Source organism: Georgenia sp. Z1344, from assembly GCF_049856295.1.
Lineage (GTDB): Bacteria > Actinomycetota > Actinomycetes > Actinomycetales > Actinomycetaceae > JB111.
The window spans coordinates 161,113-210,691 of the sequence record NZ_JBNDMZ010000001.1; the positions used below are offsets into that span (position 1 = coordinate 161,113).

Annotated in this window: 42 protein-coding genes and 1 pseudogene; 29 read left to right on the forward strand and 14 right to left on the reverse strand. The window is 74.1% G+C overall.

Features of this window, described 5'->3' with window-relative positions; genetic code table 11:
• The first annotated feature begins 88 nt into the window (after positions 1-88).
• From rbfA to ACPYO6_RS00805, 4 genes and pseudogenes are all read left to right on the forward strand, one after another.
• A complete protein-coding gene (gene rbfA / locus ACPYO6_RS00790) occupies positions 89-850 on the forward strand; it encodes a 30S ribosome-binding factor RbfA (protein WP_425712979.1) in 762 nt (253 codons plus the stop codon).
• A 7-nt stretch (positions 851-857) separates the two neighbouring features.
• Positions 858-1,577, forward strand: a pseudogene (gene truB, locus ACPYO6_RS00795) (tRNA pseudouridine(55) synthase TruB); the annotation flags it as partial.
• Entirely contained in the window at positions 1,563-2,054 is a 492-nt protein-coding gene (locus tag ACPYO6_RS00800) for a hypothetical protein (RefSeq protein WP_425713188.1), read from the forward strand. The pseudogene truB and the gene ACPYO6_RS00800, both read left to right, overlap by 15 nt.
• A gap of 326 nt (positions 2,055-2,380) precedes the next feature.
• Positions 2,381-4,012: an HNH endonuclease gene (locus ACPYO6_RS00805; protein WP_425712980.1), complete on the forward strand. Its 1,632-nt coding sequence runs from the start codon at positions 2,381-2,383 to the stop codon at positions 4,010-4,012.
• 62 nt (positions 4,013-4,074) lie between these two features.
• On the opposite strand, the gene ACPYO6_RS00810 is transcribed toward ACPYO6_RS00805, so the two are convergent.
• Positions 4,075-5,109, reverse strand: coding sequence for an inositol monophosphatase family protein (locus ACPYO6_RS00810; RefSeq protein ID WP_425712981.1), 1,035 nt, complete (start codon positions 5,107-5,109; stop codon positions 4,075-4,077).
• A gap of 360 nt (positions 5,110-5,469) precedes the next feature.
• On the opposite strand from ACPYO6_RS00810, the gene ACPYO6_RS00815 reads away from it, so the two are divergent.
• The 5 genes from ACPYO6_RS00815 to ACPYO6_RS00835 are packed head-to-tail and all read left to right on the forward strand — an operon-like array spanning position 5,470 to position 9,749.
• On the forward strand, positions 5,470-6,588 hold the full coding sequence (locus ACPYO6_RS00815) for a 3,4-dioxygenase subunit beta (RefSeq protein ID WP_425712982.1): 1,119 nt from the start codon (positions 5,470-5,472) through the stop codon (positions 6,586-6,588).
• Positions 6,589-6,645: 57 nt separating this feature from the next.
• Positions 6,646-7,044: a Sec-independent protein translocase subunit TatA/TatB gene (locus ACPYO6_RS00820; RefSeq protein ID WP_425712983.1), complete on the forward strand. Its 399-nt coding sequence runs from the start codon at positions 6,646-6,648 to the stop codon at positions 7,042-7,044.
• Positions 7,041-8,036: a twin-arginine translocase subunit TatC gene (gene tatC, locus ACPYO6_RS00825; protein WP_425712984.1), complete on the forward strand. Its 996-nt coding sequence runs from the start codon at positions 7,041-7,043 to the stop codon at positions 8,034-8,036. The genes ACPYO6_RS00820 and tatC overlap by 4 nt, the downstream gene beginning before the upstream one ends.
• Positions 8,033-8,683, forward strand: coding sequence for a Sec-independent protein translocase subunit TatA/TatB (locus tag ACPYO6_RS00830; RefSeq protein ID WP_425712985.1), 651 nt, complete (start codon positions 8,033-8,035; stop codon positions 8,681-8,683). Before tatC ends, ACPYO6_RS00830 begins: the two co-directional genes overlap by 4 nt.
• Positions 8,684-8,738: 55 nt before the next feature.
• Complete coding sequence (locus ACPYO6_RS00835; RefSeq protein ID WP_425712986.1) at positions 8,739-9,749, forward strand: bifunctional riboflavin kinase/FAD synthetase; 1,011 nt, start codon at positions 8,739-8,741, stop codon at positions 9,747-9,749.
• A 155-nt stretch (positions 9,750-9,904) separates the two neighbouring features.
• On the opposite strand, the gene ACPYO6_RS00840 is transcribed toward ACPYO6_RS00835, so the two are convergent.
• Both ACPYO6_RS00840 and ACPYO6_RS00845 read right to left on the reverse strand, forming a co-directional pair.
• The gene (locus ACPYO6_RS00840; RefSeq protein WP_425713189.1) at positions 9,905-10,702 is read right to left on the reverse strand and encodes an ABC transporter ATP-binding protein; all 798 of its coding nucleotides are present in this window, start codon (positions 10,700-10,702) and stop codon (positions 9,905-9,907) included.
• 136 nt (positions 10,703-10,838) lie between these two features.
• On the reverse strand, positions 10,839-11,972 hold the full coding sequence (locus ACPYO6_RS00845; protein WP_425712987.1) for an FtsX-like permease family protein: 1,134 nt from the start codon (positions 11,970-11,972) through the stop codon (positions 10,839-10,841).
• 180 nt (positions 11,973-12,152) lie between these two features.
• Between ACPYO6_RS00845 and ACPYO6_RS00850 the strand changes: the two genes are divergently transcribed.
• From ACPYO6_RS00850 to dapB, 7 genes are all read left to right on the forward strand, one after another.
• Positions 12,153-13,490, forward strand: coding sequence for a sensor histidine kinase (locus ACPYO6_RS00850; protein ID WP_425712988.1), 1,338 nt, complete (start codon positions 12,153-12,155; stop codon positions 13,488-13,490).
• Positions 13,487-14,125 carry a response regulator gene (locus ACPYO6_RS00855; RefSeq protein WP_425712989.1) on the forward strand — a complete coding sequence of 213 codons (639 nt, stop codon included), beginning with the start codon at positions 13,487-13,489 and terminating at the stop codon, positions 14,123-14,125. Before ACPYO6_RS00850 ends, ACPYO6_RS00855 begins: the two co-directional genes overlap by 4 nt.
• Positions 14,126-14,333: 208 nt before the next feature.
• Complete coding sequence (gene rpsO / locus ACPYO6_RS00860; protein ID WP_425712990.1) at positions 14,334-14,603, forward strand: 30S ribosomal protein S15; 270 nt, start codon at positions 14,334-14,336, stop codon at positions 14,601-14,603.
• 210 nt (positions 14,604-14,813) lie between these two features.
• Entirely contained in the window at positions 14,814-17,165 is a 2,352-nt protein-coding gene (locus ACPYO6_RS00865; RefSeq protein WP_425712991.1) for a polyribonucleotide nucleotidyltransferase, read from the forward strand.
• Between the two features lie 306 nt (positions 17,166-17,471).
• Positions 17,472-19,202, forward strand: coding sequence for an insulinase family protein (locus ACPYO6_RS00870; protein ID WP_425712992.1), 1,731 nt, complete (start codon positions 17,472-17,474; stop codon positions 19,200-19,202).
• Between the two features lie 197 nt (positions 19,203-19,399).
• Positions 19,400-19,891 carry an OsmC family protein gene (locus ACPYO6_RS00875; RefSeq protein ID WP_425712993.1) on the forward strand — a complete coding sequence of 164 codons (492 nt, stop codon included), beginning with the start codon at positions 19,400-19,402 and terminating at the stop codon, positions 19,889-19,891.
• Between the two features lie 43 nt (positions 19,892-19,934).
• Positions 19,935-20,717: a 4-hydroxy-tetrahydrodipicolinate reductase gene (gene dapB, locus ACPYO6_RS00880; protein WP_425712994.1), complete on the forward strand. Its 783-nt coding sequence runs from the start codon at positions 19,935-19,937 to the stop codon at positions 20,715-20,717.
• A 19-nt stretch (positions 20,718-20,736) separates the two neighbouring features.
• On the opposite strand, the gene ACPYO6_RS00885 is transcribed toward dapB, so the two are convergent.
• Both ACPYO6_RS00885 and ACPYO6_RS00890 read right to left on the reverse strand, forming a co-directional pair.
• Positions 20,737-21,636, reverse strand: coding sequence for a GNAT family N-acetyltransferase (locus ACPYO6_RS00885; protein WP_425712995.1), 900 nt, complete (start codon positions 21,634-21,636; stop codon positions 20,737-20,739).
• Between the two features lie 134 nt (positions 21,637-21,770).
• Positions 21,771-22,562, reverse strand: a complete 792-nt coding sequence (locus ACPYO6_RS00890; protein WP_425712996.1) for an aminoglycoside phosphotransferase family protein — start codon at positions 22,560-22,562, stop codon at positions 21,771-21,773.
• Positions 22,563-22,631: 69 nt separating this feature from the next.
• Between ACPYO6_RS00890 and dapA the strand changes: the two genes are divergently transcribed.
• Positions 22,632-23,540, forward strand: coding sequence for a 4-hydroxy-tetrahydrodipicolinate synthase (gene dapA / locus ACPYO6_RS00895; RefSeq protein ID WP_425712997.1), 909 nt, complete (start codon positions 22,632-22,634; stop codon positions 23,538-23,540).
• Positions 23,541-23,666: 126 nt separating this feature from the next.
• Here dapA and ACPYO6_RS00900 read toward each other — a convergent pair whose 3' ends face one another.
• On the reverse strand, positions 23,667-24,482 hold the full coding sequence (locus ACPYO6_RS00900) for a mycofactocin-coupled SDR family oxidoreductase (RefSeq protein ID WP_425712998.1): 816 nt from the start codon (positions 24,480-24,482) through the stop codon (positions 23,667-23,669).
• A 102-nt stretch (positions 24,483-24,584) separates the two neighbouring features.
• Complete coding sequence (locus ACPYO6_RS00905; protein WP_425712999.1) at positions 24,585-25,142, reverse strand: TetR family transcriptional regulator; 558 nt, start codon at positions 25,140-25,142, stop codon at positions 24,585-24,587.
• 268 nt (positions 25,143-25,410) lie between these two features.
• On the opposite strand from ACPYO6_RS00905, the gene ACPYO6_RS00910 reads away from it, so the two are divergent.
• From ACPYO6_RS00910 to ACPYO6_RS00920, 3 genes are read left to right on the forward strand one after another with little or no spacing between them, the layout of a single operon-like run.
• Positions 25,411-26,091 carry an ABC transporter ATP-binding protein gene (locus tag ACPYO6_RS00910; RefSeq protein ID WP_425713000.1) on the forward strand — a complete coding sequence of 227 codons (681 nt, stop codon included), beginning with the start codon at positions 25,411-25,413 and terminating at the stop codon, positions 26,089-26,091.
• Positions 26,088-26,837: an ABC transporter permease gene (locus ACPYO6_RS00915; RefSeq protein WP_425713001.1), complete on the forward strand. Its 750-nt coding sequence runs from the start codon at positions 26,088-26,090 to the stop codon at positions 26,835-26,837. Before ACPYO6_RS00910 ends, ACPYO6_RS00915 begins: the two co-directional genes overlap by 4 nt.
• Before the next feature lie 31 nt (positions 26,838-26,868).
• A complete protein-coding gene (locus tag ACPYO6_RS00920; protein WP_425713002.1) occupies positions 26,869-28,554 on the forward strand; it encodes a ribonuclease J in 1,686 nt (561 codons plus the stop codon).
• Positions 28,555-28,700: 146 nt separating this feature from the next.
• Here ACPYO6_RS00920 and ACPYO6_RS00925 read toward each other — a convergent pair whose 3' ends face one another.
• Both ACPYO6_RS00925 and ACPYO6_RS00930 read right to left on the reverse strand, forming a co-directional pair.
• Positions 28,701-29,906: a MalY/PatB family protein gene (locus ACPYO6_RS00925; RefSeq protein WP_425713003.1), complete on the reverse strand. Its 1,206-nt coding sequence runs from the start codon at positions 29,904-29,906 to the stop codon at positions 28,701-28,703.
• Positions 29,907-29,916: 10 nt separating this feature from the next.
• A complete protein-coding gene (locus ACPYO6_RS00930) occupies positions 29,917-30,495 on the reverse strand; it encodes a TetR/AcrR family transcriptional regulator (protein ID WP_425713004.1) in 579 nt (192 codons plus the stop codon).
• A 328-nt stretch (positions 30,496-30,823) separates the two neighbouring features.
• On the opposite strand from ACPYO6_RS00930, the gene ACPYO6_RS00935 reads away from it, so the two are divergent.
• Complete coding sequence (locus ACPYO6_RS00935; protein ID WP_425713005.1) at positions 30,824-33,550, forward strand: DNA translocase FtsK 4TM domain-containing protein; 2,727 nt, start codon at positions 30,824-30,826, stop codon at positions 33,548-33,550.
• 95 nt (positions 33,551-33,645) lie between these two features.
• Positions 33,646-34,896, forward strand: a complete 1,251-nt coding sequence (locus ACPYO6_RS00940; protein WP_425713006.1) for an ATP-binding protein — start codon at positions 33,646-33,648, stop codon at positions 34,894-34,896.
• A 5-nt stretch (positions 34,897-34,901) separates the two neighbouring features.
• Here ACPYO6_RS00940 and ACPYO6_RS00945 read toward each other — a convergent pair whose 3' ends face one another.
• Both ACPYO6_RS00945 and ACPYO6_RS00950 read right to left on the reverse strand, forming a co-directional pair.
• Positions 34,902-35,417, reverse strand: a complete 516-nt coding sequence (locus ACPYO6_RS00945; RefSeq protein ID WP_425713007.1) for a metallophosphoesterase family protein — start codon at positions 35,415-35,417, stop codon at positions 34,902-34,904.
• 2 nt (positions 35,418-35,419) lie between these two features.
• Positions 35,420-36,751, reverse strand: coding sequence for a CapA family protein (locus tag ACPYO6_RS00950; RefSeq protein WP_425713008.1), 1,332 nt, complete (start codon positions 36,749-36,751; stop codon positions 35,420-35,422).
• A 67-nt stretch (positions 36,752-36,818) separates the two neighbouring features.
• On the opposite strand from ACPYO6_RS00950, the gene pgsA reads away from it, so the two are divergent.
• From pgsA to ACPYO6_RS00965, 3 genes are all read left to right on the forward strand, one after another.
• Positions 36,819-37,451, forward strand: a complete 633-nt coding sequence (gene pgsA / locus ACPYO6_RS00955) for a CDP-diacylglycerol--glycerol-3-phosphate 3-phosphatidyltransferase (protein WP_425713009.1) — start codon at positions 36,819-36,821, stop codon at positions 37,449-37,451.
• 106 nt (positions 37,452-37,557) lie between these two features.
• On the forward strand, positions 37,558-38,049 hold the full coding sequence (locus ACPYO6_RS00960) for a CinA family protein (RefSeq protein WP_425713010.1): 492 nt from the start codon (positions 37,558-37,560) through the stop codon (positions 38,047-38,049).
• A 155-nt stretch (positions 38,050-38,204) separates the two neighbouring features.
• Entirely contained in the window at positions 38,205-38,657 is a 453-nt protein-coding gene (locus ACPYO6_RS00965) for a helix-turn-helix domain-containing protein (RefSeq protein WP_425713011.1), read from the forward strand.
• An 80-nt stretch (positions 38,658-38,737) separates the two neighbouring features.
• Here ACPYO6_RS00965 and ACPYO6_RS00970 read toward each other — a convergent pair whose 3' ends face one another.
• Positions 38,738-43,801, reverse strand: coding sequence for a DEAD/DEAH box helicase (locus tag ACPYO6_RS00970; protein WP_425713012.1), 5,064 nt, complete (start codon positions 43,799-43,801; stop codon positions 38,738-38,740).
• Between the two features lie 127 nt (positions 43,802-43,928).
• Here ACPYO6_RS00970 and ACPYO6_RS00975 point away from each other — a divergent pair, with 127 nt between their 5' ends.
• The 4 genes from ACPYO6_RS00975 to ACPYO6_RS00990 all read left to right on the forward strand — a co-directional run bounded on the left by ACPYO6_RS00975 (position 43,929) and on the right by ACPYO6_RS00990 (position 47,815).
• On the forward strand, positions 43,929-44,150 hold the full coding sequence (locus tag ACPYO6_RS00975) for a DUF3046 domain-containing protein (RefSeq protein ID WP_425713013.1): 222 nt from the start codon (positions 43,929-43,931) through the stop codon (positions 44,148-44,150).
• A gap of 285 nt (positions 44,151-44,435) precedes the next feature.
• The gene (recA, locus tag ACPYO6_RS00980; RefSeq protein WP_425713014.1) at positions 44,436-45,563 is read left to right on the forward strand and encodes a recombinase RecA; all 1,128 of its coding nucleotides are present in this window, start codon (positions 44,436-44,438) and stop codon (positions 45,561-45,563) included.
• A 217-nt stretch (positions 45,564-45,780) separates the two neighbouring features.
• Complete coding sequence (locus tag ACPYO6_RS00985) at positions 45,781-46,398, forward strand: regulatory protein RecX (protein WP_425713015.1); 618 nt, start codon at positions 45,781-45,783, stop codon at positions 46,396-46,398.
• A 211-nt stretch (positions 46,399-46,609) separates the two neighbouring features.
• Positions 46,610-47,815 carry a hypothetical protein gene (locus ACPYO6_RS00990; protein ID WP_425713016.1) on the forward strand — a complete coding sequence of 402 codons (1,206 nt, stop codon included), beginning with the start codon at positions 46,610-46,612 and terminating at the stop codon, positions 47,813-47,815.
• 76 nt (positions 47,816-47,891) lie between these two features.
• On the opposite strand, the gene ACPYO6_RS00995 is transcribed toward ACPYO6_RS00990, so the two are convergent.
• A complete protein-coding gene (locus tag ACPYO6_RS00995; RefSeq protein ID WP_425713017.1) occupies positions 47,892-48,773 on the reverse strand; it encodes an amino acid ABC transporter permease in 882 nt (293 codons plus the stop codon).
• Positions 48,770-49,465, reverse strand: a complete 696-nt coding sequence (locus ACPYO6_RS01000) for an amino acid ABC transporter permease (RefSeq protein ID WP_425713190.1) — start codon at positions 49,463-49,465, stop codon at positions 48,770-48,772. Before ACPYO6_RS01000 ends, ACPYO6_RS00995 begins: the two co-directional genes overlap by 4 nt.
• Positions 49,466-49,579 lie beyond the last annotated feature (114 nt).

Consider the following 49,579-nt stretch of genomic DNA (forward strand, 5'->3'; position numbering starts at 1 on the left):
CGTCGTAGACGCTCTTTACGGGGGGGGGCCAGCCCAGGAGGTGGTGTTTTGGTCCCCCACCCCGCGGTAGCAGCACAACCATCGACCCGTGGAGGTCCCCATGGCCGACTCCGGCCGCGCGCGCCGGCTCGCCGAGCGCATCCAGCAGATCGTCGCCCGCATGCTCGACACGCGGATCAAGGACCCGCGCCTCGGGTTCGTCACGGTCACCGACGTCCGGGTGACGGGTGACCTCCAGCACGCCACCGTCTTCTACACCGTCTACGGCTCCGACGAGGACCGGGCCGGCACCGCGGCGGCGCTGCGGTCCGCGACGGGCATCATCCGCTCCGAGGTCGGCAAGCAGACGGGCGTGCGCCTCACGCCCACGCTCGAGTTCGTCCTCGACGCCCTGCCGGCCACCGCCCAGGATCTCGCCGACCGCCTGGCCGAGGTCAAGCTGCGCGACGAGCAGATCGCCGCTGCAGCCGCCGGCGCCACGTACGCCGGGGAAGCCGACCCGTACAAGGCGTCCCGCGAGGAGTCCGACGACGACGAGCTCGACGACGAGGCGATCGGTGACGGGCGGGACGACGTCTCGGCCGGTGTTGGCGAGGACGACAACGCGCACGACGACGACACCCCCGCCGCTCCTGCGCGCTCGGGCGAGGACCTCGAGGTCGTCGGTGAGATCGACGGCGACGAGGACGTCTACCGGAGCCCGGACGTCGACGGCCCTGCCGCGCACCCCTTCGACGCCGCGGCGGAGTCCGCGCCCGGCGACGGTGCCGGCTCGACCGACGGTGCCGGCTCTCCCGACGCCACGGACGCGCCCGGCAGCCCTGACGCGCCCGGCACCGGCCGCGACTGAGGGCCGCGTGCAGTTCCCGCGCGGGAGCGCGACGGCCGCGGACGGCGTCCTGCTCGTCGACAAGCCCCAGGGGCTGACGAGCCACGACGTCGTCGCCCGGGTGAGGCGCATGGCCGCCACCCGCAAGGTGGGGCACGCCGGGACCCTCGACCCGATGGCGACGGGCCTGCTCGTCCTCGGCGTCGGCCGCGCCACGCGGCTGCTCACCTATGTGGTCGGGGCGGACAAGACGTACGAGGCGACGATCCGCCTCGGCGTCGCGACGACCACCGACGACGCCGAGGGAGAGGCGACGGCCTCTCCGGGGGCCAGTGCCGACGTCGTGGGGGAAGGGCTGCCCGCCGCTCTTGCGAAGCTGACCGGGGTGATCGCCCAGGTCCCGTCGGCGGTCTCGGCGATCAAGGTCGACGGGAAGCGCGCCTACGCGCGGGTCCGCGACGGGGAGGACGTCGAGCTCGAGGCGCGCGAGGTGACCGTCCACGAGCTGGACGTCGTGCGCAAGGTGCGCTCCGGCGTCGTGCCCCCGGGTGAACCTGGCGAGGGGACCGCGGTCGTCGACGTCGACGTGCGTGTCCGGTGCTCCTCGGGCACCTACGTGCGGGCGGTCGCGCGCGACCTCGGGGCGGCGCTCGGCACCGGCGGGCACCTGACGGCGCTGCGGCGCACGGCGGTCGGGCCCTTCGACGTCGGCGAGGGGCGCACGCTCGAGGAGATGGCAGAGTCGCTCGGCGAGGCGCGGGCGGCCGAGTCCGGGGTCGTCGCCGGTGAGGTGACTGGTGACGGCGGTGGTGGTGGTGCCGAAGCCGGGACTGTCGGGGTCGGGGCTGATGGTGTCGGCGCCGGAGGGACGGCACGGTCCGCAACGACGGGTGACGGCGTCCTCGAGACGCTGCCGGCCGGGCTCCTCGCCCGCCGTCTCTTCCCTGTCCGTGATCTCACCGACGCCGAGACCACGGCCGTGCGGTACGGGCAGCGCATCGAGGCGAGCGGTCTCACGGACGACGGCGCGGCTGGTGCGTCGGATGGCGAGTCGAGCGGGGCGTCGTCCGGTGCGTTGTCCCGCGTTGCCGCTGCGGACACGGACGCGGGTGGGTCGGGTGGTTCCGGCGTCGTCGCCGCCTTCGCGCCCGCCGGGCACCTCGTGGCCCTCCTCTCCGACGAGCGACGGAAGGCCCGTCCGGTCCTCGTGCTGGATCCGGCCTGATAGAGGTATCGAGCGGCCTCGCCGTGCGGTGAGTGCGCGGGGATTCGTCGCTTGCCCGACGGGGCCTGAGCGTGACTCCGCGCGAGCTGCTCATACGGCACGCACGAGGGATGCCGGCCGATTCTCGACCGGGACCGAGCGACCGGCTGATGCACGCGAGTCCACATGTTTGCCCAGGTCACGGCCATCCACAGATGTGCCTCGAGCCCTTGCCGTTGTCGGTGGTACCCCGTAACGTGGCCGTTGATCGAACACAAGTTCGAGCGATGGGTGACTGGCCGCGATCATCGCGGTGGGTCCACGATCATGTGGGGGAGGTGTCGACGATGACGTTGGATGAGGCGGACGTGCGCGGTGTGGGCGCCTTCCCGAGCGACCCGCTGGAGGACCTCCACGTCGCGATCCAGGACGAGCCTCTGGTCGAGCAGCTGAGCAAGTCCCGGGTGGAGCACCTCGACGCGCCCCCGGTCGACCCCCTGGTTGATCACCTGGATACGCCCTCGGTCGACCCTCTGGTTGATCACCTGGTCGAGGCTGAGAACGAGCCCCAGGACGTGGCAACCGTCCTCACTCCCACGATCGATGCCGCTGACGTGCGGGCGCTCCTGCCTGCACTCACGCGCATGACGCGTGCCTCCGAGCAGGAGGCGATCGACCACATCCAGCTCTTCGAGCGGCTCAAGGCGGTGGCGTCGGCGGGGCAGGCGATGGCGGCATCGGACCTTGCGCGGATGCGGGCCGAGGCCGAGGAGGAGAGGGGGGTGCCCTTCGAGGATCGCGGCAGGGGCCTGGCGGCCGAGGTGGCGCTGGCCCGTAAGGAGCCGGCGCGGCGTGGTTCCCAGCACCTCGGGCTCGCGAAGACGCTTGTCGACGAGCTGCCGTGCACCCTCGAGCTCATGCGTCAGGGTCTCGTCTCCGAGTGGCGCGCGACGATCCTCGCCCGCGAGACGGTGGGCCTGTCCGTCGAGGATCGGCAGCGGGTCGACCTGGCACTCGCGGACGACCTTCCGAACTGGGGCGACAAGCAGATCCGGGACCATGCGCGGAAGAAGACGCAGGAGCTCGACGACGAGGCCGCCCTGCTCCGGCACCGCCGTGAGCGGACCAGCCGCCGCGTCAGCGTGCGGCCCGCCAACGGCTCGATGGCCTACCTGTCGGCCTACCTCCCCATGACCGAGGCCGTGCGGGTCTACGCCTCGCTCACCGAGCAGGCGGCGTCGATCGTCACCGCCGGTGAGTCCGGCGAGCGGACCGCGAACCAGGTGGCGGCGGACCTCCTCGTCGAGCACGTCACCGGTGCGTCCGCGAGCGAGCCGCGGGACATCGATCTCACGGTCGTCTTGACGGACAAGACCCTGGCGGGCGCGGACGAGCCCGCGTGGCTGCCCGGTCAGGGTCCGCTGTCCGCGTCGGTGGCGCGGGACCAGGTGCGGGAGGCGAGGAACGTCTGGTTCCGGCGCCTGTGGACCGACCCGGAGACGGGCGGCGCCGTCCGCATGGAGTCGCGCAGGCGCACCTTCGACGGCCAGCTGCGCAAGTTCGTGCTCCTGCGGGACGACTCGTGCACCGAGCCGTTCTGCGACGCCCCCGCGGAGCACGTCGACCACGCCGACCCGCACGCCCAGGGCGGCAGGACGCGCGCCGACAACGCCTCCGGCCTGTGCGCCACGCACAACTACGCCAAGCAGAACCCCGGGTGGCGACAGGCCATGGACGGTGAGCAGCTCGACGTCTGGACTCCCACCGGCCACCGGTACCGGGTCCCGAGATCGCCGTTCCCCTACCGGCTCAGACCGCTACCACCGCTGATGACCAAGGAACGCCACGAGCAGCTGAAGGACCGGGTGGCCGCGCGCGTCCGCCGCTTCGACGAGCTCTCGGAGGCGGCGCTCGAAGCCGAGCGTGCGGGAGTTGAACCGCCCTCCGACGGCGAACCACAGGGCGAACTGGATCCCTAGGTTGGCCGCGTGCGTGACGGAGTGCGACGACTCATCGCCCGACCCGGGTGGCGGGGGAGCGCCTACCCGTGCGTCCCGGTCGTGCTCGCCACGGCGACCCGCTCGGCGCTGACGAGGTCGAGGATCGCCTTCACGCCGGGCAGTGCGCGCCCGGGGCCGGTGGCGAGATAGCCGGGCCGGTGGATCTCCGGCGCGTCGGGATCGCCGTCGATGACGAGGTGGTCGACCGTGCCCCCGGCCGACCGCACGAGGTGGGCGCCGGCGGAGACGTCCCACGGCGTCGTGCGCAGGCCGAACGTCGCGTCGAGGCGCCCGGCGGCGACGAGGGCGAGCTCCGCGGCGCCGGCCCCGAGCGAGCGCACCGCGCCGACCGTGGTGAGGAGCTGGGCGAGGTGCGTGAGCGTGGCCGGGTGGTCGAGGTCCCGCACGCCCGGGTACCCGGTGGACAGCACGGACTCGATGTCGGTCCGCTGGACGGGGCCGGGCACGCGGGTGTGCTCGTCCGTCGTCGGGCTCCCGTCGAGGGGATGGGTGAGGACGTGGCAGCCGTCGTCGCCGGCGAAGACCTCGAGCCCCAGCTCGGGCATGCGCACGACGGCGGCCACCGTCTCGTCGCCCACCTGTGCCGCGATCGACGTGCAGTAGACGGGCACCCCGGCCGCGAAGTTCGACGTGCCGTCGATCGGGTCGACGACGAACGTCACGACGCCCGGCGGCGTCGGGTAGAGGGAAGGGGTGGGGGAGCTGTCGGTCGCGGAGCCGCCGTCGTGCGTCGTCGAGATGCCTGCCGGAACGTTGAGGCCCCCCTCCTCGCCCAGCACGCGAGCGTCCGGCACGTGCCGGCGCAGCACCTCGATGGCGATCTCCTCGCTGCGCCGGTCGTGGACGGTGACGATGTCGTGGGCGTCGCGCTTGAGCTCGCGCTCCGCCGCCGCGCCCGTGACGCCGACGAGGTAGTCGCAGATCCGGTCCGCCGCGTCACGGACGGCGGCGAGCAGATCCGCGGGTGACGGGGCGGACCCCGCGGCGTCGACGGGGGATTCCTGGGACTCGAGGGACTTTGGGGCGTCGGCGTGACCGGGCGAGGTGGCGCGCATGGCCTCACGCTAGCGGCCGGCCCGGCGGGGCGCGCTGCGCTCCTGGGCACGCCGACTGCCGTCACGCTCACGCTCACACCCACGTTCACGATCGCCGCTCGCACTCACACGTCGTCATTGGCCACTCGCCACTCGCCACTCGCTACTCGCACTCGCCGCTCGCCGCTCGCCACTCGCCGCTCGCCGCTCGCCACTCGCCGCTCGACATCGCTTCCAGGAAACGCCCAGACGACTCCCACGCAGCTATCGGCCACCTCCCAGAGATCTGGCAGCGCACCACGGGATCCCTCCCAGAGTGGCCATGCACTCTCTGCCTCACACCGGGACCCACAACGGGCCCGCTGCGAGAAGGAGAACGCCATGGCCACCGGAGCCCCCGAACCGACCACCACCCCCGACGGCCCCGCCTACGAGGGCCGTCTCCTCGTCCGCCCCGACGACGAGGTCGTCGACCAGGGCGTCGGCTTCGACGTCGGCACCCTGCTCAGCCGCCGCAACGTCCTCGCCCTCGTGGGGGCAGGCGCGGGGGCGACCTTGCTGGCGGCGTGCTCGCCATCGGGCTCGGACTCCTCGACCGCCGGCGACTCCGTCACGGTGGGTGGCGAGAGCGCGACCGACAGCGCCTCCGCCGGCACGCGCACCGCCTCCGCCGGCACGGGCACCGCCTCCGCCGGCACGGGCACCTCCTCCACGAGCACGGTCCTGCCCGCCGCCGAGATCCCCGACGAGACCGCCGGCCCCTACCCCGGCGACGGCTCCAACGGCCCCGACGTCCTCGAGGAGTCCGGCATCGTCCGCTCGGACATCCGACCCAACATCGGCGAGACCACCACGGTCGATGGCGTCGCGCTCACCTTCACGATCCGCGTCACCGACATGGCGAACAACGACGCGCCGTTCGAGGGCGCCGCCGTGTACGCCTGGCACTGCAACGGCCTCGGCGAGTACTCGATGTACTCCTCCGGCGTCGAGGAGGACACCTGGCTCCGCGGCGTGCAGGTGGCCGACGCCAAGGGGGACGTGACCTTCACGTCGATCGTGCCGGGCTGCTACGCCGGTCGCTGGCCGCACATCCACTTCGAGGTCTACCCGGACGTCGACTCGATCACGGACGCCGAGAACGCGATCGCCACGTCGCAGCTCGCGATCCCGGAGGCGATCCTCGGCGACATCTACGCGCTCGACGCCTACTCGGGCTCGGGCCAGAACCTCGCCGGGGTCACGCTCTCGACGGACGGCATCTTCGGCGACGACACCGAGGACCTCCAGATGCCCGTGGTCACCGGCGACCTCGACACCGGGTTCATCGCGACGATCGTCGCCCGCGTGGACACGACCACCGAGCCGACCGGCGGCATGGGCGGCGGTGACATGCCTGGCGGTGGCATGCCCGGTGGCGGCACTCCGCCCGGTGGCGGTACCCCGCCCGAGGGCGGCCCCGGCGGCACGCCCGGTGACACCTCGACCGACGGGTCCTGAACCGGCACGCCCCCCGACCTTCTTCCTCCCGCTCGACCCACCGAAAGAGAGACCGACATGCTCCGCAACCTCACGGGCTGGCACGCCCTCATCATCCTCGCCACGATCCTCCTGCTGTTCGGCGCCTCGAAGCTGCCGGCGCTCGCCCGCAGCGTCGGCCAGTCCGTGCGCATCCTCAAGAAGGAGGCCGGGACCGACGAGTCGTCCGGTGATACGGGCAACGTGACGGCCCTGCCCGACGTCGGACACCCCGGTGCGTCCCGCGCAGGCTCCGCGGCGGGCACGGCGTTCGACGGCACGGCAGTGCCTGACGTCGGAGACCCAGGTATGTCCCGCGCGCCGACCGTGCTGGTCGCGGCGAACGACGCAGGTCCGGCGTCGTCGGCGGGTATGCCACGCGAGAACGTGACTCCGTCCCCCGAGGTCGCGGGCGGGACTGGGCGGATCGCGTCGTGACCGCAGCCCCCGCCGCGACGGGGAACCGGATGCCGCTCGCGGGGCACGCCCGCGAGGCGCGCGACCGGATGCTCCGCTCGGTGGTGGCGCTCGCGGTCGGCACGTGCGGCGGCTTCGTCCTGGCGGACCCGCTGCTCGACCTCATGCGGGCGCCGCTCGCCGAGCTCACCGAGTCGCACGTGACCGCGCTCAACCACTCCAGCCTCACCGGGGCGTTCGACCTGACGGTCCGGCTCGCCATCGTCTCCGGCCTCGTCCTGGCGGCGCCGGTGTGGATCTACGAGGCGCTCGCCTTCCTGCTCCCGGGCCTCACGAGGCGCGAGCGTCGGTTCGTCCTCGCCTCGCTCGCGGGCGCCCTGCCGCTGTTTCTCGCCGGCTGCCTCGCCGGCCTGCTGCTCTTCCCGCACATGGTGCAGCTGCTGGTCGAGATCTCGTCGACGGAGGACCTCACCCTGCTCGATGCCTCCGGGTACGTGAGCTTCGTGCTCAAGGTGGTCCTGACGACCGGTGTCGCGTTCACCCTGCCCGTGGCGGTCGTCGTGCTCAACGCGCTCGGCGTCCTCCCGGCGCGTCTCCTCGCGCGGACGTGGCGGGTGGTCGTCGTGGTGATCGTCGTGTTCAGCGCCCTCGTCGCCCCCGCCGCCGACCTGCTGTCGATGGCGCTCGTGGCAGTGACGATGTCCGCGCTGTTCGGGGCCGCGTACGTGATCGCGCTCGTGCACGACCGGATCGCCGCGCGGCGGGCGCTCGCCAAGGGCGGGGGCACCGGCGCCAACGAGGTGCATGCCGCGAGTGGGGTGCCCGCTGCGGGCGGGGTGGATGCTGCGGACCGGGTGCTCGGTGCGGACCGGGTGCTCGTTGCGGACCGGGTGCTCGTTGCGGACCGGGTGCTCGGTGCGGACCGGGTGCTCGTTGCGGACCGGGTGCTCGGTGCGGACGCGGCGGACGACGCTGATCGTGCACAGCACTCGATCTCGGGAGGTGGATCATGACCATCGGGCTCAGCCTGGAGAAGCTGGTCGTCGTGCTGGCGCTGACGAGTTTCGTCATCGGGCCGGCGCGACTGCCGGGATATGTCGCACGGCTGGCCGAGATCGTGCGGGGCGTGCGCGCCTACGTCGAGGCGACGCGCACCCGGACTGAGGACGAGCTCGGCGTGCCGCTCGCGGTCGACCAGTGGCGCGACGCCGCACGGCGCTACGACCCGCGCCGCGTGGTGCGCGACGCGCTCGTGGAGCCGGCTGAACCCGCCCAGCCTGTCCAGCACGCCCATCACGCCGGGGCCGCTAGGCCTGCCGAGCCTGCCGAGCCCGCCGGGGCCGCTGAGCCCGCGGTTCACGCCGAGCCTGCCGAGCCCGCCGGGGCCGCTGAGCCCGCGGTTCACGCCGAGCCGGCCGAGCCCGCATGGCGTTGGGTGATCGCGGGCGGGAGCTCGGGCCACCCGCGTCGGATCCGCGTGCCGGTCGAGGTGAGGTCCGAGGCAGGGAATGCCGAGGGGGGAGGCCGCGAGGATTCGGCCGGCGGGTCTGCCGGCGTGCCCGCCGCCGACGCGCCTCCCGGCGACGACTCCGTCGCCCACGCCGACGCCGCCCCGGCACCGACCACCCGACGGGCCGCCCCCGCAGGAGAACTACAGTGACCCTGCGGCGCGACGCGTCGCCCCCGGCAGGGGCACGCACACGGAGAGGCCGACGGTGCAGGTCTGGCACGGCACGGACGAGATCCCCGAGAACCTGGGGCCGATCGTCCTCACCGTCGGAGTCTTCGACGGCGTCCACCGGGGGCACCGCGCGTTGCTCGCTGCGACGGTCGCCGAGGCCGAGCGGCGCGGGCTGCCCGCCGTCGCGCTGACGTTCGACCCGCACCCGGCCCAGGTGCACCGGCCGGAGGACGACCTCGTCCTCGTGGCCAACGCCGCCGACCGGATCGCACGCCTCTCGGCGCTCGGCCTCGACGGCGTCCTCGTCCAGCACTACGACCTCGACTTCGCGTCGGCCGGCCCCGAGGAGTTCGTCACCGAGTACCTCAGGCGCGACCTCGACGTCGCGTGCCTCGTGGTGGGCGAGGACGTCCGGTTCGGCAAGGACAACGCCGGCGACGCCGAGGTGCTGCGCGAGCTGAGCGACCGCCTGGGCATGGGCCTCGTGCTCGTGGCCGAGGTCGCGTGCGACCTCACGGGCCGCCGCTGGTCCTCGACCTGGATCCGCCAGTCGCTCGCCGAGGGCGACGTCCACCAGGCCGCCCGCATCCTCGGTCGGCCCCATCGCCTCCGCGGCGTCGTCGTGCGGGGATTCCGCCGTGGTCGGGAGCTCGGCTACCCGACGGCGAACCTCGCCCCCGACGACCTCGGTGTGGTGCCCGCCGACGGCGTGTACGCAGGCTGGCTGCTCCCGGGGCCGTTCGAGTCCCCGGGCGCGGCCGACGCCGGGGCGACCCGCCTGCCCGCCGCCATCTCGGTGGGCACCAACCCCACGTTCGACGGCACCGAGCGCACCGTCGAGGCCCACGTCCTCGGCCGCACCGACCTCGACCTGTACGACGAGGAGGTCGTCGTCGAGTTCGTCGCGCACCTGCGGCCGATGGTCGCGTTCGACGGCATCGAGCCGCTGCTCGTGCAGATGCGCGCCGACGTCGAGGACGCGGCCGGCATCCTCGGAGTCCCGGTCCCGCCGGACCTCGCGCCGGGCTCGGTCACCGCGACCTGAGTCGCGGGTCCGACGGCGCACGGCTCGCGACGTGGGGGAGAGGTGGGACGACGGGCCGACGACGACGAACGGCCGGCGACGATCCTCCGCTGCCTCGTCGCCCGGTCCCCACGCCGACGCCGGACCGCTGCTCGCGGCGGTTCGCCGTCGGGTCGTCAGGCTGCCGCGAGAGCCGGCTCGAGGAGGCGACCGTCGGCGATGCGTGCGACGGCGTCGACGCCCCCGAGGGTGGACTCGTCGTGGCTGACGAGCAGCGTCGCGGCGCCGGCCGCGCGCGTGAGCTCGGTGACGAGGTCGACGATCTGCGTGCCCCGCTCGTGGTCGAGGGCCGAGGTCGGCTCGTCGACGAGGAGGACGGCGGGATCCCCGACGAGCGCCCGGGCGATGTTGACCCGCTGACGCTGGCCGCCGGAGAGCTGGTGCGGCCGTCGACCCAGCTCGCTGCCGAGGCCGACGCGCGTGAGCATCCGGGCGGCCCGCTCCCGCGCCGCCGTCATGTCGCCGCCGCGCATGTGCGTCCGGACGGTGAGCTGCTCGATCGCGGTGAGGCTCGGCAGGAGTCGCGGCTGCTGGAAGACGATGCCGATGCTCGTCCGGCGCAGCTCGGCGCGCTCGCGCTCGCCAAGCGACCGGCCACCACCCGTGACGACGCGGTCGCCGATCCGGACGAGACCGGCGTCGGGGAGCGTGAGGGTCGCGGCGACGGCGAGGAGGCTGGACTTGCCGGAGCCAGACGGGCCGAGCAGCGCCGTCGTCGTGCCGGCGGGGACCGAGAGCGAGACGTCGTCGACTGCGGTGAGCCGGCCGCCCCCGTCGGGGTAGGTGAGCGTGACGTGCTCGAGCGTGAGGCCGGCGGCGGAGGCCGAGGCTCGGCTTGGGTCGGGGGCGGCGCTGCGGGCGGCGCTGGAGTTGGAGGCGGAGTCGACGGCTGGCGTGGTGGGCCGAGTGGGCATGGTGGTCACGGCGGGAACCCTTCTGGTGGGTGGCGGAAGGTCGGTCGTCGACGCCGTCAGCGCGGCGGACGGGGAGTCGGGCGGCGGGTGGGGAGTGAGGCGGCGGGCGAGATCGCGTGTGGCGGAGACTCGGTCGTCAGGAGGCGCTGAGTGCCGCGTGGGGATCGACGGACGCGAGGCGGCGCAGCGCGAGCCCGGCGCCGAGCAGGCCGAGGCCGACGAGGATCGCGACGGGCAGCACGGTGGTCGTCCATCCGACGGCGACCGGCATGACCCCGGAGATCGCCCACGCCGTCGCCGTGGCGAGGCCGGAGCCGAGGACGGTCCCGGCGAGCAGGACGACGGTGGCCTGACCGAGGGCGTCGCGCATGAGGTAGCCCGTCGAGGCGCCGAGGGCCTTGAGGACCGCGACGTCGTCGGACCGGCTGATCGTCCACACGGTGAAGAACGAACCGACGACGAGGGCCGAGATCGCGTAGAGGAAGCCCTGCATCATCATCAGCGAGCCGTTCTCCGAGGAGTACGAGCCGATGGCCTGGAGCGAGTCGCCGCGCGAGACCGTCATGGTCCCGGCCTCGGCGTCGAGGGCCGCGAGGTCGGCGCCCGAGGTCGTCAGGGCGAGGACGGTGGCGACGTCTCGGCCGGCGGCGGGACCGCCGGTCCCGCCGCCCGCACCGCCGTCGCCGCCGTCCGCACCGCCGTCGCCTCCGCGCGACGGCGAGCCGACGGCCTGCCAGTCCGCGAGCGTCGTCCACACGACCGGCGTGTGGGAGAAGCTTGCGTCCACGTCCGCCACCCCGGCCACGACGAGCTCCTGGCCCGCGACGGCGAGGGTGTCGCCGGCTGCGGCGTCGAGCTCCTCGGCCGCGCCGCCCGAGAGCCAGGTCGAGCCGTCGGCGAGGTCGACACCCTCGGGCAGGACCGACGCACCGGGCTCGGCACCGAGGACCGTGACGCTCGCGGTGGTGCCGCCGACCGCCGACCGCGTGGTGGCGACCCCGAGGGGGTCGACCGCCTCGACGCCGTCCGCGCCGGCGAACGCCTCCCGCTGCGCGGCGTCGACCTGCGAGGACGTGAAGCTCGGCTCCTCGCCGGAGCCGAACGCGAGGTGGTCGGCCGGCAGGTCGGCGATCGCGGACGTCGACTCGCGGGCGAGCCCGGAGGTGAGCGCGGACAGGAAGGTGACGAGGAAGGTGATGAGGACGACGACGCCCGTCATGAGGGCGAAGCGTCCCGAGGCGAATCGAAGGTCGCGCCAGGCGACGAACACGGGGACTCCTTGGATGGTGGGGCGGTGCGCGGGGCACCGGGTCGGTGAGGACCCCAGGCTCGCGCCGACCGCCCCGGTCCCACATCGGCCGTGGTGGACGCTTCCGGGTGCCGCGAGGTGCACGCCGACCTCCACCCTTTGGCCGATCCGGACGGCACGCCCGCTCCGTACTGTGGGCCGGTGACCGCCACGCCCGCACCCGGACGGCGAGCCGCGCGCACCATGCAGGTTGGGCTCGACCTGCTCGCGCTCATGCTCGCCGCGCTCGTCGTGTGGCGGGGCGAGGGCGCCGCGCCCCTCGGCATCGCGTTCGCCCTCGTCCACGTCGTGGGTCGGCTCGCGCTGGGCCCGGTCGTCACCGTCGGTGGGCACGCCCAAGCCACAGAGAACCACCGCGCCGCCGGGACCGATCGGCCACCGCGGACGCCCCGGCCGTGGGCCCAGCTCGCCTGGGTGGGCGTCCTCACCGCGCTCGCGATCGCCGCGGGCGTGCTGAGCGTCGAGGGCATCTGGCTCGCGTTCCCCGTCTTCCTCCTCCAGCTGCACGTCCTGCCCGCCGCGGCCGGCATCGTCGCGGTCGCGCTCACCACGGTGGTCACCGTGACCATCGGCGTTCTACGCCATGGGTCCGGGGTCGGCGGCGTGCTCGGGCCGGTGCTCGGCGCCGCGGTGTGCGTCGGCGTGGTCCTCGGCGTCCGGGCGGTCCTCGCGGAGGCCGAGCAGCGTCGCGAGCTCCTCGAGGACCTCGTGGCCGCCCGGCAGGTGCTCGCCGAGCGCGAGCGTGCCGCCGCGGTGACCGCCGAGCGGCAGCGCCTGGCGCGCGAGATCCATGACAGCCTCGCCCAGGGCCTGGCCTCGATCGAGCTCGTCCTGCGCGCCGCCGACGGCGCGCTCGCCGCCGGAGACACCAACCGGGCCACCGATCTCGTCGACACCGCCCGGACCGCCGCCCGCGACAACCTCGCCGAGGCCCGCGCCTTCGTCCGTGACCTCCCGTCCCCGCTCGTGGACACCGGCCTGCACGACGCCGTCACGCGCCTCGGTGAGCAGACCTCGCGCGGCAGCGGGGTCCGGGTCGACGTCACCGTCACCGGCGACGAGCGGCCCCTGCCGGGGGTGGTCGAGCAGGCCCTGTGGCGCGTGGCCCAGCAGGCGCTCGCCAACGCCGTCGAGCACGCGGAGGCGACTCGGGCGCACGTCACGCTCACCTACCTCGGCGACTCCGTCGCGCTCGACGTGGTCGACGACGGCTCCGGGTTCGACCCCACGCGCGTGCTCAGGGCCGCAGATCCGCCTCGCGCGTTCGACGCCGGGGAACTCGGCCGGGTGCCCGACGCCGACACCAAGGCAGACTCCGTCGACCACAATCACGACCACGACCACGACCACGAGGACGCCGACGGCCGGGGGACGGGCCTCGCCGGGATGGCGGACCGGTTGCGCGCCGTCGGCGGGTCGCTCACCGTGGAGTCGGCGCCCGGTTCCGGCACCGCGATCGGGGCGGCGGTGCCGCTGTGACCGACCAGGTGGTCCGGATCGTCCTCGTCGACGACCATCCGGTCGTGCGCGCCGGCCTGCGCGCGGTCCTCGAGGCCGAACCGGACCTCGACGTCCTCGCCGACGTGCCGGACGGGGACGCGCTCGACGAGGTGCTGGCCGCCGGGCGGAGCGTCGACGTCGTGCTCATGGATCTTCAGCTCGGGGCGGGACGGCCCGACGGCGCCGCCGTCACGCGCCGGGTGGTCGCGTCCGGCGGCCCGCCCGTGCTCGTGGTGACGACCTACGACACGGAGGCCGACATCCTCGCCGCGCTCGACGCGGGTGCCGTCGGCTATCTGCTCAAGGACGCGCCGACCGAGCAGCTCGTGGCCGGTGTGCGCGCCGCCGCGCAGGGCCGCACCGCCCTCGACCCGTCCGTGCAGGACCGGCTGGTCGGCCGGATGCGTTCGCCGGGCACCGCGCTCACGCCCCGCGAGCTCGAGGTGGTCGACCGGCTCGCGCGGGGGGAGTCGAACGACCAGATCGCCGCCGCGCTGTTCCTCTCGCGCGCCACCGTGAAGTCCCACCTCGCGCACGTGTACGCCAAGCTCGGGGTGGAGAGCCGGACGGCGGCCGTCGCGCGGGCCCGGGAGCGCGGGCTGCTGCGGGGGTGAGACATGGTGCGGCGGGCCCGACGGGCCCGGCCGCCGGTGGTCCGGGGCTGCTGCGGGAGTGACTGCTGGTGGCCGGGCTCACGCCGACCGGCCCGGCTGTGCGCGGCCTCCTTGCTAGGATGGTCGTTGCCGTCAAGCCGGCCACGGACGCGTCATGCCCGGGAGAACATGCCCCGGAGCTCCGTGCAACGAACCGAACTGGAGACACATGGCCCTCTCGAAGGACGTCAAGCAGCAGATCATCGCCGAGTACGCGACCCATGAGGGCGACACCGGTTCCCCCGAGGTCCAGGTCGCGATGCTCTCGCGCCGGATCAAGGACCTCACCGAGCACTTCAAGGGCCACAAGCACGACCACCACTCGCGTCGTGGGCTCATGCTCCTCATCGGCCAGCGCAAGCGTCTGCTCGCGTACCTCGCCGAGGAGGACATCGAGCGCTACCGCGCGCTCATCGCGCGTATCGGCCTGCGCCGCTGACGTCACCGGCCCCGGGCCCCTCACGGGGACCGGGGCCGATCTGCGACCCACCCGATCTGCGAGACAACTGAATCCACCGCAGCACACCGCCGCACCAGGCCGTTCGTCCGGTCCTCGGTAGTGGCCTCCGGAAGCGCACGAGCGCCGTCCGTGGGCCTCGATCGATGACCGTCGGAGGTCGGCGCGGCACGACCGACAAAGGAGGCCCCCATGGAGGGACCCGAGATCACCGCGGCCGAGGCCGTCATCGACAACGGCCGCTTCGGTACGCGCACCGTCCGCTTCGAGACCGGCCGTCTCGCGCGCCAGGCCGCCGGCTCCGCCGTCGCCTACCTCGACGAGGAGACGATGGTGCTGTCCGCCACGACGGCGAGCAAGCACCCCAAGGACCACTTCGACTTCTTCCCGCTCACCGTCGACATCGAGGAGCGCCAGTACGCCGCCGGCAAGATCCCCGGCGCGTTCTTCCGCCGCGAGGGCCGCCCGTCGACCGACGCGATCCTCGCCTGCCGCCTCATCGACCGCCCGCTGCGCCCCTCGTTCGTCAAGGGCCTGCGCAACGAGATCCAGGTCGTCGGCACCGTCTTCGCCGTCCACCCGGACGACGCCTACGACGTCGTGGCGATGAACGCCGCGTCGATGTCGACCCAGATCGCCGGCCTGCCCTTCTCCGGCCCGATCGGCTCCGTGCGCATCGCGCTGGTGGAGGACACGTGGGTCGCGTTCCCGCGCTACTCCGAGCTCGAGCGCGCCGTCTTCTCGATGGTCGTCGCCGGCCGTCGCGTGGAGACCAAGGACGGCGCCGACATCGCCGTCATGATGGTCGAGGCCGAGGCATCGGACAACGTGTTCGACCTCGTCGCCGCCGGCGCCACGAAGCCGACCGAGGAGGTCGTCTCGCAGGGCCTCGAGGCCGCGAAGACCTTCATCGGCGCGCTGTGCGACGCCCAGTCCGAGCTCGCCGCCACCACGTCGAAGCCGACCGGCGACTTCCCGCTCTTCCCGGACTACGCCGACGACGCCTTCACCGCCGTCGAGGCCCACGTCCGCGAGGACGTCGCGCAGGCGATCCAGATCCCCGGCAAGGCCGACCGCGAGTCGCGCCAGGAAGAGATCCGCCACACGATGCTCGAGGCGCTCGGCGAGCAGTTCGAGGGCCGCGAGAAGGAGCTCTCCGCCGCGTACCGGTCCGTCACGAAGCAGGCCGTGCGTGCGCGCGTGCTCACCGAGGGCGTCCGCATGGACGGCCGCGGGCTCAAGGACATCCGCACCCTGTCCGCCGAGGTCGAGGTCCTGCCCCGCGTCCACGGCTCGGCGCTGTTCGAGCGCGGCGAGACCCAGATCCTCGGGGTCACCACGCTCAACATGCTCAAGATGGAGCAGCAGATCGACTCGCTGTCGCCCGTCACCAAGAAGCGCTACTTGCACCACTACAACTTCCCGCCCTACTCGACCGGTGAGACCGGACGCGTGGGGTCGCCGAAGCGTCGCGAGATCGGGCACGGCGCCCTCGCCGAGCGCGCGCTCGTGCCGGTGCTGCCGAACCGCACCGAGTTCCCCTACGCGATCCGTCAGGTCTCCGAGGCCCTCGGGTCCAACGGCTCGACGTCGATGGGCTCGGTCTGCGCCTCGACCCTCGCCATGCTCAACGCCGGTGTGCCGCTGCGCGCCCCGGTCGCCGGCATCGCCATGGGCCTGATGTCCGACGAGGTCGACGGCGAGACCCGCTTCGCGGCCCTGACCGACATCCTCGGCGCCGAGGACGCCTACGGCGACATGGACTTCAAGGTCGCCGGCACGCGCGAGCTCGTCACCGCCATCCAGCTCGACACGAAGCTCGACGGCCTCCCGGCCTCCGTGCTCACCGGCGCGCTGACCCAGGCCCGCGACGCCCGCCTCTACATCCTCGACGTGATGAACGAGGCCATCGACGCCCCGGACGAGATGGCCCCGACGGCGCCGCGCATCATCACCGTCCAGGTCCCGGTCGACAAGATCGGCGAGGTCATCGGCCCCAAGGGCAAGATGATCAACCAGATCCAGGAGGACACCGGCGCGGACATCTCGATCGAGGACGACGGCACCGTATTCATCGGTGCGGTCGACGGCCCGTCCGCCGAGGCGGCGCGCCAGGCCATCAACTCGATCGCCAACCCGCAGATGCCGGAGATCGGCGAGCGGTTCGTCGGCACGGTCGTCAAGACCACGTCGTTCGGCGCGTTCGTCTCGCTGACCCCCGGCAAGGACGGCCTGCTGCACATCTCGCAGGTCAAGCGCCTCGTCGGCGGCCGCCGCATCGACTCCGTCGAGGAGGTCCTGCAGGTCGGGGCCAAGGTGCAGGTCGAGCTCGCCGAGATCGACCCGCGCGGCAAGCTCTCGCTGCACGCCGTGGTCGAGGGTGACGAGGGTGGTCAGGCCGGCGACGGCGCCTCCGCCTCGTCCGACTCCGACGGCGGTGCCCAGGACGACGCCGAGAAGCCGGCCCGTCGTGAGCGCGCGCCGCGCGAGCGTCGCCCGCGCACGCGGACCCGCAGCTCGGAGAACGACTCCTCCGACGAGTGAGGGGACTGCCCCGCACGAAGGAGGGGAGCGTTCCTCACGAGTGCGGGGAGTGGAGTGTTCGCCACGAGCCGGGCGATGCCTGGCGAGTGAGCGGATATCCGCTCGACGAGTGAGCACGACGTGAGTACCGACCGGGGGTCGGGCCCTACGGGGCCCGGCCCCCGTCGTCGTGCCGGGGACCAGATGTCAGGGAGCGGCGGCGGGAAAGTCGGAACCCGGCACGACGGCGACACCCGGTGCACGGACCGACCCGGCTCGCGGGTGGGCCGGGGCCCCGTTCCGCGGCCGCCGACCTAGGATTGATCGATGCCCAGCGACCCTCGCATCTCCGCCGGCCACGCCCCGCGTGCCGGCTCCGACGCCCGAACTTCCGACGCCCGACCGAACGACGGCGGACCGACGGCCGACCGCTCCGGTCGCGGCTCCCGCCCGACCGACTCTGGTCCCGCCAACTCTCGTCCCACCGACACCCGGTCCGACCACGGCCGGGGCCCTCGTTCGTCGGGCTCGCGGGGGAGCGACGGCCGAGCCGGTGACGCCCGAGGCGGACGACGGGGTGCCGGACCGTCCACGGCGGAGTCCGGGGCGCGGCCCCTCGTCGTCGCCCCCGCCGGCTCGCCCGGCACCGAGCTGACCTGGGAGGCCGGTGGCACGCTCGCCCGCCGCTCGGTCCTGCCCGGCGGCGTGCGGGTGCTCACCGAGCAGGTCCCGGGCCAGCGGTCGGTGGCGCTCGGGGCGTGGATCGCCGTCGGCGCCCGCGACGAGACCGGCGGGCACTTCGGCTCCACCCACGTCCTCGAGCACCTGCTGTTCAAGGGAACGGAGCGACGCAGCGCGTTCGACATCGCCGAGGCGTTCGATGCCGTCGGTGGGGAGTCCAACGCGGCGACCGGCCAGGAGTCGACCTGCTACCACGCGCGGGTGCTCGACACGGACGCCCCGCTCGCGCTCGACGTCATCACCGACATGATCACCTCCGCCACCCTCGACCCGGCCGAGTTGGAGAACGAGCGGGGCGTCATCCTCGACGAGCTCGCCGCGGCGGAGGACGACGCCCAGGACGTCGCGCACGAGCGCTTCGCCACCGCGGTCCTCGGGACGCACCCGCTCGGTCGGCCCGTCGGCGGCACGCCCGAGTCGGTGCGCGCGCTGCCGCGCGACGTCGTCGCCGAGCACTACCGCTCGTACTACCGCCCCGACGAGCTCGTCCTGACCGCCGCCGGTTCGCTCGACCACGACGAGCTGTGCGAGCGGCTGACCGACCTGCTCGAGCGCGGCGGCTGGGAGCTCGACCCCGCGGCCGCTCCGGCCCCCCGCCGGAGCGCGCACGACCCGATGCGCGGGCGGCCCGGGGTGGCCGACGCCGGGACGGGTGCCGGTGCCGTGACCGGGGCGGGATCGGCGGCCGGGGCGGGATCGGCGGCCGGGACCGAGGCCGAGCCCGGGAGCGCCGCCGTGAGCCGCGCCGTCACCGTCGTGCGCGCCACCGAGCAGGCGCACGTCGTCATCGGGGCCCCCGCGCTGCGGGCCGGCGACCCGCGACGCTGGGCCCTTGCCCTGGCCACGACCATCCTCGGCGGCGGCATGAGCTCGCGGCTGTTCCAGGAGGTCCGGGAGCGCCGGGGACTCGCCTACAGCACCTACGCCTGGTCCACCTCCTACGCCGAGGCCGGGTATGCGGGGCTGTACGCGGGCTGCGCGCCCGACGCGGTGCCGGAGGTCGCGACCCTGCTCGCCGGCACCCTCGCGGACCTCGCGGGCGACGGGCCGACCGCGGCCGAGCTGGCCCGCGCCAAGGGGCAGCTGCGGGGCGGCCTCGTGCTCGGGCTCGAGGACAACGGGGCGCGGATGTCGCGCCTCGGTTCCGCCGAGATCGTCCGTGGCGAGCTGACGAGCGTCGACGCGACGATCGAGCTCATCGACGCCGTGACCGCGCAGGAGGTGGCGGACATGTGCGCGTTCATCGCCGCCGGCGACCGCGCCGCCACCGTGGTCGGACCGGTGGCCCCGGACGCCGCGGACGGCCTGCTCGGGTAGGGCGGACCCGGGGGCCGCGCGGGTCGACCGCACGGGTCGACTGCGGGGCTCGACGATGCGGCGCCCCGGCCCGTCCGTACCGCCCGATGTCCGGATGGTGGGATGTCCGGCGTCGGGCGGGCGGGCGATCGTCGGCTCTGGCGAGAGTGGGCAGCAGCCGGGCCGGACGGCCCGGAGGCATCCACGAGGGAGACGACATGACGACGACGATCGACGCAGCCACCACCACCGGCATCCCGGCGAAGCACGAGTCCGTGCCGGCCGCGCGCGGCATCTGGCGCGGCAAGCTGCACACCGACCTCACGTCGCGCCACTTCGAGTACGCCACCGGTGAGCCGGAGGCGATCGGCGGTACGGACCTCGCGCCGTCGCCGATGGACCTGTTCGTCGGCGGCACGGCCGGCTGCCTGTCCGTCGTCGTCGAGGTCGTCGCGGGCGAGCTCGGCATCAGCTTCGACGCGCTCGAGATCGACGTCGACGGCCACCTCGACACCCGCGGCTTCCTCGGCACCGCGGACGTGGCGCCGAACATCCAGGTCGTCGACGTCACGGTCCGCCTGACGACGTCCGCGACCGAGGAGCAGGTGGCCGAGCTCAAGGCCGCTGCGAGCCGGCGCTGCCCGGCGCTCGGGCTGTTCCGCGCCGCGAACCTCACGATCAACGAGGACTGGTTCGTCACCGCTGCGTGAGCGAGCGACCCCCGACGTCCGCCGGCCTCGTATCGTGCCTGGCATGACTGAGTCGATCAGGGTGGCGGTCGTCGGGGCCGCGGGACGCATGGGACAGAACGTCGTGGGCGCCGTCGGCGCCGCGGCCGACCTCGAGGTCGTGGCCGAGCTCGACGCCGGGGACGACGTGACGGCCGGGGTTCGCGAGGCCGACGCCGACGTCGCGGTGGAGTTCGCGGTGCCGAGCGTGAGCCGCGACAACGTCCGCTCGATCCTCGCGGGCGGCGCCCACGCTGTCGTCGGGACCACCGGCTGGACGGACGAGGCGCTGGCCGAGCTCGCGACGCACGTGGACGAGGTCAACGACTCCCGGGCCGCGGCGGGCGAGGAGCCCCTCGGCGTGCTCGTGGCGCCGAACTTCGCGCTCTCGGCGGTGCTCGCGATGTCGTTCGCCCGTCAGGCGGCGCCGTTCTTCGAGTCCGTCGAGGTGGTCGAGCTGCACCACCCGGACAAGGTCGACGCACCCTCGGGCACCGCGCTGACGACGGCACGCGGCATCGCCGCCGCCCGTCGCGAGGCGGGGGTCGCCGACTCCCCGGACGCCACCGAGACCGACCCGGACGGCGCGCGGGGTGCCGACGTCGACGGCGTGCACGTCCACGCGGTGCGGCTGCGCGGTCTCGTCGCGCACGAGGAGGTCCTCCTCGGCAACCCCGGCGAGCAGCTGACCATCCGGACCGACTCGTTCGACCGTGCGAGCTTCATGCCCGGCGTGCTGCTGGCCGTGCGCCAGATCGGTGGACGGCCCGGGCTCACCCGCGGCCTGGACGCGCTGCTCGACCTCTGAGAGGTCGGGCTCGTCGGGGCTACCGGTCTGCCGGCGGCGGTCGGCCCGCGCGGGGCGTCAGGCCTCGAGGGTCGGCCGGCGGCATGGTTCGCGGGGTGGTCGGCTGCTCGCCGAGCGAGGCCCACCACTCGTCCTGGACGGCCTCGGCGCTGCCGACGGGGATCTCCCGACGACGACCGGTCGGCGCGAAGCCCGCCGTGTCGAGGAAGCGCTGACGCGGCTCGTCGCCGCGCACCACCCAGGTCGCGAGCGCCGTCGCGCCCGAGTCGCGCGCGAGGTCGGCGCAGGCGGCGAGCAGCCGGGAGCCGTGCCCCACGCGCTCGTCGCCCGGGCGGATCTCGAGGGCGAGGATCTCCAGCAGCGTCCCGCGCCGGGCCGCCTCGAGAGCCTCGGAGGGCGCGGCGTCGTCGGTAGGAGCGGCGTGGTCGGCGGGCGTGGCGTGGCCGGAGGGTGCAGCCGGCGCCGCGTCGCCGACCTGAGCCGCACTCTCGGCGGGAGAGTCGTCCGCGGCACGCGCCTGAGCCGCACTCTCGGCGGATGCGGGGGGCGCCAGCTGCTCGGCCTCCTCGTCGGTGGCGGGCGCGACCGGGGCGATCGCCGCGAGCCCCACGATGTCCGTGCCGTCGAGCGCCGTGAGCACGTGGTGCCCCGGCTCGGTCACGGCGGCGGCGTCGGCCCAGGCCAGGCCGAGGTCGCCCGCGGCGATGACGGCGAGCGCGTCGTCGTCGGCGTCGATCCCGGCGCCCACGGCCAGGGCGGCGCGCATGGTGGTGGCGTGGATCGCGCCGAGCGCGTCGGCGTCGCCCGCCAGCGTGGGGCGCACGGAGACGTCGGGACCCCCGCGGGACGTCGTCGGCAGGCCCTCGGGCGTGCGGCCGGCCGCGAGGGAGGACAGGACGTCGTCGTGGTGGTCGCTCACCCGACCAGCCTAGGCAGACGAGGGGGCGGTGCCGGCACCCGAGCGCCGCACCACCGCGCCTCCGTCCCGCACCCCCGGGCCTCCGTCCCGCACCCCCGGGCCTCCGTCCCGCACCCCCGGGCCTCCGCGCCGGATCAGCGCGTGAGTGCCGCCGACAGCTCGTCCGCGTGCGCCCGGAGCCAGTCGGCGCGCCGCAGGATCTTCGATCCGACGTCCTCCTCGAACCACATCCGCGCCCAGCCGCCCCCGAGCCGCACGGCGCGGTCGTGCATCACCACGTGCGATCGCTCCGCCGTTGCGATCGCCACCTCGACGAGCCCCGCTCGTTCCTCGCCGAGGCCGTACGCGTCGACGAGCACCCGTCCCCGCTGCGCGGCGTCGACCTCCCGCACGGCCTCCGCGCGGTCGTCGACCGGCATCCATGCCGCCCACCACAGGAGCAGGTTGACCACCTCGTCGACCGGCCGTACCGGCGCGACGAGGTCGAAGTCGATGAGCGCGGACGCCCGCCCGTCCGTGAAGACGACGTTCTCCGGGGTGACGTCCCGGTGCCCGAGGAACGTCGCGGGGCGGAGGTCCGGCCCCGGGAGGACCGGCGCCGGAGCCAGGTCCGGGAGGCCGAGGGGGAGCATCGCGTCGTCGAGCCGCCGCACGAGGCGGGCCACGCTCACGCCCCGCTCCTCGTCCGCCACCCACGCCGGCCACGGTCGTCCCGCCACCTCGCCGTCGACGAAGTCGAGGATCTCGCGCCCACGGTCGTCGACGCCGTGCAGCCGCGGGGCACCGTCGAACCCGACGGCCTCGAGGTGGGTGAGTGCGGCGTGGACGAGCGGTGAGTGGGGGCCGACCGGGCGTCTTACCGTCCTCCCGACGCGCACGACGCCTACCGACACGTCGCCGCCCGTGAGCGGAACCTCCTCGTCCACCCCGGCACGGTAGCGCCCCGCCGTCGAGCGCTCCCGCCGCGCGCCGGACGGCGCGGGTACCGTGCCAGCATGACGATGCCGTACCACCCCTCGCGCAGCTTCGGCTCCGTGTCCGTCGCGATGGCGACGCCGTTCACCGCGGACGGAGAGATCGACGTCGACTCAGCCGTCGCCCTCGCCACCGCCCTCGTCGACGACGGCTGCGACGCCCTCGTCCTCAACGGCACGACGGGCGAGTCCCCGACGACGCACCAGCCCGAGAAGGACGCCCTCGTGTCCGCGGTGGTCGACGCCGTGGGGGACCGCGTGATGATCATCGGCGGCGCCGGGTCGAACGACACCGCCCACGCGGTGCGGATCGCGGAGGGGGCGGCCCGCTCCGGTGCGCAGGGCCTGCTCGTCGTGGCGCCGTACTACAACCGCCCCTCGCAGGAGGGCGTCTACCAGCACATCGTGGCCGTCACCGAGGCGACCGACCTGCCGGTCATGGTCTACGACATCCCCGGCCGCACGGGGGTCCGCCTCGAGGAGGCCACGCTCGACCGCCTCGCGGAGCACCCGCAGATCCTCGCCGTCAAGGACGCCACGGGCGACGTCCCGGCGGGCTTCGAGACGATGTCCCGCACCGGGCTCGAGTACTACTCCGGCGACGACGCGCTCAACTTCGCCTGGCTCGCCCACGGCGCGTCCGGGGTCGTCTCGGTGGTCGGCCACGTCGCCGCCGCCAGCTACGTCGAGATGGTCCGGGAGGTCGACGCCGGGGACCTGCCCGGTGCCCGCGCCGTCGCCGCCAGGCTCAAGCCGGTCGTCGCCGCGCTCATGGGTACGGGACAGGGCGCCGTGATGTCGAAGCACGCGAGCCACCTGCTCGGCCGCATCCCCGACCCCACGGTGCGCCTCCCGCTCGTGGCCGCCACCGAGGACGAGGTCGCCGAGCTCCGCGCCGTGCTCGAGGCCGAGGGGTACCTCGGCTCCTGATCGAGGCGACGGGGCCGGGGAAAGCGAGAAGACGCGCCCCCGCCCCGCCGGATTTGCCCCCGCGCGCGGGAGGGCGCTCCCCGGCCCCGCTGACTGTGCCCCGGCCGCTCGCCCGGGGAGCCGTGGTCAGTGCTTGACCGTGTACCCGGCGTCGACTGGGAGCGTGATCCCGGTGACGTACCGCGCCTTGTCGGACACGAGGTAGACGATGGCGTTCGAGACGTCGACCGGCTCGATGACGCCGACCTCCCGCATGAGGTTCGCGCGGTCGGTGGCGAAGCCCCACCGCTCGAGCGTCTTGGGCACGCTGTCCATCAGCGCCTCCGCCATCGGCGAGTTGACCCCGGTCGGGACGACGACGTTGACGCGCACGTGCTCCGGCGCGAGCTCGACCGCGAGCGTCTTCGCCAGCGAGATGATGCCGGCCTTGGCCGCGCCGTAGTGGCCCCACGACGGCGAGGCCCGCAGGCCGTCCGTCGACGACGTGATGACGATCGAGCCCCCGCCGCCGTCGACGAGGTGCGGGATCATCGCCCGCACGGTCTTGAAGACGCCGGTGAGGTTGACGTCGATCATCCGGTGCCAGTCGTCGTCGGCGATCGTGTAGGTGTCGGGCAGGACCTGGTGGACGGCGGCGTTGGCGAGCACGATGTCGATCCGGCCGAAGGTCTCGATCGCCGCGTCGGCGACGCGCTGCATGTCCTCGGTGCTGCGGACGTCCGCGGTCACGCCGACGATGCGGCGGTCGAGCGCCTCGACCTGCCGGACGGTCTCCGCGATGTCCTCCTCGGTCGCGAGGCCGTAGGTCAGCCCCTCGATCGGCGCGCCGATGTCGGCGATGACGATGTCCGCCCCCTCCTTCGCGAGCTCGATCGCGTGGGAGCGGCCCTGACCCCGTCCTCCGCCCGTGATGACCGCGACCTTGCCGTCCAGCATGCCCATGGCGTTCCTCCGATGTCGTCGTCGACCGGGTGCGAGCCACCCGGAAGGTGTCTCACACGCTAGCCCGGGTATTGAGGCACGGGGTGCCGTTTCGTCCTCGGCTCAGAGCTCGGCGGTGACGTAGCGCTGGAAGGTGGGGGCGAGCCAGCGCACGACGTCGTCGCGGTCGGCCGACGCGAGCGGCTCCACCCGGGCCACGAGCCGGACCATGGCGAGACCGATCACCTGGGTGGCCACGAGGCTCGCCCGCAGCCGAGCCTCCTCCTCCGGTGCTCCGAGCCGGACGAGCAGCGGCACGACCTGGGCGGACATCACGTCGACGAGCCGCGCGCGGGCCGGCTCGTGGGCCACGGCGGAGCGCACGAGGACGACGAGGACGTCGTCGGCCTCCCACCGCCGCAGGACGTTGCGGGTGATGAACTCCCCGACCCCGTCGAGGTCCGCCGGCAGGTCGTCGGCGCCGATGCCCAGCTCGACGTCGACGGTCGCCGCGAACAGGTCCTCCTTCGACCCGAAGCTGCGGATGACGACGGCGGGGTCGACCCCGGCGCGCGTGGCGATCGCCCGGATCGTCGCGCGGTCGTACCCCTGCTCGGCGAAGAGCTCCCGCGCGGCGGCGCGGATCCTCTCGCGGTTCTCCTCGGCGGTGCGGCGGGCCATGCCCCGATCGTACGTCAACGCGTGTTGACCGAACGCGGCCCCGCGAGTACGTTCGGATCAACAAGTGTTGATCAATGGGAGGTGCGCGATGGGCAGGCACGTGGAACGCGGGGACGCGGGGCCGCCGCGCGGAGGTGCGGCGGACGACGGGCCTGCGGACGAGAGAGCGGCGGACGCGGGAGCGGCGCGCGGTCCGGGAGCTCCCGCAGGATCAAGACACGGGCGGCCGGCGCCGGGCGACGTCGTCGTCGAGGCCCGAGGCGTCTCGGTGACCAGGGGCGGCCGCGAGGTGCTGCGCGGGATCGACCTCGAGCTGCGCGCCGGCGAGATTCTCGGCCTGCTCGGCCCCTCGGGCGGCGGGAAGTCCACCCTCATGCGGGCGGTCGTCGGGGTCCAGCGGCGAGTCGCGGGGCACCTGACCGTGCTCGGCCGGCCCGCCGGGAGCGCCGCCGTGCGGGGGCGGGTCGGCTACGTCACCCAGGCGCCGTCCGTCTACGACGACATCACGGCGGGGGAGAACCTCGCGTTCTTCGCGTCGGTGCTGGGCGTGGGCCAGGGCGCCGTCGAGCGGGCGCTCGCGGCCGTCGACCTCACCGGCGCGGCCGAGCAGGTCGTCGGTTCGATGTCCGGCGGCCAGCGCGGCCGGGTCTCACTCGCCACGGCGCTGCTCGCCGACCCACCGGTCCTCGTCCTCGACGAACCGACCGTCGGGCTGGACCCCGTGCTGCGCCGCTCGCTGTGGGGAACCTTCCGGGAGCTCGCGGCCGTGGGCGCCGGCGTCCTCGTCTCGAGCCACGTGATGGACGAGGCGGAGCGGTGCGACCGTATCGCCCTCGTCCGCGAGGGTCGCCTGCTCGCGACCGGGACCCCCGCCGACCTCCTCGAGCGCACGGGCACCCGGTCGGTCGAGGACGCCTTCCTCGCGCTCGTCGAGGAGGCGGCGGCATGACACCGAGGACCACGTTCGCCGTCGCCCGCCGGGTGCTCGCCCAGCTGCGGCGCGACCCGCGCACGGTCGCCCTCATGCTGCTCGTCCCGTGCCTCCTGCTCACCCTCCTGTGGTGGGTGTTCGGCGAGGTCGGGGACGGGACCACCTTCCAGCGCCTCGGTCCGGCCCTCATCGCGATCATGCCGTTCGTCGTCATGTTCGTCGTCACGTCGGTGACGATGCTGCGCGAGCGCACCGCCGGCACCCTCGAACGCCTTCTCGCCATGCCCACGGGCCGCGGCGACCTCCTCCTCGGTTACGCGGTCGCGTTCCTCACCGTCTGCGTCGTCCAGGCCGGGCTCGTCATCGCGCTGTCGGTGGGGCTCCTCGGGCTCGACGTCGGCGGACCGCTCTGGGCGCTCGTCGTCGTCGCGCTCGTCGACGCCTTTCTCGGCACCGCGCTCGGGCTGTCCGTCTCCGCGTTCGCGCGCACCGAGTTCCAGGCCGTCCAGTTCATGCCGGCGCTCATCTTCCCGCAGATGCTGCTGTGCGGGCTGTTCGTGCCGCGCGACGCGATGCCGCGGGCCGCGGAGCTGGTCTCCGACGTCCTGCCGATGTCCTACGCGGTGGACGCGATGAACGGGGTGCGTTCGGGCACGTCGGGCGCGGTCGCCGAGGGCACGTGGGCCGACCTCGCGGTGGTCGGGGGCTTCGCCGTCGTCGTCCTCCTGCTCGGCACGCTGACGCTCCGCAGGCGAACGGACTGAGGTCGGGCGCGGAGAGTGGGAGGATGACCCCGTGAGCAATCCCCATCCTGAGCTGTCCACGCCCCCCGCCCTCGCGAAGGGCACCATGCGCATCGTGCCCCTGGGCGGGCTCGGCGAGGTCGGCCGCAACATGACCGTCTTCGAGTACGACGGCAAGCTGCTGATCGTCGACTGCGGCGTCCTGTTCCCCGAGGAGCACCAGCCCGGCGTCGACGTCATCCTCCCGGACTTCGGCTACATCGAGGACCGGATGGACGACGTCGTGGGCGTGGTCCTCACGCACGGCCACGAGGACCACATCGGCGCCGTGCCCTACCTCCTGCGCCTGCGCAAGGACATCCCGCTGCTCGGCTCGCGCCTCACGCTGGCCTTCATCGAGGCCAAGCTGCGCGAGCACCGCCTCACGCCGGTCCTCGAGGTCGTCGCCGAGGACGAGCGGGTGACCAAGGGCCCGTTCGACCTCGAGTTCGTCGCCGTCAACCACTCGATCCCCGACGCGCTGGCCGTGATGATCCGCACCGGCGCCGGCTCCGTCCTGCACACCGGCGACTTCAAGATGGACCAGCTCCCGCTCGACGGTCGGATCACCGACCTGCGCGCCTTCGCGCGGCTCGGGACCGAGGGCGTCGACCTGTTCATGACGGACTCGACGAACGCCGAGGTCCCTGGGTTCACCGCCAACGAGCGGGACATCGGCGGCGTGCTCGACCAGGTGTTCGGGCAGGCCGAGGGCCAGATCGTCGTGGCCTCGTTCGCCAGCCACGTCCACCGCGTCCAGCAGGTCCTCGACGCCGCCGCCCTCCACCGCCGCAAGGTCGCCCTCATCGGCCGCTCGATGGTGCGCAACATGGGCATCGCCGCCGACCTCGGCTACCTCACGGTCCCGCCCGGGGTGCTCATCGACCAGAAGAACATCGACTCGATCCCGCCGCAGGACCGCGTGCTCATGGCCACGGGGTCGCAGGGCGAGCCGATGGCGGCCCTGTCCCGGATCGCCAACCGCAACCACAAGGTCGACGTCGGTCCCGGCGACACCGTGATCTTCGCGTCCTCCCTCATCCCGGGCAACGAGAACTCCGTGTTCCGGGTGATCAACGGGCTCATGCGCCTCGGAGCGAAGGTCGTCCACCAGTCCAACGCCAAGGTGCACGTCTCCGGGCACGCCTCCGCCGGCGAGCTCCTGTACTGCTACAACATCGTGCGGCCGAAGAACGTCATGCCCGTGCACGGCGAGATCCGCCACCTCGTGGCCAACGGGGCGCTCGCCGTCCGCACCGGGCTGCCCGCCGAGCGGGTCGTGCTCGCCGAGGACGGCGTCGTGGTCGACCTCGCCGACGGGCGCGCGCGGATCGCCGGCGCCGTCGAGTGTGGGTACGTCTACGTCGACGGCAGCTCGGTCGGTGAGGTCACCGAGACCGAGCTCAAGGACCGGCGCATCCTCGGCGAGGAGGGCTTCATCTCGATCTTCGCCGTCGTCGACCGCCAGCACGGCACCGTGGTCGCCGGGCCGGACATCGAGGCGCGCGGCATGGCCGAGGACGCCGGCGTGTTCGACGACATCCTCCCCGACGTCACGGCCGCCCTCGAGGAGGTCGCCGGCCGCGGGAACGCCGACACGCACCAGATGCAGCAGGCCATGCGCCGCGTGGTGGGCCGCTGGGCGTCGCGCCGCCTGCGCCGCTCGCCGATGATCCTGCCGACGGTCGTCGAGGTCTGAGCCGCCGCGTCGGGGCCCGTCTCGGGCCCCGACGACGAAGGGCCGGGTTCATCGAGATTGCGGTTGGGGCCCCAACCGCAATCTCGACGAGCACCAACCGCAATCTCGACGAGCACCAACCGCAATCTCGACGACGAGCGGGGCTGTCAGCGCGGCAGGCAGGCCGTCGCGATGCGGTCGACGATCTCGGTGAGGATCGCCTCGCTGGTGGCCAGGGTGAGCCGGACGTGGCCGGCCGCGGCGACGCCGAAGCTCGGACCGTCGCCCGGCAGCACTCCGTGCTCGCGCAGCCGGAGGGCGGGGGAGTCGCCGAGGCCGTAGGCGCGCAGGTCGACCCACCCGAGGTAGGTGCCCTCGGCCGGGGCGACGACGGCCTCGGGCAGCCGCTCGGCGACGAGCCGGGCGAGCAGGTCGTGCCGCGAGTCGATCGTCGCGTTGAGGCCGGCGAGCCAGTCGTCGGCGTCGGTGTAGGCCGCGGTCACCGCGAGGACGCCCGGCGTCGAGCACTCCTTGGGCAGGTGCGCCGCGTGGGTGTCCCATCCGCGCGCCGCCTCGGGGGTCGAGGCGATCAGCTGGGCGCACCTCAGCCCCGGCAGGTTGAACGACTTCGACGCCGAGGTGGCCGTCACCGAGTGCGCCGCCGCCACGGGGGAGAGGCTCGCGTACGGGACGTGCACGTGACCGGGGCGCACGAGCGAGGCGTGGATCTCGTCCGCGAACACCGTCGCGCCGCTCCTGTCGACGACCTCGGCCAGCGCCTCGAGCTCGGCGCGCGTGTGCACGCGGCCGGTCGGGTTCTGGGGGTTGCACAGGACGAACAGGTCGCCGGGCCTGAGCGTGGCCCAGATCGCGTCGAGGTCGAGGACGTGGCTCGCCCCGTCGCGGGTCATCGGGACCTCGACCAGCTCGACGTCCCGCCGCTCGGCGACGGCGAAGAACATCGGGTAGGCGGGCGTGGGCAGCACGACGCGGGCGCCGGCGGGCAGGCGCCGGATGAGCTCGTGCATCGCGGACAGGACGTCGGGCAGCAGGCGGACCTGGTCGGGGTCGATCTCGACGCCGTGCTGGCGCGTGCGGAAGGCCGCGGTCGCCTCGACGCAGTCGGCGATGAGCCCGGGCGAGAGGTAGCCGAACAGCTGGGCGTCCACCGCCCGGTGCAGGGCCTCGACGACCGCCGGGGCCGTGCCGAGGTCGGACTCGGCGATGAACGAGCCGTACGCCTCGGCGTCCGGCTGCCACGAGACGCGTCCGCGCAGCGCCCGCAGCGCGGCGACCTCGGCGGCGTGCCCGGCGGTGGCCGCGTCGTTCGTCGTCGTCGGGCTCGTCCCGGCGGTCGTCCGTCCCACAGTCACGCGTCACTCCTCATCGGTCGGCCAACGGTGCGATGGTGTCGAGCGCACGCTCGAACCTCGCCACATTGTCCTCCTCGCTGCCGATGATCACCCGGTCGATCTCGAACATGACCAGACCGTGGACGAACGCGCAGACGGTGACCGCGGTCTCGAAGACCTCGTCCTTCGGCGCGTCCGGCGGGCTGAGCCGGCGCACGGCACGCAGGGTCGAGCGCAGACCGTTGACGCCGGACAGGTCGAGGTCGCCGCGCCGGGCCGCCACCACGCCGAACGCCCGGTACATGTGCGGCATGTCGAGGGCCGCGCGCCGGTAGGCGAGAAAGAGCTCCCGGATGTCCTCGCGGGGGTCGTCGTGGACGGGCCGGGCCTCGATGTGCGCCCGGAACTCCTCGAGCCCCCGCGCCGCCACCTCCTCGATGAGGCTGTCGCGCGAGCCGAACAGGGCGTACACGCCCGCCGTCGTCGTGCCCGCCTGGGCCGCCACCGCGCGGATCGAGACCGCGAGCTCGCCGCCCTCCGACAACGCTCGCCCGGCGGCCTCGAGCAGGTCGTTCCGGAGCGCGTCGTCGTAGGGGCGTGGCCGAGGCATGGACGCAGGGTAGGTCGGTGGGCGCCGGCGCGCGGGCCGACCGGGCGGGGAGGTCGATCCGTGCACGCGGGCGCCGGGAGCAGGAACGGTGTGATCCGGGGCGGCCCGGCGCGCATCTCTCGGGCCCCGCGCGTTCCGGCGGCTATCGTGGCCCCCGATGGCTACCCGTGCGACTTCCCCCTCACGGCCGGCCCCGGCGGCACGCGGTGCGTCCTCCTCGCCGGCGCGTCCCACGCGCCCGCGCGGCGGTGCATCCGGCTCGAAGGGGTCGGCGAGCTCGTCGCGCGGCGGCGGCAACGACAAGAGACCGACCGGCAAGGGAGGCGGCGTGCGAGGCACCGACGACGGCTCGTCGGGCGGACGCGGCTCGCGCGGCAGCATCCCGTCGGGGTTCCGCAACGACGCCATCGCCCTCGGCCTGCTGGCGCTCGCGATCGTCATCGCCCTGCGCGAGTGGTTCGGCCTCTCCGGCCTCGCGGGCGTCCTCATCCACCACGCGGTGGCCGGCCTGGTCGGGGTGCTCGGCCGGCTCGTGCCGATCGTCCTCGTCGTCCTCGCCGTGCAGCTGTGGCGGGAGGACCCCGAGGATCCCGACGACGACGTGCGACCCCACGTCATCATCGGCGTGACGATCCTCGGGCTCGCCGTGGCTGCCTGCATCCACATCTTCGCCGGCTCGCCGTCCCCGATGGACGCGTTCTCCGACGTCGAGGACGCCGGGGGGCTCGTGGGCTGGGTGCTCGGCACGCCGCTCAACGCGCTGCTCTCCCCGTGGGGCGCGATCCCTGTCCTCGTGCTGTTCGGCCTGTTCGGGGCGCTCGTGCTCACCGGGACGCCGATCCGCGCGCTGCCCGAGAAGGCCCGGCGCGCCGGCGCCTGGATCTCGGGCCACACCCCGGCGGTCCGCCGCGGCGCCGAGGACGGGGACGACGACGAGGAACCCGGCTCCGGACCGCGCGGACGTCGCAAGGGGCGCGGCGCCGACCGCACCGAGATGCTCGACCGGTACGCCGGTGACGACGCCTTCGACCAGGCGGCCGAGGTCGGGCCCGGTCCCGCCGCCGGTCGCGGCCGGGGGACGGCTGCCGGGCGAGGTTCCGGGGCTGCGGCAGGGAGCGACGCCGGGTACGACGACGAGGCAGACACCGCACCCCGCCGCGCGAACGCCCGCCGCGTGCGCCGGCCCAGCCCGCACGACGTGGCCGTGGCCGCCTCCGAGCCGACCGGCGCCGCGGACCCCGCCGCCGACGCCGAGGGCGTGACGACCGCCGCCGGGCTCGCGGCGCGCGGCGGCGCGGGTGCGGCCGGTGCCGCCGGAGCGGGCGGCGACGGTGCGGACGCCGACGGCCCCGAGGCACCGCCGACCCGCACCCTGCCCGCGAGCGGCGAGCAGCTCACCCTGCCCGACGGCGACTACGAGCTCCCCGAGGAGTCCCTCCTCGAGCAGGGCCCGCCCCACAAGGTCCGCTCCGCGGCCAACGATCAGGTCGTCGACGCGCTCACGCAGGTGCTCGACGAGTTCGGCGTCGACGCCTCCGTCACCGGGTTCTCCCGGGGGCCGACGGTCACGCGGTACGTGCTCGAGCTCGGCCCCGGCGTCAAGGTCGAGCGCATCACCGCGCTGTCCCGCAACATCGCCTACGCCGTGGCCAGCGCCGACGTCCGGATCCTCTCGCCGATCCCCGGCAAGTCCGCGATCGGCGTCGAGATCCCCAACACCGACCGTGAGTCCGTCGCCCTGGGCGACGTGCTCCGTTCCGCGGTCGCGCGGGCGAGCGACCACCCGCTGATCGTCGGCGTCGGCAAGGACGTCGAGGGCGGCTACGTGGTCGCGAACCTCGCGAAGATGCCGCACATGCTCGTGGCCGGTGCCACCGGGTCCGGCAAGTCGAGCTTCATCAACTCGATGATCACCTCGGTGATGATGCGCGCGACGCCGGAGCAGGTCCGCCTCGTCCTGGTGGACCCCAAGCGGGTCGAGCTGACGATCTACGAGGGCATCCCGCACCTCGTCACCCCGATCATCACCAACCCGAAGAAGGCCGCCGAGGCCCTCGAGTGGGTCGTGCGCGAGATGGACATGCGCTACGACGACCTCTCGACATACGGGTACAAGCACATCGACGACTTCAACGCGGCCGTGCGCGCCGGCAAGGTGAACCCGCCGCCCGGGAGCGAGCGGGTCGTCTCGCCCTACCCGTACCTGCTGGTCGTCGTCGACGAGCTGGCGGACCTCATGATGGTCGCCCCGCGCGACGTCGAGGCCTCGATCCAGCGGATCACCCAGCTCGCGCGCGCCGCCGGCATCCACCTCGTGCTCGCCACGCAGCGGCCGAGCGTCGACGTCGTCACCGGACTCATCAAGGCCAACGTGCCCAGCCGCCTCGCGTTCGCCACGTCCTCGCTCGCCGACTCCCGCGTGGTCCTCGACCAGCCGGGCGCCGAGAAGCTCATCGGCCAGGGCGACGCCCTGTTCCTGCCCATGGGCGCGAGCAAGACGATGCGCGTCCAGGGGTCGTGGGTGGGCGAGAGCGAGATCCACCAGGTCGTCGAGCACGTGAAGTCCCAGGCGGACCCCGTCTTCCGCGAGGACGTCACCGCGCCGGTGGCCAAGAAGCAGGTCGACGAGGACATCGGCGACGACCTCGACCTGCTCCTCCAGGCCGCCGAGCTCGTGGTGACCAGCCAGTTCGGGTCGACCTCGATGCTCCAGCGCAAGCTGCGCGTCGGGTTCGCCAAGGCCGGGCGCCTCATGGACCTGCTCGAGTCGCGCGAGATCGTCGGCCCCTCCGAGGGGTCCAAGGCCCGCGACGTCCTCGTCCAGCCCGACGACCTGCCCGGGACTCTTGCCATGCTCCGCGGGGAGGACGCGCCCGCCCCGCAGGGTGGGGGTGCCGGCGAGGTCGGCGTGGCCGGCGGCGGTGACGTCCCGTTCGACGCGGCCGCTGCGGCGGGCGAGGGGCAGACCGAGGTCGTGGCGCCTCCGCGGTGGGACGACTACGGCGACGACGAGGGGTCCGGCGAGGACGCCTGGGAGCTGACCGACCGGCGCTGAGCGGCTGCCGGGCGGTGCCCGGAGCGGCTGCTCAAGGTAGCGTAGGAGTCCTGCTCAAGGTAGCGTAGAAGTCCTGCTCAAGGTAGCGTAGGTGCGTGGAGTACACGCGACGGACGGTCGATGCCGAGCTGGACGAGTTGATGACGCTCGCTCCGGCGATCGCCATCGACGGGCCGAAAGCGGTCGGCAAGTCGGCAACCGCGACCAGGCGGGCCGATCACAGCTGGTTCCTCGACGACCCCGACCAGCGCGAGCTCGTGGCGGCTGATCTCGGGTTGGACGGAGCTCCGTCGGGCACGTTGCTGCTCGACGAGTGGCAGCGACTCCCTGCGGTCTGGGACTCGGTGCGGCGAAAGGTCGACGGTGGTGCTCCGCCCGGGCGTTTCCTTCTCACGGGCAGCGCGTCACTCGATCCTGCCTCGTCCGTGCACAGTGGCGCGGGCCGGTTCATCTCCTTGCGCATGCGACCGATGGCTCTGCACGAGCGTTGGTCGGATGCTCCGACGGTGAGCCTGCGCGCACTCCTCTCGGGTACGGCGGGCGTCCTCTCCGGCGCGACCGATCGCGTACTGCCCGACTACCTCGGTGCCATCGTCGAGAGTGGATTCCCTGGAATTCGTCGAGGCGCGGAGCGACTGCGGCGGGCCCGGCTCGAGGAGTATCTCGACCTCGTCGTCGAACGTGACCTGCCGGAGCTCGGCCATACGGTGCGGCGGCCGGCGACCCTGCGACGCTGGCTCTCCGCGTATGCCGCTGCGTCGTCGACGACCAGCAGCTACTCCGCGATCCTCGACGCGGTGACGGCGGGCGACGGGAGTCAACCCGCGAAGACCACAACCATCGCGTACCGCGAGATGCTGACGCGGCTGTGGCTGCTCGACCCGGTTTCGGGCTGGACGCACAGCCGTCGGCCGCTGAGTCGTGTCCAGCAGGCGCCGAAGCATCAGCTCGCCGACCCGGCTCTCGCTGCCCGACTGCTCGGGCTGACCGCCAGCTCGCTCGGGAGTGGTGCCGGCGCGAGCATGGCCGGGCCGCTGTTCGAGTCGCTCGCCACGCTCGGCGTGCGGGTCGCGGCGCAGGCTGCCGAGGCTCGTGTCGGGCACCTGCGCACCCGGAACGGGGACCGGGAGGTCGACCTTGTCGTCGAAGGGACGGACGGGCAGGTCGTCGGGATCGAGGTCAAGCTGTCCTCCTCGGTGGCGGACACCGACGTCCGGCACCTCCTCTGGCTGCGGGACCAGCTGCCGGAGGACGTCGTGGACCTCGTCGTGCTGACGACGGGACGGCAGGCGTACCGCCGCCGGGACGGTGTCGCCGTCGTGCCGCTCGCCCTGCTCGGTGCCTGACCTGCTCAGGACTCGCGGTCGACGACGACGATCCGCACGTCGTGCAGGATGCCGCCCTCGACGACGGCCGTCATCAGCGTGCAGTCCGGCTGACGCCGGCGGTCGGTGGGCGAGCCGGGGTTGAGGAGGCGGATGCCGCCCGGCGTCGTCGTGTCCCAGGGGATGTGGCTGTGCCCAAACACGAGGACGTCCGGGGGGTCGTCCGCGAACGCGGCGTCCGCGCGGCGCTCGCGGCCCTGGGCGGCGCCCGTCTCGTGGACGACGGCGAGGCGCAGCCCCTCGACGTCGGCGCGCGCGACCTCGGGGAGCCGGGCGCGGAGCTCGTCGCCGTCGTTGTTGCCGTGGACGGCCAGCAGCCGGGCGGAGCGCTCCTCGAACGCGTCCAGCGTGGCGGCGTCGACCCAGTCGCCGGCGTGGACGACGACGTCGGCCCGCTCGACCTCGCGCCACACGTCACCGGGGATCCGGCGCGCCCGGGCGGGCACGTGGGTATCGGCGACGAGCACGAGGCGCGTGGTCAAGGTCAGCTGCGGGGCTCGACCCGCGGGGGCTCGCCGGTCGGCTCGGCCGGGGTGTCGAACGAGGCCGGCTCGTCGCCCATGAGCTCGTCGAGCCACGAGTTGTACGACTCGATCTGGGCGGGGTCCCAGGCGGTCGTCGTCGGGTCCTCCAGCGCGGCGTGCAGCGGCACGAGGCCGTAGTCGCCGTTGGAGTCCATCACCGTGCCCATCCACTCGACGGAGTCCACGCGGGCCGGCCCCTCGGCGGGCACCGTGATCGTCGCCTGCGTCATGAGGCCCACGGCGGTCTCCATGATCGTCGAGCTGCCCGGCTGCTGGCTGGCCAGCGAGTTGCCCATCGACCAGACGACCCACATGCCCTGCCCGTCGACGCCGCCCTCGAGCTGCTCGATCGGCTGCGGCGTGTGGGGGTGCGAGCCGAGGACGAGGTCGATCTCGCCGGAGTCCGCGAGGCGCTGGGCGGCGTCCTGCTGGTAGGCGCTCGGGGCGAACGTGTACTCGTCGCCCCAGTGCATCGAGGCGACGACGACGTCGGCTCCCGCCTCCCGCGCGGCGATCGCCTGGTCGACGATCGGCTCGTCGTCGATGAGGTCGACGAGGTGCGGCTCGGCCACGGGGATGCCGTTCGTCGAGTACGTCGCCGCGAGGTGGGCGACCGTGACCTCGCGGCCGTCGCGCTCGAGCACGTACATCTGGGGCGTGGCCTGCTCCTCGGGGGTGCGGGCCGTGCCGGCGTAGCCGAGGCCGTGCTCCTCCATCACCTCGATGGTGCGGATGACGCCGTCGGTCTGCTGGTCCACGGAGTGGTTCGTCGCCGTCGAGCAGCCGTCGTACCCGGCGCGTCCGAGCAGCGGGACGATGTCCTCCGGCGCGGCGAAGACGGGGTAGCCCGCCGGCTCGGCACCCTCCTGGGCGATCGGCACCTCGAGGTTGCACAGCGCGAGGTCGGCACCCTCGATGTAGGGGGCGACCGGCTCGATCATCGGCCAGTAGTCGTAGGAGCCGTCGTCCTGGATCGCCTCGGCGTTCATCAGGGGGTAGGTGATGACGTCGCCGGCTGCGGCGAGCGTGAAGGTGACGTCGTCGCCCGCCTGCGCGGCGTCGTCGGACGGGGTCTCGCCGCCCGACGCGCTCTCGCCGCCGGAACCGCCCGGGGCGTCGTCGCCCGAGCCGTCGCCGTCCTCCGCCGGCGCGCCGGGCGGGTCGTCGGCGGCAGGCTCCTCGGACTCGGAGCCGGACGCGAGGCGCATCGCGAGGACGACCAGGCCCACGGCGAGGGCGATCACGAGCACGACGACGAGCACGAGCTCGGCGGTCCGGGACAGACGAGGCATGTCCGAAGGGTGCCACGCCGAGCCGCCCGGGCGGGAGAGACGGGCGGTGGGGACCTACCCTGGGCGCATGACGACGCCTGCCCCCGGTGCCGCGCAGGCGCCCCTGTGGAACATCGCGAACATCCTCACGATGCTCCGGATCGTCCTCGTGCCGGTGTTCGTCGTGCTGTTCCTGAAGGACGGCGACGCGATGCGCTGGGCCGCCGCCGCGGTGTTCATCCTCGCCGCGATCACGGACAAGCTCGACGGCTACCTCGCGCGCTCGCGCAACCTCGTCACCGACTTCGGCAAGCTCGCCGACCCGATCGCCGACAAGACCCTGGTGGGGGCGGCGCTCATCCTGCTGTCGTGGGCGGGCGACCTGCCGTGGGTCATCACGATCGTCATCCTCGTGCGCGAGCTGGCCGTCACCGTGCTGCGGGACGTCATGCGGCGCCGCGAGGTCGTCATGCCGGCCTCCCAGGGCGGGAAGCTGAAGACCGTCCTCCAGCTCGTGTTCCTGTCGATGATGCTCGTGCCCTGGGTGTCGTTCCTCCCGGAGTCCGCGGCCGACTCGATCGTCACCGTCGCCCTCGTCATCGCCTGGGCCGCCATGGGCGTGGCGCTCGTGACCGGCGTCCAGTACTTCGTGGCCGCCGCGCGGGCGATCCGCGAGGCGCGGGACACGGGCGCGGGAGCCGGACCTCGTGCCGGCGCGTGACAGACCGGTGCCGGACTCGGCGCCCGGTTCGCCCCGGGCCGGCTCCGTGGCCGACCCGACCGGACCTCTCGTGCCGGGCGTTGCTCCCGACCCGAGCGGACCTCTCGTGCTGCCCGCGGCACCCGACCCGCTCGGCCCGCTCGTCGCGGCGCTCGCCGGGCGCGGGCTGCGGATCGGCGTGGCCGAGTCCCTGACGGCGGGCGCACTTGCCGCCCGGCTCGCCGCCGTGCCCGGCGTGTCCGCGGTGCTCCGCGGGGGAGTGGTCGCCTACGCGAGCGACCTCAAGATCGCCCTGCTCGACGTCGACGGCGACCTCCTCGCCGCCGGCGGACCCGTCCAGGCCGAGGTCGCGGCGCAGATGGCCCGCGGTGCGGCACGGGTGCTGGGGGCCGAGATCGGGCTCGCCACCACCGGCGTGGCGGGACCCGGACCCGCCGACGGGAACCCGGCCGGCACCTTCCACGTGGCCTGCGCCGGGCCGGCGGGCGTGCGGACGCGCTCGTGGCTGGTCGCCGGGACGCGCCCAGCTGTTCGCGCGGCTGCGGTCGACGCGGCGCTCGCGCTGCTGGCGGACGTCGTCGCCGAGGTCGAGCCCTAGGCGGAGATCCGGACGTCGGCCGGGCCCGGTCGGTCCGTGCTCGACTGCGGGCCGCGTCCGCGCTCGACGGCCGTCCACATGCGCGTCCGGGGGCGGGCCGCATACGTGTCCGGTGGGCGGGAACAGATCCGACCCGGACGGTGTTGTGCCCGGTGATGATGCCCTCGACGAACATCGCCCGACCCATCGGTCCGCCCGACAGGCGGGACGACCCCCGCCCCGGTTCCCGCCAGGCGCCCCGCGCCAGGTACCGTATCTCCACACCCGTCGTCGACGAGACGACGACCGAGCCCGACGAGAGGGGGACCCCCGTGCTGCTGCGCAACGTGATCGGCGACGTGCTCCGCGAGGTCCGTCAGCGTCAGGGCCGCACCCTGCGCGAGGTGTCCTCGGACGCCAAGGTCTCGCTCGGCTACCTCTCCGAGGTGGAGCGCGGGCAGAAGGAGGCCTCCTCCGAGCTGCTCGCCTCGATCTCCGAGGCTCTCAACACCCCGCTGAGCCACATCATGCGCGTGGTCTCCGGCCGCCTCGCGGCCCACGAGCCCGTGCGCGTCCCGGACACCGTGCCGGACGAGTTCCTCGACGAGCTCGCGCCCGCCGCGCCGTGATCCGCTGAGGCCGGTCGGCCGGCTGCACTCCTCGACGACGCCCTCGCCCTCGCGGCGGGGGCGTCGTGCTGTTCGTGGGGCTACGCCGGCGGGTGGAGGCCCCCGGGGCCGCGGACCCAGCCGGCCGCCGTGAGGGCGCGCTCCGTGGGCCCGGCCCGGTGGCTGCCGGCCGGTGAGCCGCCGTCGACCTGCCGGACTGTGGCGCGCGGGAGGCGGCCGTCCCGCACCTGGACCGCGGCCGCCGACGCCGCGGCCGTGAGGAACGCCTCGTCGTCCGTGAGCCCGAGCACCGACCGACCGCCGCGCTCGACGAACAGCGCCGGCGCCGCGTCGACCAGCACGACGAACGCACCCGCCCGCCGCGACGGCCGCGGCCCCTCGGCCGGGCCCGGCCACGGCAGCGCCGCCCCGTACGGGTTCGCGGGGTCCGCGGCGGCGAGCACGTGGACCACCGGGGTGCCGGCGGCGGTGCCAGTGCCATCGGCGTCGTGACCGGCGGCGCCGTGGCCTGCGGCGCGCAGGTCCTCGTGGCGCCCCGCGTCGGGCCGTGTCTCACGCCCCGCCTCGCGAAGCACCTCGAGCATCGCGGGCAGCGCGAACTGCGCGCCGCCGAGGCCGTCCACCACGTAGCCGCGCCGGACCTGCGCCGCGTCCTCGAGCCGGCGCAGCACCTCGTAGGCCGCCGAGAACCCGCCCGCGAGCTCACTCACTCCCGACGAGTCCCGGGTGAGCACTCCGTGCGTCTCGACGAGCTGGGCGACTCGGGCCGCGAGCGCGACGGTCGGGTCGGGGGCGGCCGGTGCGGACCGGCGGACGAGCGACCAGCGGCCCGCGAGGTCGGCGGGCGTGGCGGCGAGCGCGGAGCGGGGGCGGACGGCGGCCGTCGCGCGGCGCCTGAGGCCCCCGCGGACAGGGCGCGGCGGCCGCGGCGCGGTGCGGGAGCGGACCGGGCCGGACGCCTGCGTCGCACGGCTGCGCGCGGCGGCAAACGTGTCCGAGGTGACGATGCCGGCGGTGGCCAGCCACCACAGTGCCTCGCCGACGGCCGGGGCGTCGACGGCGGCCGGGGCGTCGACGGCTGGAGACCGACAGTCGCTGCCGTCCGGGACCGCGTCGCCGGGCCGGTCGGCGGGCAGCGTGCCATGTGACGAGGCGGCGGAGGGGCCGGTCGTCCGGGCGTGCTCGTCGTCGGGCTCCCCGAGGTCCCACGGGTCGTCCGGGTCCGGCGCCCGGACCGCGGCGACGAGGTCCGCGAGCGTGCGGGATGCGCCGTCCGACAGGGCCCGGACGACGGCGCCGAGCAGCGCCTCGGAGGGGACCCGCTCGTCGGCCGCGACCCCGGAGCCCGACCCGTCCCCGCCCGCCGGCGCCGACCACGAGTCGGTCGGCGGGGCGAGGTCGGCCACGGCGTCCGACGGCAGGAGGATGACCTGGTCCGGCGCGGCCGGCGACGTGCGCGGGCCGCGGCCGACCCACACGACCTCGCCGTCGGCGACGAGCTCGTCGAGCAGACCGGGTCGGTACCCCGGCACGCGGGAGGGCAGCACGTGCGTCTCGAGGCCCGCGAGCGGGAGGGGCTGCCCGGCGAGTCGGTCGACGACGTCGAGCAGCGCGGCCGCGGTGGTGTCGTCGGATGCCGTGTCGCCGGATGCCGCGGGGACGGATGCCGCGGGGACGGATGCCGCGGGGACGGGGGCCGTGCTAACCGGCTCCGGCGCAATCCCGTGCCACCGCAGCGTCGCGCGGGCGAGCACCTCGGGTTCGATCGCGTCCACCTCGCCGCGCAGCAGCGCGAGCGAGCGGCGGCGGATCCGGCGCAGCACCTCGGCGTCGACGAGCTCGAGCCCGTCGGCGTGCCCGGTCACGCGCCCGGCGACGAGCACCTCGGCGCCCACGAGCCGGTCGAGCGGCGCCCGCAGCACACCGACCGGCAGGTCGTACCGGGCCGCGACGTCCGCGGGGGTGAACGGTCCGTGCGTGCGGGCGTAGCGGCGCAGGAGGTCGCCCAGCGGGTCCGGCACGTCGTCGGCGAGCTCGGCCGGGACGCCGGCGGGAAGCACGACGCCGAGCGCCCCGCGCACCCGGCCGGCGTCCTCGACCACCACGAGGTGCGGCTCGCCGCCGACCTCGACCTCGAGCACGCGTCCGGCCCGCGCCAGCTCGGCGACGAGGGCGTCGACGTCGTCCGGGTCCGCGAGCCGTTCCGCGAGCTCGCTGCGCGGCAGGGGGCCGAGGCGGCGGACGAGATCGATGGCCGCCTCGGCGTCGTGCGCCCGGCTCGCCTCCGTGAGGAGGCCGACCTCCGCGGCGACCTCGGTGACGGCGCGCGGGTCGAGCACGTCGACGAGGTCGGCGGTGTCGCCGCCGATCAGCTCGGCGAGCAGGGACGTGTCGAGCGCGAGGGCCGCCGCCCGGCGCTCCCCGGGCGGGACGTCCTCGCCGTAGAGGAACCGCGCGGTGTAGCCCATGAGCAGCGAGCGCGCCCAGGGCGACGGGCGCGGCGTCGTCACCTCGACGACCCGGACGCGGCGCGCGGCGACGGCCGCCATGAGGGCGGTGAGCGCGGGGACGTCGTAGTCGTCCTGGAGCGCCTCGCGGACGGCCTCGAGGGTGATAGGGAACTCGGGGAACTTCGAGGCGACGGCGAACAGCGCGGCCGCCCGGTGCCGCTGCTGCCACAGCGGCTGCCGCTTGCCCGGGAACCGGCGGGGCAGGAGGAGCGCGCGGGAGGCGGCCTCCCGGAACCGGGCGGCGATGAGCGGGGACCCGGCGAGTGCGGCGACGACGCGGGGCCGCACGTCGTCCGGGTCGACCAGGAGGTCGTCGGGGCCGAGCTCCTCCTGGGCGCCGGGCGGGAGGCGCAGGACGATGCCGTCGTCTGCGGCCTGCGCCTGTGCGTCCACGCCGGTGCGCTCGCGCAGCGCTGCGGCGAGCAGGAGGGCCCACGGGGCGTTGACGCGCCGGCCGGCGAGGGAGTGGACGACGACGCGCCAGTCGCCCAGCTCGTCGCGAAACCGCTCGACGATGATCGTCTCGTCGTCCGGCACCGCGCCCGTCGCCGCGCGCTGGTCGGCGATCCACGCGCTGATGCCCGCGGCCGTCTCGGGGGCGAGGACGAGGCCGTCGGCGCCGCCGCGGGGGTCGTCGGTGCGTCGCTCGTCGTCGGGGAGCAGCGTGTCGTCAGGGCCGCGCGTGCCCGACTGCGTGCCCCAGGTGCGGGCGGCGGCTCCGATCGCGGCCCCGAGCGTGGCCGGGCGGCCGAGCGTGTCGCCGAGCCAGAACGGCAGCCGGCCCGGGCGGCCGGGGGCGGGGGAGACGAGGACGCGGTCGGCGGTGATCTGATCGATGCGCCAGGTCGAGTTGCCGAGGGTGAACGTGTCGCCGAGCCGGGACTCGAAGACCATCTCCTCGTCGAGCTCGCCCACCCGGCGGGCGCCCGCGGACTCGCCGCCGGAGAGGTAGACGCCGAACAGGCCGCGGTCGGGGATCGTGCCGCCGGACGTGACGGCGAGGCGGGCGGCCCCCGGGCGGGCGCGCAGGAGACCGGCCGCGCGGTCGTGGACGATCCGGGGCCGCAGCTCGGCGAACTCCTCGGCGGGGTAGCGCCCCGAGAGCATGTCGACGACGCCGTCGAACGTCGCCTGCGTGAGGTCCGCATAGCTTGCCGCGCGCCGCACGCGGGTAAGCGCCTCGGCGGGCGAGAGGTCCTCGACGGCGACCATCGCGAGCAGCTGCTGGGCCAGCACGTCGAGCGGCGTGCGCGGCAGCGTCGTCGCCTCGACCTCGCCGGCGAGCGCGCTGCGGGCCGCGACGAGGGTGGGGAGCAGCTCGGCGCGGTGGACCGGGAGGAGCACGCCGCGCGACGTGCCGCCGACCTGGTGACCCGCCCGGCCCACGCGCTGGACGGTGGAGGCGACCGTCGGCGGGGCGCCGATCTGGACGACGAGGTCGACCTCGCCCATGTCGATGCCGAGCTCGAGGGTGGACGTGGCGACGACGCAGCGGAGCGCGCCCGACTTCAGCGCCTCCTCGGCGATCGCGCGCTCGGACCGGCTCATCGAGCCGTGGTGGGCTCGGGCGAGGACCGGGTCGAGGCCGAGCGACGTGCCGGACTGGCCGGGGACGGCGGCCGGCCACGCCTCGCCCTCGCCCGACACGCCGGGTCCGCCCCGGCGGCGGTCGTGCTCCTCGTTGACCTGGGCGGCCAGGCGCTCGGCGAGGCGGCGCGAGCCGACGAACACGATCGTCGACCGGTGGGCCTCGACGAGGTCGACGACGCGGGCGGCGACGTGCGGCCAGATCAATGGCGGTTCGGGGCGGCCGGCGAGGCCGGCCGCGTCGTCCGGGCGGTCGGGGACGGGGGGTTCGCCGTCGGGCGGGATGTTTCCGGGTGCGGGGCCGGGTGCCGCGAGGTCGGCGACCGGGAGCTGGATGTCGAGCCGGAGCCGCCGCGGGGACGGCGGGGCGACGACCCGGACGGGGCGGCCTCCGTCGTCCTCGCTGCGCACGCCGGCGAGCGCGCGGGCGACCTCCTGCGCCGGGCGGACCGTGGCCGAGAGGCCGACCCGCTGGACCGGGACCGGGGTGAGGGCGTCGAGGCGTTCGAGGCTGAGGAAGAGGTGCGCGCCGCGCTTGGTGCCGGCGATCGCGTGCACCTCGTCGACGACGACGGTCCGCACGTGCGCGAGCGCCTCCCGCGCGGCGGACGTCAGCATGAGGAACAGCGACTCGGGGGTGGTGATGAGGATGTCCGGCGGGCGGGAGACGAGGCGGCGCCGGTCGGCGGGCGAGGTGTCCCCGCTGCGGACCCCGGTGCGCAGCTCGGGAAGCTCGATCCCGAGGCGCTGTGCCTCGGCCCGGATCCCGCTCAGCGGGCGCTCGAGGTTCCGCTCGACGTCGACCGCCAGGGCCTTGAGCGGCGAGACGTAGAGGATCCGCGTGCGTGCGGCCTGGTCGGGGACGGGCTCGGCGAGCATCTCGTCGATCGCCCAGAGGAACGCGGCGAGGGTCTTGCCCGAGCCCGTGGGCGCGACGACGAGCGCGTGCTCCCCGGAGGCGATCGCCTCCCACGCGCCGGTCTGCGCCGGGGTGGGTGAGTCGAAGGCGGCGTCGAACCACGCGCGGGTCGCGGGTCCGAAGGTCACCGGGACATCGTCGCAGCAGGGGCCGACAGCGGTGGACGGGGACGGGTGGGGCCGTTGACCGTGCGGCGTCCGTCTCACCGGCGCGCCCCGCGGGGCCCGGGGCGCCGGGCGGTGGGACGCTGGCCCCGTGAAGCGCTCCCAGTTCACCGCCGTCGCGCGCGAGGTCCTCGGCGAGGCGACGGCGTCGTCCTACCTCGCCGACCTCACCCTCGCGGGCGTCGGCTACCGCACGGCGAACGAGGCGCTCGAGCAGGGCGTCCGCCCCCAGGACGTGTGGGACGCGATGGTCGACGAGCTCGGCCTGCCCGACTCCGCGCGCTGGCACCACCGCCGCGAGATCGACGAGTAGCGGGGGCACGCCTCCGCCCCGGGCACCCGACGCGCACGGGCGCCTCGTCGGCATCCGCGACACGCCGGGTCCGCCTGTCGCGCTCGAACATCTGTTCGGCGTAGCGTGCTCACAGGTGACGACGACTCCTGCTCGTCCACAGACCGGTGGCGGGCGGGAACGGATGTCGGTGGTCGGACATAGCGTCATCCCAGGCAGCGACCCGGAGAGGGACCCGCCCTGACAAGGCCAGCCCGTGACCGTCCAGACGGGGCGCCCAGCGTCCCCAGCACAGAGGTGAGAGACATGCCCGCTCCCGCAGCAGACCGCAGCAAGGCCCTCGAGGCCGCGCTCAGCCAGATCGACCGCCAGTTCGGCAAGGGGTCCGTCATGCGCCTCGGCGACGAGACGCGGCCCAAGGTCCAGACGATCCCCACCGGGTCCGTGGCGCTGGACGTCGCGCTCGGGATCGGCGGGCTCCCGCGCGGCCGGATCGTCGAGATCTACGGCCCGGAGTCCTCGGGAAAGACGACCGTCGCCCTGCACGCCGTGGCCAACGCCCAGCGCAACGGTGGCATTGCCGGGTTCATCGACGCGGAGCACGCACTCGACCCGGAGTACGCGAAGAAGCTCGGCGTCGACACGGACGCGCTCCTCGTCTCGCAGCCGGACACCGGTGAGCAGGCGCTCGAGATCACCGACATGCTCATCCGCTCCGGCGCGCTCGACATCGTCGTGGTCGACTCGGTCGCCGCGCTCGTGCCGAAGGCCGAGATCGAGGGCGAGATGGGCGACAGCCACGTCGGCCTCCAGGCCCGCCTCATGTCCCAGGCGCTGCGCAAGATCACCGGCGCCCTGTCCGCGTCCGGCACCACCGCGATCTTCATCAACCAGCTGCGCGAGAAGATCGGCGTGTTCTTCGGCTCGCCCGAGACCACCACGGGTGGCAAGGCGCTGAAGTTCTACTCGTCCGTGCGGCTCGACGTCCGCCGGATCGAGACCCTCAAGGACGGCACCGACGCGGTCGGCAACCGCACGCGCGTCAAGGTCGTCAAGAACAAGATGGCGCCGCCGTTCAAGCAGGCCGAGTTCGACATCCTCTACGGCCAGGGCATCTCCCGCGAGGGCGGGCTCATCGACCTCGGCGTCGAGAACGGCATCGTGCGCAAGTCCGGCTCCTGGTTCACCTACGAGGGGGACCAGCTCGGCCAGGGCAAGGAGAACTCGCGCCAGTTCCTCAAGGACAACCCCGAGCTCGCCGAGGAGATCGAGAAGAAGATCCTCGTCAAGCTCGGCATCGGCGAGGCGCCCGAGGAGCCGGCGGCCCCCGTCGAGCCGCTCGGCACCGACGAGCCGATGGCGCCCGTCAAGGCCCCGGCCGCCGGGCGCAAGGGCGCGGCCGCCGACCGCGCCGAGGTCCCGGTCTCCTTCTGATCGTCAGGCAGGACGACGCCCCGCCCCCGCGACCGACGGTCCGGGGGCGGGGCTGCGTGGGGACGGATCCCGCGGTGGCAGGCGGCGCGGTGACGGCCCGCGCGGTGGCAGGCCGCGTGGTGACGCCCCCCGCGGTGGCAGGCGGCGCGGTGGCGGGCCGGCTCGGGCATCGGCGACCGCTCGGGGGCCGGCGTCGGCGAGTGTGGAGGGAGCTCACGTGACGAGCGAGCAGAGGGGACAGAAGGCGCGCGAGCAGAGGGGACAGAAGGCGCGCGAGACGGCGGGGAGGAACGCGCGCGAGGATGCGGCGGGGTACGACGACGAGGACCCGCTCGAGGCGGCCCGCGCGATCGCCCTGCGCTCGCTCGCTGCGGCCCCGCGCACGCGCGCGCAGCTCGCCGAGAAGCTGGCGGACAAGGGCGTGGCCGGCGACGTCGCGGAGACGCTGCTCGACCGGCTCGCCGCCGTCGGGCTGATCGACGACGCGGAGCTGGCCGACCGGTTCGTCCGCACCCGGCACGCCGAGCGACACCAAGGGCGGCGGGCGATCGCGCTCGAGCTGCGCCGCAAGGGCATCGAGGACGAGGTGGCGGCGCGTGCGCTCGACCAGCTCGGCGACGAGGACGAGGAGAGCGCCGCCCTCGAGGTGGCCCGCGCCCGGTTGCGCGCGACCCGGCGGCTCGACCCGGCGGTCCGGTACCGCCGCACCGCCGCCGCGCTCGGGCGTAAGGGATTCTCCGGCGACGTCGCGCGGCGGGCGATGCGCACCGCGCTCGACGAGGAGGAGATCGACATCGAGGACGGGGCCGGCGCGGGGGACCTTGACGCCGACTGATCTCGGTCACACCGGCTGAATTGGCCCGTGTGCGTCCGGTTGGGTACGGTCGTCCGCCGGCGCGCGGCCTGTCCGGGAGGCACTTCCGCTCGGGACACGCGCCCGTTCGGGACATGCACCCGTTCGGGACTCGCGCCTGCGCGGGACGCCGGCCGCCCCGCGCACGTCGTGCCGCTGCACGTCGCCCCGTCGCTCCTCGTGAAAGGTCCCCATGCCCGTCCGCGCCCGCCTGCTCCCGACGACGACCGGAGCCGTGCTCCTCGCCACCGTGCTCGCCGCCTGCGGCGGGTCCGACGAGCCCACCGGCGCGCCCCAGCCCCCGCCCGCCGCTCCCGCGGCACCGGAGGACGTGCCCGGCGAGGGCAGCGCGACTGACGGAGCGGACGACTCGAGCAGCGACGACGGCGACGGCGGCGCAACGGACGGTGCGGATGGCGCCACCAGCATGCCGTCGGGCGCCGCGGCGGTGCTCACGCAGACGCCGGACGTCGAGCTCACCGAGGTCGAGCAGGATCGCTCGACCGTCATCTCTGCGTTCGACCAGGAGATCTCCGTACCGCAGGCGGGCACCGTCGACACCCTGCCGGTCGACGTCGCCGAGCAGATCCTCGCGGAGGACCCGAGCGACGAGACCGAGTTCGGCGACGCCGAGGAGGTCGCGGCCGCGGAGGGGGAGACTTTCGTCGTGGCGATCGTCCAGGTCGACGACCCGCGCTGGGAACCGGTCGACGACGAGATCGAGTCGTACGAGGCCACGGAGAACGTCGTGCGGGTCGAGGGGAGCGAGGTCGACCTCGACCTCGAGCTCACGCCCGGTGAGCAGGTCACCGTCGTGCTGTCGGTGCCCGACGACGCGGCACCCGAGGACGTCGTCCTCGAGAGCGTCGCGTTCGACGTCAGCCAGGAGATCAGCCTGCTCGACGGGACCCGGACCGCCTCCGGCGTCGAGGAGATCTATGCGCGGCCGACCGACGTCGAGGTCGGTGAGGGCGCGGAGTGGAGCCACGACTACGAGACCCGGTACGGCGGCATGACCCAGACGGGCCAGCTGACCGGTGGCGTCCTCACCCCGTTCGTCCCCGAGGTCGGCTGGGCGAACCCGGGCCACGTGTTCCTCGGCGTCGACGTGACGACCCAGGAGCCCCCGAGCCCGCACTACGACGAGTCGACGATCCGGCTCCGGCTCGCGGACGGCTCCACGGTCGAGCCCGAGACGAACACCAACGGTTCGGACGGCCCGTTCACGCGGCGGGTCTGGTTCCAGCTGCCGGTCGACGCCGCGGAGGCCGTCGTCGAGGTCTCGATCGTCATCGGGCTCGGCGGCGAGATGCACGACATCGCCGTCGCCGAGGTCCCGCTGACGATGGTGGGCGGCGCCTCGGGCGAGGGTGAGCCGGGGAGCGAGTCGGCGAGCTAGCCGACCAGCGGGCCAGCCGACCAGCGGGCCAGCCGACCAGCGGGCCAGCCGACTGGCCAGCCGGCCGACCAGCGAGCTAGTCGGCCTCGACCGTGAGCGCCGGGTCGTGCTTCTTGGCGCGGGCCGCGGTGTGCGGGTCGAGGAACTTCGCGAGCGCCCCGGCGATCGTCGTCAGCGTGAGGTTGAGGATGATGAAGATGCACGCGACGACGAACAGCGACGGCAGCAGGTTGGCGTTCGTCGTTCCCACGAGCCGGCCGTTGAGAAGCAGCTCGGAGTAGCTGACGAGGTAGCCGAGCGAGGAGTCCTTGAGGATGACGACGAGCTGGGAGACCATCGCCGGCATCATCGCCACCAGCGCCTGCGGCAGCTCGACGATCCGCAGCGACTTCCCGCGCGGCATGCCGATCGCCAGCGCGGCCTCCCGCTGACCGCCCGGCAGGGTGTGCACGCCGGAGCGCACGAGCTCAGCGATGACCGCCGAGTTGTAGAGCGTGAGCCCCACGACGACGGCGAGGAACGGCGCGTCGCGCTGGTCGAACAGGGCGCCGTCCGGCGCGAGCGTGCGGGAGAAGAGGATGTTGAAGAACAGCATGAGGACGAGCACGGGGACCGCGCGGAAGAACTCGACGATCGTGCCCGCGATGCCGCGGACGATCGGGTTCTGCGCGAGGCGGCCCAGGCCGAGCACGAGGCCGACGATGTTCGCGAGCACGATGGCGACCGCGGCGGCCCGGATGGTCGCCATGATGCCGGGCAGGTAGTTGTTCTCCCAGGTCGACCACTCGGCGAGCGGCGCCCACTTCTCGCTGGTGAACTGCCCCTTCTCGTTGAGGGCGTCGATGATGAACCAGGCGATGCCGAGGATGACGACGAGGCCGACGATGTTGACGATCCAGATGTTCCGGCGTGCCTTGGGGCCGGGGGCGTCGAAGAGGAGGCCGGGCTGCTTGCTCATCGCTTCACCGCCAGCTTGCGCGAGAGGAACGTGGCCAGCAGGCCGATCGGCAGGACGAGGGCGACCCAGCCGATGGCGAACAGCAGGAAGATCGCGACCATGATGTCCGGCCGGAACTCGATGGCCGTCGACATCATCCCGGCGGCCGTCGTCACGCCGGCGGCCTGGGCGACGGTCGAGTTCTTCGTCAGGGCCACGAGGGTGGAGCCGAGCGGGGCGATCGCGCCGCGCAGGGCCTGGGGCAGGATGACGATGGTCATCGTCTGCGCGAACCCGAGGCCGACGGCCCGGGAGGCCTCGGCCTGACCCGTGGGCACGGTGTTGATGCCGGAGCGCAGGGACTCGCAGACGAAGCACGCGGTGTACAGCGAGAGGCCGAGGACCGCCAGGTACATGTTGTTCCGGGCGAGCCAGCCGTCGACCTCGCGGTCGACGAGGATGATCTGCAGCTGCCCGAACAGCACCTGCGAGCAGGCGAGGATGATGAGGGTGAGCGGGATGTTCCGCACGACGTTGACGTACGCGGTGCCCGCCCAGCGCAGGGACGGCGCGGGGCTCACGCGCATGACCACGAGGATCGTGCCGAGGACGAAGGACAGCACGGCCGCCCAGAACGTCAGCTGCACGTTCATCCAGTAGCCCTGCAGGATGTCCGCGCCGTAGGTGTCGATCAGGTCGCGAAACCCGTCGATGATGGCCCCCACCCGGAGCTCCCCTCGGTGTCGTGTCGGTCGCGGGGGGGGGGGGGGGGGGGGGGGGGGGAGGGGAGGGGGGGGGGGGGGGGGGGGAGGGGGGGGAGGGAAAGG

Bases quoted from the DNA above. Each gene is read 5' to 3' on its own strand.
- ACPYO6_RS00805 (WP_425712980.1), top strand. From the start codon at position 2,381: ATGACGTTGGATGAGGCGGACGTGCGCGGTGTGGGCGCCTTCCCGAGC.
- ACPYO6_RS00995 (WP_425713017.1), bottom strand. From the start codon at position 48,773: ATGAGCAAGCAGCCCGGCCTCCTCTTCGACGCCCCCGGCCCCAAGGCA.
- ACPYO6_RS00820 (WP_425712983.1), top strand. From the start codon at position 6,646: ATGCTCCGCAACCTCACGGGCTGGCACGCCCTCATCATCCTCGCCACG.
- rpsO (WP_425712990.1), top strand. From the start codon at position 14,334: ATGGCCCTCTCGAAGGACGTCAAGCAGCAGATCATCGCCGAGTACGCG.
- ACPYO6_RS00810 (WP_425712981.1), bottom strand. From the start codon at position 5,109: ATGCGCGCCACCTCGCCCGGTCACGCCGACGCCCCAAAGTCCCTCGAG.
- ACPYO6_RS00990 (WP_425713016.1), top strand. From the start codon at position 46,610: ATGCCCGTCCGCGCCCGCCTGCTCCCGACGACGACCGGAGCCGTGCTC.
- ACPYO6_RS00840 (WP_425713189.1), bottom strand. From the start codon at position 10,702: ATGCCCACTCGGCCCACCACGCCAGCCGTCGACTCCGCCTCCAACTCC.
- ACPYO6_RS00800 (WP_425713188.1), top strand. From the start codon at position 1,563: ATGGCAGAGTCGCTCGGCGAGGCGCGGGCGGCCGAGTCCGGGGTCGTC.
- ACPYO6_RS00830 (WP_425712985.1), top strand. From the start codon at position 8,033: ATGACCATCGGGCTCAGCCTGGAGAAGCTGGTCGTCGTGCTGGCGCTG.
- ACPYO6_RS00900 (WP_425712998.1), bottom strand. From the start codon at position 24,482: ATGGGCATGCTGGACGGCAAGGTCGCGGTCATCACGGGCGGAGGACGG.
- recA (WP_425713014.1), top strand. From the start codon at position 44,436: ATGCCCGCTCCCGCAGCAGACCGCAGCAAGGCCCTCGAGGCCGCGCTC.
- ACPYO6_RS00870 (WP_425712992.1), top strand. From the start codon at position 17,472: ATGCCCAGCGACCCTCGCATCTCCGCCGGCCACGCCCCGCGTGCCGGC.
- pgsA (WP_425713009.1), top strand. From the start codon at position 36,819: ATGACGACGCCTGCCCCCGGTGCCGCGCAGGCGCCCCTGTGGAACATC.
- ACPYO6_RS00815 (WP_425712982.1), top strand. From the start codon at position 5,470: ATGGCCACCGGAGCCCCCGAACCGACCACCACCCCCGACGGCCCCGCC.
- ACPYO6_RS00915 (WP_425713001.1), top strand. From the start codon at position 26,088: ATGACACCGAGGACCACGTTCGCCGTCGCCCGCCGGGTGCTCGCCCAG.
- dapA (WP_425712997.1), top strand. From the start codon at position 22,632: ATGACGATGCCGTACCACCCCTCGCGCAGCTTCGGCTCCGTGTCCGTC.
- ACPYO6_RS00950 (WP_425713008.1), bottom strand. From the start codon at position 36,751: ATGCCTCGTCTGTCCCGGACCGCCGAGCTCGTGCTCGTCGTCGTGCTC.
- ACPYO6_RS00875 (WP_425712993.1), top strand. From the start codon at position 19,400: ATGACGACGACGATCGACGCAGCCACCACCACCGGCATCCCGGCGAAG.
- ACPYO6_RS00865 (WP_425712991.1), top strand. From the start codon at position 14,814: ATGGAGGGACCCGAGATCACCGCGGCCGAGGCCGTCATCGACAACGGC.
- ACPYO6_RS00965 (WP_425713011.1), top strand. From the start codon at position 38,205: ATGATGCCCTCGACGAACATCGCCCGACCCATCGGTCCGCCCGACAGG.
- ACPYO6_RS00905 (WP_425712999.1), bottom strand. From the start codon at position 25,142: ATGGCCCGCCGCACCGCCGAGGAGAACCGCGAGAGGATCCGCGCCGCC.
- dapB (WP_425712994.1), top strand. From the start codon at position 19,935: ATGACTGAGTCGATCAGGGTGGCGGTCGTCGGGGCCGCGGGACGCATG.
- ACPYO6_RS00930 (WP_425713004.1), bottom strand. From the start codon at position 30,495: ATGCCTCGGCCACGCCCCTACGACGACGCGCTCCGGAACGACCTGCTC.